The organism is Microbacterium sp. zg-Y1090, assembly GCF_030246945.1.
In the GTDB taxonomy this organism is placed as follows: domain Bacteria; phylum Actinomycetota; class Actinomycetes; order Actinomycetales; family Microbacteriaceae; genus Microbacterium; species Microbacterium wangruii.
On sequence record NZ_CP126742.1, the window covers coordinates 678,112 to 732,313 of the forward strand.

General features: G+C 70.5%; 53 protein-coding genes and 3 tRNA genes (2 of these 56 running past the window's edge). 38 read left to right on the forward strand and 18 right to left on the reverse strand.

Going from position 1 to position 54,202, the window contains the following annotated elements; translation table 11 throughout:
- The 4 genes from QNO26_RS03100 to QNO26_RS03115 all read left to right on the forward strand — a co-directional run.
- Positions 1-1,181, forward strand: the 3' portion of a protein-coding gene (locus QNO26_RS03100) for a M23 family metallopeptidase (RefSeq protein ID WP_257526074.1). 568 nt of this gene lie to the left of the window's left edge; the window shows 1,181 of its 1,749 coding nt (coding positions 569-1,749); its start codon lies beyond the left edge, outside the window; the stop codon is at positions 1,179-1,181.
- A gap of 65 nt (positions 1,182-1,246) precedes the next feature.
- Positions 1,247-1,318 (forward strand) — tRNA-Thr (locus QNO26_RS03105).
- 23 nt (positions 1,319-1,341) lie between these two features.
- Positions 1,342-1,415, forward strand: a tRNA-Met gene (locus QNO26_RS03110).
- A 156-nt stretch (positions 1,416-1,571) separates the two neighbouring features.
- On the forward strand, positions 1,572-2,042 hold the full coding sequence (locus QNO26_RS03115) for a hypothetical protein (protein ID WP_257526073.1): 471 nt from the start codon (positions 1,572-1,574) through the stop codon (positions 2,040-2,042).
- Between the two features lie 27 nt (positions 2,043-2,069).
- On the opposite strand, the gene QNO26_RS03120 is transcribed toward QNO26_RS03115, so the two are convergent.
- On the reverse strand, positions 2,070-3,410 hold the full coding sequence (locus QNO26_RS03120; RefSeq protein WP_257526072.1) for an HNH endonuclease signature motif containing protein: 1,341 nt from the start codon (positions 3,408-3,410) through the stop codon (positions 2,070-2,072).
- A gap of 55 nt (positions 3,411-3,465) precedes the next feature.
- A complete protein-coding gene (locus QNO26_RS03125; protein ID WP_257526071.1) occupies positions 3,466-4,521 on the reverse strand; it encodes a zinc-dependent alcohol dehydrogenase family protein in 1,056 nt (351 codons plus the stop codon).
- 193 nt (positions 4,522-4,714) lie between these two features.
- Between QNO26_RS03125 and QNO26_RS03130 the strand changes: the two genes are divergently transcribed.
- The 3 genes from QNO26_RS03130 (at position 4,715) to QNO26_RS03140 (ending at position 6,969) form a co-directional block, all read left to right on the forward strand.
- The gene (locus tag QNO26_RS03130; protein WP_257526070.1) at positions 4,715-5,254 is read left to right on the forward strand and encodes a DUF1269 domain-containing protein; all 540 of its coding nucleotides are present in this window, start codon (positions 4,715-4,717) and stop codon (positions 5,252-5,254) included.
- Positions 5,255-5,338: 84 nt separating this feature from the next.
- Positions 5,339-6,106 carry a histidine phosphatase family protein gene (locus QNO26_RS03135; protein ID WP_257526069.1) on the forward strand — a complete coding sequence of 256 codons (768 nt, stop codon included), beginning with the start codon at positions 5,339-5,341 and terminating at the stop codon, positions 6,104-6,106.
- Positions 6,103-6,969, forward strand: a complete 867-nt coding sequence (locus QNO26_RS03140; RefSeq protein WP_257526068.1) for an NAD(P)H-hydrate dehydratase — start codon at positions 6,103-6,105, stop codon at positions 6,967-6,969. Before QNO26_RS03135 ends, QNO26_RS03140 begins: the two co-directional genes overlap by 4 nt.
- 4 nt (positions 6,970-6,973) lie before the next feature.
- Here QNO26_RS03140 and QNO26_RS03145 read toward each other — a convergent pair whose 3' ends face one another.
- Positions 6,974-8,152, reverse strand: coding sequence for a MalY/PatB family protein (locus tag QNO26_RS03145; RefSeq protein WP_257526067.1), 1,179 nt, complete (start codon positions 8,150-8,152; stop codon positions 6,974-6,976).
- Positions 8,153-8,388: 236 nt separating this feature from the next.
- Between QNO26_RS03145 and QNO26_RS03150 the strand changes: the two genes are divergently transcribed.
- The 3 genes from QNO26_RS03150 to QNO26_RS03160 all read left to right on the forward strand — a co-directional run bounded on the left by QNO26_RS03150 (position 8,389) and on the right by QNO26_RS03160 (position 11,501).
- The gene (locus QNO26_RS03150; RefSeq protein ID WP_257526066.1) at positions 8,389-9,693 is read left to right on the forward strand and encodes an extracellular solute-binding protein; all 1,305 of its coding nucleotides are present in this window, start codon (positions 8,389-8,391) and stop codon (positions 9,691-9,693) included.
- Positions 9,694-9,843: 150 nt separating this feature from the next.
- A complete protein-coding gene (locus QNO26_RS03155) occupies positions 9,844-10,677 on the forward strand; it encodes a carbohydrate ABC transporter permease (RefSeq protein ID WP_257526065.1) in 834 nt (277 codons plus the stop codon).
- Positions 10,674-11,501 (forward strand): carbohydrate ABC transporter permease, encoded by an 828-nt coding sequence (locus QNO26_RS03160; protein WP_257526064.1) that lies wholly within the window; start codon positions 10,674-10,676, stop codon positions 11,499-11,501. Before QNO26_RS03155 ends, QNO26_RS03160 begins: the two co-directional genes overlap by 4 nt.
- Before the next feature lie 35 nt (positions 11,502-11,536).
- Here QNO26_RS03160 and QNO26_RS03165 read toward each other — a convergent pair whose 3' ends face one another.
- Entirely contained in the window at positions 11,537-11,893 is a 357-nt protein-coding gene (locus QNO26_RS03165) for a DUF7882 family protein (protein WP_257526063.1), read from the reverse strand.
- 142 nt (positions 11,894-12,035) lie between these two features.
- Between QNO26_RS03165 and QNO26_RS03170 the strand changes: the two genes are divergently transcribed.
- From QNO26_RS03170 to QNO26_RS03195, 6 genes are all read left to right on the forward strand, one after another.
- Positions 12,036-12,200, forward strand: coding sequence for a hypothetical protein (locus QNO26_RS03170; RefSeq protein ID WP_257526062.1), 165 nt, complete (start codon positions 12,036-12,038; stop codon positions 12,198-12,200).
- A gap of 43 nt (positions 12,201-12,243) precedes the next feature.
- Entirely contained in the window at positions 12,244-13,074 is an 831-nt protein-coding gene (locus QNO26_RS03175; RefSeq protein ID WP_257526061.1) for an aldo/keto reductase, read from the forward strand.
- A 334-nt stretch (positions 13,075-13,408) separates the two neighbouring features.
- On the forward strand, positions 13,409-14,206 hold the full coding sequence (locus QNO26_RS03180) for a sulfite exporter TauE/SafE family protein (RefSeq protein ID WP_257526060.1): 798 nt from the start codon (positions 13,409-13,411) through the stop codon (positions 14,204-14,206).
- Positions 14,207-14,245: 39 nt separating this feature from the next.
- Complete coding sequence (locus QNO26_RS03185) at positions 14,246-14,695, forward strand: FAS1-like dehydratase domain-containing protein (RefSeq protein WP_257526059.1); 450 nt, start codon at positions 14,246-14,248, stop codon at positions 14,693-14,695.
- Entirely contained in the window at positions 14,692-15,093 is a 402-nt protein-coding gene (locus QNO26_RS03190) for a MaoC/PaaZ C-terminal domain-containing protein (RefSeq protein ID WP_257526058.1), read from the forward strand. The genes QNO26_RS03185 and QNO26_RS03190 overlap by 4 nt, the downstream gene beginning before the upstream one ends.
- Positions 15,093-16,229 (forward strand): UDP-N-acetylmuramate dehydrogenase, encoded by a 1,137-nt coding sequence (locus tag QNO26_RS03195; protein WP_257526057.1) that lies wholly within the window; start codon positions 15,093-15,095, stop codon positions 16,227-16,229. Before QNO26_RS03190 ends, QNO26_RS03195 begins: the two co-directional genes overlap by 1 nt.
- A 75-nt stretch (positions 16,230-16,304) precedes the next feature.
- Here QNO26_RS03195 and QNO26_RS03200 read toward each other — a convergent pair whose 3' ends face one another.
- Positions 16,305-17,504 carry a pyridoxal phosphate-dependent aminotransferase gene (locus tag QNO26_RS03200; protein ID WP_257526056.1) on the reverse strand — a complete coding sequence of 400 codons (1,200 nt, stop codon included), beginning with the start codon at positions 17,502-17,504 and terminating at the stop codon, positions 16,305-16,307.
- 100 nt (positions 17,505-17,604) lie between these two features.
- On the opposite strand from QNO26_RS03200, the gene QNO26_RS03205 reads away from it, so the two are divergent.
- Positions 17,605-18,534: an ABC transporter ATP-binding protein gene (locus tag QNO26_RS03205; RefSeq protein WP_257526055.1), complete on the forward strand. Its 930-nt coding sequence runs from the start codon at positions 17,605-17,607 to the stop codon at positions 18,532-18,534.
- Positions 18,531-19,340 carry an ABC transporter permease gene (locus QNO26_RS03210; RefSeq protein WP_257526054.1) on the forward strand — a complete coding sequence of 270 codons (810 nt, stop codon included), beginning with the start codon at positions 18,531-18,533 and terminating at the stop codon, positions 19,338-19,340. The genes QNO26_RS03205 and QNO26_RS03210 overlap by 4 nt, the downstream gene beginning before the upstream one ends.
- 39 nt (positions 19,341-19,379) lie before the next feature.
- On the opposite strand, the gene QNO26_RS03215 is transcribed toward QNO26_RS03210, so the two are convergent.
- The 3 genes from QNO26_RS03215 to aceB all read right to left on the reverse strand — a co-directional run bounded on the left by QNO26_RS03215 (position 19,380) and on the right by aceB (position 23,145).
- Complete coding sequence (locus tag QNO26_RS03215; RefSeq protein ID WP_257526053.1) at positions 19,380-19,715, reverse strand: YciI family protein; 336 nt, start codon at positions 19,713-19,715, stop codon at positions 19,380-19,382.
- 135 nt (positions 19,716-19,850) lie between these two features.
- Positions 19,851-21,446 (reverse strand): isocitrate lyase, encoded by a 1,596-nt coding sequence (locus QNO26_RS03220; RefSeq protein WP_257526052.1) that lies wholly within the window; start codon positions 21,444-21,446, stop codon positions 19,851-19,853.
- Between the two features lie 58 nt (positions 21,447-21,504).
- Positions 21,505-23,145 carry a malate synthase A gene (gene aceB, locus QNO26_RS03225; RefSeq protein ID WP_257526328.1) on the reverse strand — a complete coding sequence of 547 codons (1,641 nt, stop codon included), beginning with the start codon at positions 23,143-23,145 and terminating at the stop codon, positions 21,505-21,507.
- A gap of 228 nt (positions 23,146-23,373) precedes the next feature.
- Between aceB and QNO26_RS03230 the strand changes: the two genes are divergently transcribed.
- The 9 genes from QNO26_RS03230 to rplA all read left to right on the forward strand — a co-directional run bounded on the left by QNO26_RS03230 (position 23,374) and on the right by rplA (position 31,928).
- Entirely contained in the window at positions 23,374-24,852 is a 1,479-nt protein-coding gene (locus tag QNO26_RS03230; RefSeq protein WP_257526051.1) for a helix-turn-helix transcriptional regulator, read from the forward strand.
- Between the two features lie 207 nt (positions 24,853-25,059).
- Positions 25,060-26,418, forward strand: coding sequence for a 4-aminobutyrate--2-oxoglutarate transaminase (gabT, locus tag QNO26_RS03235; protein ID WP_257526050.1), 1,359 nt, complete (start codon positions 25,060-25,062; stop codon positions 26,416-26,418).
- A gap of 556 nt (positions 26,419-26,974) precedes the next feature.
- Entirely contained in the window at positions 26,975-28,342 is a 1,368-nt protein-coding gene (locus QNO26_RS03240) for an NAD-dependent succinate-semialdehyde dehydrogenase (RefSeq protein WP_257526049.1), read from the forward strand.
- Positions 28,343-28,416: 74 nt separating this feature from the next.
- Positions 28,417-28,854 carry a pyridoxamine 5'-phosphate oxidase family protein gene (locus tag QNO26_RS03245; protein ID WP_257526048.1) on the forward strand — a complete coding sequence of 146 codons (438 nt, stop codon included), beginning with the start codon at positions 28,417-28,419 and terminating at the stop codon, positions 28,852-28,854.
- A 209-nt stretch (positions 28,855-29,063) separates the two neighbouring features.
- Positions 29,064-29,136: transfer RNA gene (locus QNO26_RS03250), tRNA-Trp, on the forward strand.
- Positions 29,137-29,182: 46 nt separating this feature from the next.
- Positions 29,183-29,446 carry a preprotein translocase subunit SecE gene (gene secE / locus QNO26_RS03255; protein ID WP_257526047.1) on the forward strand — a complete coding sequence of 88 codons (264 nt, stop codon included), beginning with the start codon at positions 29,183-29,185 and terminating at the stop codon, positions 29,444-29,446.
- Positions 29,447-29,514: 68 nt separating this feature from the next.
- A complete protein-coding gene (gene nusG, locus QNO26_RS03260) occupies positions 29,515-30,612 on the forward strand; it encodes a transcription termination/antitermination protein NusG (RefSeq protein ID WP_257526046.1) in 1,098 nt (365 codons plus the stop codon).
- A 184-nt stretch (positions 30,613-30,796) separates the two neighbouring features.
- Positions 30,797-31,228 (forward strand): 50S ribosomal protein L11, encoded by a 432-nt coding sequence (rplK, locus tag QNO26_RS03265; protein WP_257526045.1) that lies wholly within the window; start codon positions 30,797-30,799, stop codon positions 31,226-31,228.
- A gap of 13 nt (positions 31,229-31,241) precedes the next feature.
- Positions 31,242-31,928 (forward strand): 50S ribosomal protein L1, encoded by a 687-nt coding sequence (gene rplA, locus QNO26_RS03270; RefSeq protein ID WP_257526044.1) that lies wholly within the window; start codon positions 31,242-31,244, stop codon positions 31,926-31,928.
- A 429-nt stretch (positions 31,929-32,357) separates the two neighbouring features.
- Here rplA and QNO26_RS03275 read toward each other — a convergent pair whose 3' ends face one another.
- Positions 32,358-32,633, reverse strand: a complete 276-nt coding sequence (locus tag QNO26_RS03275) for an acylphosphatase (RefSeq protein WP_257526043.1) — start codon at positions 32,631-32,633, stop codon at positions 32,358-32,360.
- A gap of 50 nt (positions 32,634-32,683) precedes the next feature.
- On the opposite strand from QNO26_RS03275, the gene QNO26_RS03280 reads away from it, so the two are divergent.
- On the forward strand, positions 32,684-33,037 hold the full coding sequence (locus QNO26_RS03280) for an iron chaperone (protein ID WP_306816496.1): 354 nt from the start codon (positions 32,684-32,686) through the stop codon (positions 33,035-33,037).
- A gap of 2 nt (positions 33,038-33,039) precedes the next feature.
- On the opposite strand, the gene QNO26_RS03285 is transcribed toward QNO26_RS03280, so the two are convergent.
- On the reverse strand, positions 33,040-33,855 hold the full coding sequence (locus tag QNO26_RS03285; RefSeq protein WP_374679344.1) for a LysE/ArgO family amino acid transporter: 816 nt from the start codon (positions 33,853-33,855) through the stop codon (positions 33,040-33,042).
- A gap of 74 nt (positions 33,856-33,929) precedes the next feature.
- Between QNO26_RS03285 and QNO26_RS03290 the strand changes: the two genes are divergently transcribed.
- Complete coding sequence (locus tag QNO26_RS03290) at positions 33,930-34,817, forward strand: LysR family transcriptional regulator ArgP (RefSeq protein WP_257526041.1); 888 nt, start codon at positions 33,930-33,932, stop codon at positions 34,815-34,817.
- A 62-nt stretch (positions 34,818-34,879) separates the two neighbouring features.
- Here QNO26_RS03290 and QNO26_RS03295 read toward each other — a convergent pair whose 3' ends face one another.
- The 4 genes from QNO26_RS03295 to QNO26_RS03310 form a co-directional block, all read right to left on the reverse strand.
- Positions 34,880-35,911 (reverse strand): NADP-dependent oxidoreductase, encoded by a 1,032-nt coding sequence (locus tag QNO26_RS03295; protein WP_257526040.1) that lies wholly within the window; start codon positions 35,909-35,911, stop codon positions 34,880-34,882.
- 494 nt (positions 35,912-36,405) lie between these two features.
- Positions 36,406-36,867 carry a MarR family winged helix-turn-helix transcriptional regulator gene (locus tag QNO26_RS03300; protein WP_257526038.1) on the reverse strand — a complete coding sequence of 154 codons (462 nt, stop codon included), beginning with the start codon at positions 36,865-36,867 and terminating at the stop codon, positions 36,406-36,408.
- Positions 36,868-36,877: 10 nt separating this feature from the next.
- Positions 36,878-38,518, reverse strand: a complete 1,641-nt coding sequence (locus QNO26_RS03305; RefSeq protein WP_374679343.1) for an MDR family MFS transporter — start codon at positions 38,516-38,518, stop codon at positions 36,878-36,880.
- 250 nt (positions 38,519-38,768) lie between these two features.
- The gene (locus QNO26_RS03310) at positions 38,769-39,428 is read right to left on the reverse strand and encodes a YqaJ viral recombinase family protein (protein WP_257526036.1); all 660 of its coding nucleotides are present in this window, start codon (positions 39,426-39,428) and stop codon (positions 38,769-38,771) included.
- A gap of 315 nt (positions 39,429-39,743) precedes the next feature.
- Here QNO26_RS03310 and rplJ point away from each other — a divergent pair, with 315 nt between their 5' ends.
- Complete coding sequence (gene rplJ / locus QNO26_RS03315) at positions 39,744-40,232, forward strand: 50S ribosomal protein L10 (RefSeq protein WP_257526035.1); 489 nt, start codon at positions 39,744-39,746, stop codon at positions 40,230-40,232.
- Positions 40,233-40,282: 50 nt separating this feature from the next.
- Entirely contained in the window at positions 40,283-40,663 is a 381-nt protein-coding gene (gene rplL / locus QNO26_RS03320; RefSeq protein ID WP_257526034.1) for a 50S ribosomal protein L7/L12, read from the forward strand.
- A 100-nt stretch (positions 40,664-40,763) separates the two neighbouring features.
- Here rplL and QNO26_RS03325 read toward each other — a convergent pair whose 3' ends face one another.
- On the reverse strand, positions 40,764-41,822 hold the full coding sequence (locus QNO26_RS03325; RefSeq protein ID WP_257526030.1) for a LacI family DNA-binding transcriptional regulator: 1,059 nt from the start codon (positions 41,820-41,822) through the stop codon (positions 40,764-40,766).
- Positions 41,823-42,117: 295 nt separating this feature from the next.
- On the opposite strand from QNO26_RS03325, the gene QNO26_RS03330 reads away from it, so the two are divergent.
- The 3 genes from QNO26_RS03330 (at position 42,118) to QNO26_RS03340 (ending at position 45,643) form a co-directional block, all read left to right on the forward strand.
- Complete coding sequence (locus QNO26_RS03330) at positions 42,118-43,449, forward strand: ABC transporter substrate-binding protein (RefSeq protein WP_257526029.1); 1,332 nt, start codon at positions 42,118-42,120, stop codon at positions 43,447-43,449.
- 89 nt (positions 43,450-43,538) lie between these two features.
- Positions 43,539-44,672: a carbohydrate ABC transporter permease gene (locus tag QNO26_RS03335; protein ID WP_257526028.1), complete on the forward strand. Its 1,134-nt coding sequence runs from the start codon at positions 43,539-43,541 to the stop codon at positions 44,670-44,672.
- Entirely contained in the window at positions 44,669-45,643 is a 975-nt protein-coding gene (locus QNO26_RS03340) for a carbohydrate ABC transporter permease (RefSeq protein WP_257526027.1), read from the forward strand. The genes QNO26_RS03335 and QNO26_RS03340 overlap by 4 nt, the downstream gene beginning before the upstream one ends.
- Before the next feature lie 118 nt (positions 45,644-45,761).
- Here QNO26_RS03340 and QNO26_RS03345 read toward each other — a convergent pair whose 3' ends face one another.
- Positions 45,762-46,424 carry a DUF305 domain-containing protein gene (locus tag QNO26_RS03345; protein ID WP_257526026.1) on the reverse strand — a complete coding sequence of 221 codons (663 nt, stop codon included), beginning with the start codon at positions 46,422-46,424 and terminating at the stop codon, positions 45,762-45,764.
- Complete coding sequence (locus QNO26_RS03350) at positions 46,421-47,137, reverse strand: thioredoxin-like domain-containing protein (protein WP_257526025.1); 717 nt, start codon at positions 47,135-47,137, stop codon at positions 46,421-46,423. The genes QNO26_RS03345 and QNO26_RS03350 overlap by 4 nt, the downstream gene beginning before the upstream one ends.
- A 145-nt stretch (positions 47,138-47,282) precedes the next feature.
- Here QNO26_RS03350 and QNO26_RS03355 point away from each other — a divergent pair, with 145 nt between their 5' ends.
- The 3 genes from QNO26_RS03355 to QNO26_RS03365 all read left to right on the forward strand — a co-directional run bounded on the left by QNO26_RS03355 (position 47,283) and on the right by QNO26_RS03365 (position 51,263).
- Positions 47,283-48,605, forward strand: coding sequence for a multidrug effflux MFS transporter (locus QNO26_RS03355; protein ID WP_374679338.1), 1,323 nt, complete (start codon positions 47,283-47,285; stop codon positions 48,603-48,605).
- A 64-nt stretch (positions 48,606-48,669) separates the two neighbouring features.
- Complete coding sequence (locus QNO26_RS03360; protein WP_257526024.1) at positions 48,670-49,323, forward strand: phosphatase PAP2 family protein; 654 nt, start codon at positions 48,670-48,672, stop codon at positions 49,321-49,323.
- Between the two features lie 5 nt (positions 49,324-49,328).
- The gene (locus QNO26_RS03365; protein WP_257526023.1) at positions 49,329-51,263 is read left to right on the forward strand and encodes a DUF853 domain-containing protein; all 1,935 of its coding nucleotides are present in this window, start codon (positions 49,329-49,331) and stop codon (positions 51,261-51,263) included.
- A gap of 110 nt (positions 51,264-51,373) precedes the next feature.
- Here the strand turns inward: QNO26_RS03365 and QNO26_RS03370 are convergent, their stop codons facing one another.
- A complete protein-coding gene (locus QNO26_RS03370; RefSeq protein ID WP_257526022.1) occupies positions 51,374-52,879 on the reverse strand; it encodes an MFS transporter in 1,506 nt (501 codons plus the stop codon).
- 248 nt (positions 52,880-53,127) lie between these two features.
- Here QNO26_RS03370 and QNO26_RS03375 point away from each other — a divergent pair, with 248 nt between their 5' ends.
- Positions 53,128-54,202, forward strand: partial view of an SDR family oxidoreductase gene (locus QNO26_RS03375; protein ID WP_257526021.1) — the 5' portion only. 527 nt of this gene lie beyond the right edge of the window; only the first 1,075 of its 1,602 coding nucleotides appear in the window; its start codon is at positions 53,128-53,130; its stop codon lies off the right edge, out of view.

A 54,202-nucleotide genomic window follows, 5' to 3' on the forward strand; every position in this document is an offset into this window, starting at 1 on the left:
TCGAAGCGCCCGCAGTCGAGGCGCCCGCAGCCGAGGCGCCTGCAGTCGAGGTCCCTGCAGTCGAGGTCCCCGCAGTCGAGGCGCCCGCTGTCGAGGTCGCCGTGGCCGACGTCGCCGTCACCCTCGTGCCGGTGGATGACGCGTCCCTCACCGCCGCGCCGCAGGCGCAACCGCCGCTGCGGCGGCGCGCACGCCGAGCGGAGGCCGCCACGCCGCCCGCATCGGCTGCTGCAGACATCGATGCGACAGCAGAAGCGGACTGCCCCCTTCCTGACGCGGTGACCTCTGCGCCCGCCGCCCCACAGCTCGACGATTTCGAACGCGCCGCGAAGATCTTCGCGTTCGCGGGATCGGCCCGGCAGCAGGCCGCGGGTGCACGCGCCGGGGAGCGCGCCGCCCCCCGCGCGCAGGTCGCGCCGTGCGCCGAAGGCACGCCCCCTCGCGGGTGGGCGCAGGCGCGCAAGCGTCTGGCTGCCGCATCCGCGTCGATCGGCGCGATGGGCGTCGTGGGCCTGCTCGCGATCAGCATGACGACGCCGGCCGGCGCCGTCGCCGCGGGTGAGGCGCAGACCGTCCCGGGTGCCGCGGCTACCTCGGCATCCGCCGAGGACGCGCTCACCGAGACCGATGAGATCCAGGCGTTCGTGGCATCCGCCGCCACGACCGACATCAGCCTCGGTCGCGATGCGAACTACACCACGGCGACGCGGTCGGACCTCGCCGCCGAGTCGGGCGTGCGCAACTTCGACAATTCGTTCATCAGCGACCCGAACTCGCCCGTGCAGTGGCCGTTCCCGGTGGGGGTTCCCTACACCTGGGGCTTCCAGATGCGCGACGGCAGCATGCACCACGGCATCGACTTCGTGCCGGGGCAGGGCGCCGAGATCCACGCGATCGCCGACGGCACCGTGCGCGTCGCCACCGAGGCCGGCGGGCTGTACGGGGTGCACGTCATCATCGACCACGTCATCGACGGCGAACTCGTCTCGAGCCACTACGCGCACATGGAGTACGGCTCCCTCAACGTGGCGGTCGGTGACACGATCACGGTGGGCGAGGTGCTCGGCACCGTCGGTGACACCGGCTACTCCTTCGGTGCGCACCTGCACTTCGAGATCCTGCAGAACGGGTCGACGCGCATCGACCCGCTTCCGTGGATGCGCGAACACACCGGAGGGTGACTGCGCGTTTCAGAGCACGCCGCGGCTCTGATATCCTCGTCTAGTTGCCTGCTTGCAGGCAGCACGCCCCGATAGCTCAGTGGCAGAGCACTTCCATGGTAAGGAAGGGGTCGTCAGTTCAATCCTGACTCGGGGCTCGAAGCATCGTGAGATGCGTCGCGGCAGGGTAGCTCAGTTGGTGAGAGCGCACGACTCATAATCGTGAGGTCGCGGGTTCGAACCCCGCTCCTGCTACAGATCGAAACCCCCGGAAACGTCCGGGGGTTTTCTGCATCTGCCGACGGATGCCGTGGCTACCGAGCTCCGCCGCCGAGGAACCATACGCCGGGATGACGGCAGGTCATCTTCGCGGCGGATTCGCCCCGCCGTGCCCCCGCGTTCACTGGGACCATGAACGAACCCACGTCGTCGCCCCGTCCTTCCCGCATCGCGCGCCTCGCCGCCACCGGTCTGCTCGGACTCGCTGCCGTCGCCACGCTCGCCGGCTGTGCGAACCCCATGGACATCGTCTCGAAGGTGCACACCGAGACGTTCTCCGATCGGAAGGCGGCCGATGAAGGCTGGGTGGGCGTGCGGATGCCGGAATGGATTCCCGCGGACGCCGGTCCGATCCACTCCACGGCCACCATGAACGAGACCAACGCCGTCATCTTCGTCGAGGGCGGATCGGATCCGCAGGGGTGCGAGGAGCAGGACCGGCGGTCCCTCCCGTTCGACGGCCGCTACGGCGGATTCCCCGAAGACGACGCGCTCCCGGCGACGGTTCTGGCATGCGGGCCGTACGAGGTGCTCGAGATCGAGTCGGGCCTGCTCGGCTGGTTCAACGCCACGGAGGAGGGCCAGACGCCGGATGATCTCTGAGCCGAGCGGGCACCGAGGGGCGCGCCGTCAGAAGGGCGCGTCGTCGAACTCGGGATCGGTGGCGAACGCCACTTCGCTCACGGGCCGGTCGATGTAGACGCGCGCGGTCGGTGACGTCCACTCGAGCACACCACCCGGTCGTTGACGCACGCGCCAAGGGGAGTGGTGTTTGCCGGTGTGATGTCGCCGGCAGACGTGCGCGAGGTTGCGGACGTCCGTCGCGCCGCCCCGAGCGCGGTCGACGGTGTGATCGATGTCACAGATCTTCGCCGGCACGCGGCAGGCGGGGAACCGGCAGTGCTGGTCGCGGGTGCGCAGATGCCGTCGCATCTCCTCGGAGGGGCGGTACCGGTCCACGGCGAGCACGGCGCCGCTGACCGGGTGGGTGAGGATGCGATCCCAGCCGGGGGCGTCGGCGGTGAGGGATCGCGCGGTGGCCGCATCGATCGGCCCGTGCCCGACGAGCACGGTCGCCTCGAACGGATCGGCGACGCGGTCGCCGATGAGGGCCAGGACGGGCACGGTGACCTGCACCGTGCCGCGGATCGCGCGGAGACCACCGTCGGCGACGCTCAGCGTCGACGGCTCCCCGGTCAGCAGCAGGTCGGAGAGGACGTCGGCGCGCAGCTCGTTGAGGGTGCGGGTGTCGGAGGGGGCGGGTCGCCCGTCGTCGGTGAGTGCATCGTCACCGACGCCGGCCTGCGAGTCCTGGGCGCTGCGCGCGATCTGGGAGAGCCGGTCGAAGGCGCCGTGCGCGAGCACCGCCGGGAGGACGGCGACGAGCTCGGCCATGCCGTCGTCGAGGTCCGTCACCGACACCCCGCGCCGCAGCCGTGCCTGCCGGTGCCGCTCGTCGACGGTGGTGTCGGAGTACCACTGCGCGCGGAGGCGCGCGACCGGCGCGAGCCGGGTGGCCGCCTCGCTCTCGGCATACGGCAGTACCGCATCTTCATAAGCGGCGCGCAGCTCGGGCCGCGAGATGATCGCGCCGTTGGCGACGATGACCCGCACATGAGCGGCGGAGATGCGTCCCGCCTCGAGTGCCGCGAGCGTGCTCGGATAGTCCCTGACGAGCGTGGCGGCGTCGCCGATCTGACGCTGCACGGTGCGGTCGCTCACCCGCCACGCGGCGGCGATCTCCGCAGCGGCGATGCGGTGCGGCATCTCGGCCTCGGAGCGGTGCTGCAGCCCGGCATCCTTCACCCAGTCCGCCACGACGTCGTCCGTCGCGGCCAGCAACCGTGCCTCACGAGCCTGCAGGCGTGCCAGCTGCTGCCGCACGGCGATCAAGTCGGGCAGGATCCCGCCGAGGCGGTCGACGGCACGCGCCGCCGCCTCGTCGGGGGGAAGATATCTCGTATCCTGCATGCCCTTATCATCGCGCGAACCTCCGACATTGATTCGACGCCGGAGGGTGCTCACGTCACGCCGTCATCAGCACCTTCAGCGCCTTCGTCTCGGCAGCGCGGCCGAAGACGTCGTACGCCTCCTCGATCTCGTCGAGGGTGAACTCGTGCGTGACGAACAGCGATGCCTCGACCTTGTGCTGCTCGACGAGCTTGAGCAGGGTGTCGGTGGTGTTGGCGTTGACCAGCCCCATCGTGATGGCGATGTTCGCGATCCACAGCCGGTCGATCGGCAGCTCCACGGGCTTGCCGTGCACGCCCACATTGGCCACGACGCCTCCGGGGCGCACGATGTCGAGCGCGGCCGCGAAGGTGGCAGGGATGCCGACAGCCTCGATCGCGACGTCGACGCCGAGCCCGTCGGTCAGCGCCATCACCTGCTCGCGCCAATCCGCGTCGGAGGAGAGCACGCCGTCCGTGGCGCCGAACCGCTTGGCCTGCTCGATGCGGTTGGCGTCCAGGTCGAGGGAAATCACCCGCGACGGGCCGTAGAGTCCCGCGGTCGCGATGGTGGCGAGGCCCACGGGTCCGGCACCGATGACCGCGACCACATCGCCGGCCTTCACCCCGCCCGCCTGCACACCGATCTCGTGACCGGTCGGCAGAATGTCCGACAGCAGCATCGCCTCGGCGTCGGTGACCGTGGCCGGCACCTTGTACAGCGACGTCTCGGCGTACGGGATGCGCACGTATTCGGCCTGCGTGCCGTCGATGAGGTGCCCGAGGATCCAGCCGATGCCCGACTCGCCCTCCGGGGCCAGACAGTGCGAGTACAGCTGCTTGCGGCAGTAGCCGCAGTGCCCGCACGCGCTGATGCAGGAGATGATCACGCGGTCGCCGACCGCCAGGCCCTCGACGGCGGCTCCGACCTCGGTGATCGTTCCGACGCCCTCGTGCCCGAGGATGCGCCCATCGGTCACGGCCGGCACGTCGCCCTTGAGGATGTGCAGGTCGGTGCCGCAGATCGTCGTCGCATCGATCTTGACGATGGCATCCGTGGCGTTCTTGATGACCGGATCGGGCACCGCCTCCCATGCCTTGTTCCCTGCCCCGTGGTACACGAGTGCCTTCATGGCCTTCCTCCTGTCGTCGTCGTGCGGCCCATCTTCCGCTCCGCGCGGGCCGGGCAACAGGCCCCTTGTCGCACCCCCGCCCCGGGGATAGCGTCAGCCGCACAGTGTGCATCATGCGAGCTCCGGTGGTGCATCCCGAACGCTGCCCGTCACGGTGCGTCGCGGGCGGCCTGAACGCAAGGTAGGCAAATCCATGGCTGATCTCATCGTCATCGCCTTCGACTCGGAGGCCGACGCCGAAGCGGCGTACAACACCGTGCAGCAGCTGCAGGACGACATGGTCGTGCAGCTGGCGGGTCTTGCGCTGGTCAAGGTGAACAACGAAGGCAAGACGAGCGTGGAGTACCCCGGAGGCATCGCGAACATCGGGTTCGGTGCGGTGGGCGGGGCGCTGTTCGGCACCCTCATCGGCATCCTCTTCTTCGTCCCCGTCGCCGGACTCGTCCTCGGCGGCCTCGTCGGCGCGCTGTTCGCGGGCCTCGACAAGGTCGGCATGGACTCGGAGTTCCGCAGCCGCGTGCAGTCGGCGGTCACGGCCGGCAAGTCGGCCGTCGTGATCTACGCGACCAAGCTCACGGCCGACAAGTTCGCCGCCGCGCTGGCGCCCTTCCACGGCACGGTCATGCAGACCTCGCTGTCGGAGGACGACGAGCGCGAACTCGCCCATGATCTCGGCGCGAACCAGGGGCAGGCGTCGCCGGCACCGGCACCGGCACCGGCCCCGGCCGAATAGTCGTACGGGGAGCGCTCGCTTGCCGTCGGTGCGGGCGAGCGCAACCCCTGGGCGCACCCCGGGGAGTGCTTCTAGGGTGGGCGGATGCCGGTGAACACTCTGTGGCTCGTACGACACGGTGAGAGCGTGGGCAACGTCGCGGCGAGCCGCGCGGAGCGGGAAGGACTCGAACGCATCCCGCTGGACATACGCGACTCCGACGTGCCGCTGTCCTCGACGGGGGAGGAGCAGGCCGCCGCGCTCGGGGATTGGCTCGAAGACAATCGCGGCGCGATCGACGCGTACTGGTCATCGCCGTACCTGCGGGCACGCGAGACGCTCGCGATCGCGCTGGGCGGCCACCCCGCCGACGTCGTCGTCGACGAGCGGCTGCGCGATCGTGAGCTCGGCATTCTGGACCTGCTCACCATGAGCGGAGTCGCGCGGCTGCACCCGGAGGAGGCGCAGCGCCGGCGTCACCTCGGCAAGTACTACCACCGCCCCCCGGGCGGGGAATCGTGGGCGGACGTCGCGCTGCGGCTGAGATCCGTCCTCGGAGATCTGCTGGCCGGCCCACAGGAATCGGCGCTCGTGGTCGCCCACGACGCCGTGGTCACCCTGATCGTCTCCCTGCTGCGCGGCATGCCCGAGCGCGAACTGCTGGAGTTCGCCGCGGCGAACCCGGTGCTCAACGCGTCGGTGACCCGTCTCGAGCTCGTCGACGGCCGGTGGGAGCTGCGGGCGTTCTCCGACGTGGGCCATCTGCAGGAGGAGGGTGCGAAGGTCACGGTGCACCCGGGGACCCCCGAGGTCGGCGACCCGGCAACCGGTCCGCAAGCCACCCCCGACGCCCGCACGGAGCAGGCGCCATGACGACACATCGTGACGACGCGCCGCAGCCGGTGACGGAGGAGCTGCTGGCGCAGTGGGGCCTTCCCGATCCCGGAGCGGACAAGAAAGCACGCGGGGACGTCATCGTGATCGGCGGCTCCCGCAGAACGCCGGGCGGCGTGATGCTTGCGGGCGAGGCGACCTTGCGGGTGGGCGCGGGCAGACTCGCCGTCTTCGTGCCGGGTTCGATCGATGCGCAGGTGGGCATCGTGCTGCCGGAGGCGGCGGTCTATGCCCTGCCCGAGCGCGCCCGGGACCCCTTCCCCCGGGCGGCGCAGCAGAACATCGCCGCGGCGGATGCCGTGCTCGTCGGGCCCGGGTTCGACGACGCCGACGAGACGCGCGACACCCTTCTCGCCGTCGCCGACGCCGGCCCGCGGTGCCTGGTGCTCGACGCCTACGCCCTCGGCATCCTCTCCGACGTCGACCGTGCGCGCCTGCCCGAGGAGCTGCTCCTCACCCCCAACCGCGAAGAGCTCGCGCTGCTGCTCGGCGGAGACACCCCGGCGGATGAGCTGGGCGATGATCTGACGGATGCCGTGCGCGAGGTGGCCCGACGCCACTTGGCCGTCGTCAGCTGCTACGACGTCGTCGCCGACCCTGACGGCGCCGCCTGGCGCATCGACGGCGGCGGGCCGGGGCTGGCCACCTCGGGAAGCGGCGACGTGCTCGCGGGTGCCGTCACCGGGTTCGTCGCCCGCGGCACCGGATCGGCGCAGGCGGCGGTGTGGGCGGCCTGGGTGCATGCACGCGCCGGTGACCGGCTCACCGAGCGCTTCGGGCTCGGCTTCCTCGCCCGCGAGCTCGTCGCCGAGCTGCCGCTCGCGCTGCGCGAGGCCGCGTAGCGCGCTACGACGCCGCCGCGCGCGCGTCGAGCGCGGCCGCCATGCGCTCGACCGCCGTCCGCAGCAGCGGGCGCGGCAGAGCGAACACGAAGCGCACGTGACCTCGACCGGCCTCGCCGCACGCGATGCCGTCGATCATCGCCACCCGCGCATGCTCACGGAACCATTCCGCCAGGTCACCACCCAGGCCGTACGCGCGCAGATCGATCAGCGCGATGTAGGTGCCTTCCGGCATCGTCATCCGCGCAGCGGGGAGCAGCTCGCGCACCAGCTCCGCCAGCATCCGCCGGTTGCCGTCGAGATAGGCGACGGCGTCGTCGAGCCAGTCCGCGCCGCCGGCGAACGCCGCCGTGTTGGCGTAGACCCCGATCGTCGAGGTGCCGTGGCCGGCCCACATGCCGAACTCTTCCCACGCCGCGGCATCCGCGTCGTTCGAGAGGATCACCTGGGCGCACTTCAGCCCGGCGAGGTTCCACGCCTTCGAGGCGGATGCCGCCGTCAGCGTGTGCCCGGCCGCGGTCTCGGACACCGAGGCGTAGGGCACGTGGCGAGCCGGGCCGTAGACGATGGGCGCGTGGATCTCGTCGGAGAACACGCGTCCGCCGGCGGCATCGACCACCTCCGACACCGCGACGAGCTCGTCCCGCGTGAAGACGGTGCCGAGCGGGTTGTGCGGATTGCAGAGGACGAGCAGACCGCCCCCGTCGGCGAAAGCGCGGGCCACGCCCTCGAGGTCCATGACCATGCGGTCGTCCACCTCGATGCTCGGCACTTCGATGACCCGGCGGTCGTGCATGCCGGGCACCGTCAGGAACGGCATGTAGGCCGGCGTCGGGACGATGACGGCCGACCCGGGCGTGGAGAAGCGTTCGATCGCGAGCTCGAACGCCGCGATCACGTCGGGCACATGGTGCACCCGCTCGGGCGGTACGGCCCAGCCGTATCGGTCGGCGTACCAGGCAGCGGTGGCCGCCGAGAGATCGGTGGCCGCCTGCGTGGGCAGGTAGCCGGTCGCGCCGCGGTCCAGCGCGCCGGTGACGGCATCGCGCACCGCGGGTGCCACACCGAAGTCCATCTCGGCGACGAACGCGCCGATCGCGTCGGGGAACATCGTCCACTTCAGGCTGCCGCGCTCCCGCAGCCGGTCTTCGGTGAGGGCATCGACGTCGGTCGCGAAGGTCATGCCTCCACGTTAGGGCTCGCCGCAGACGACAACGCTCCGATGAGGACCCGACGATGACGGCGTTGCCGGACGGTTAGCAGAAGAGCCGCTCCCGGACAACGGTCATCCCTCGGCGGGCTGTTCGGTGCACCATCGAGGCGGGCGAGGGTGCAGGGGTCGCCCGGACCGACGCCGCGCGCAGCGGATGCCGGGCGGCGCATCGCACCCCGCATGCTCGAGAAAGGACTCGGACCGGCATGGGCATTCGACAGAGGTCGCAGTGGCGACAGAGGGCCGTCGGCGCGGCGGTCGTGGTGGCAGCGCTGGTGCTGGCCGGGTGCGGCCGCGCGGACGACGGAGCGCCCTCGGGCGAGGCCGGCGCGGTGACCGACGGCCCCGCCACGGGCACGATCGAGCTGTGGGCGGCGGGGGCGGAAGCCGCGGAGCTGCCGGTGCTGTTCGATGATTTCATCGCCGAGAACCCCGACGTCGAGATCAACATGACGCCCATCCCCGAAGAGGAGTTCGTCACGAAGATGACCGCGGCGATCGCCGCGGGCACCGTCCCCGACCTGGTGTACGTCTTCACCGAGCACCAGCCCGCGCTCTTCGCCACCGAGGCGTTCGCGCCGGTCCCCGAAGGACTCGTGGACGAGGCGGACTTCTTCGCGTCGGTGTGGGAGAGCGGTCAGGTCGACGGCGTGTCGTACGGGGTGCCCTGGTTCACCTACGCCCGCGTCTTCCAGTACCGCGCCGATCTGGCAGAGGCCGCCGGTCTCGAGCCACCGCAGGACTGGGACGATCTGCGCGAGTTCGCCCAGACGCTGAAGGATGCCGGCGTGGCGTATCCGCTCGCCTTCTACGTCGTCCCCTTCGACGAGTACACCGCCGCGCAGTTCGACACGTTCGCGCATCAGAACGGCGGCGGCATCATCAGCGACGACGCCACGGAGTGGACCATCGACTCCCCGGAGAACGTCGAGGCGCTGGAGTTCTACGGTTCCCTCTTCGACGACGGCTTCGTCTCGCCCGACGGCCCGACCTCGGTCGACTCCGTGGCCTACCTGGCCCAGGACCGTATCGCGGGGGTGCTCAACGGGCCGTGGCTGCGTGGCTGGATCAAGGACGCGCACGGCCAGGAGTGGCTCGACGAGCACATGGCCGCGCTGGTGCCGCCCGCAGGCCCGGGCGGTGAGCGGGCCGCCTCGATCGGCGGCGGCAACTGGGCTGTGCTGGAGGACGCCGCCAACGCCGATGCCGCCTGGAAGTTCGTGCGGTACGCCTCGGAGCCCGAGACGCAGCTGGCCTGGTTCGCGAGCATGGGAAACCTGCCGACGGTTCAGGTCGCCTGGGACGATCCGGCGATCGCCGACGACGAGGCACTTGAGCAGGTGCGCGAGGCCATGGAGTACGGCGTCTCGGTCCCGCCGGTGCCGACATGGAACCAGGTCGGCAAGGCGCTGGGAGAGCAGATCGAGCGCGTGGCACGGGGGACCGCAACCGCGCAGGAGGCGCTGGATGCGGCGCAGGCCGAGGCGGAGTCCATCGGCGTCGGCCAGTAGATGACCGCCACCGTGACGTCGGGTCCGGAAGGCAGGGCAGCGCCCCCGCCTTCCGGACCCGGGGCGGCGGGGCGGCGATGGCGTGCGACGAACCCCCCGCGGCGGTCGTCGCTGCAACGGGCGCAGGCACGGGCGGCCTGGCTGTTCCTGTTGCCCTTCCTCGTGGTGACGGCCACCTTCACCGCCGTCCCGGTTCTCGCGGCCATGGGGATGAGCCTCACCGACATCACCTCGCGCGACATCCGCACCCCCTTCGCCGTCGACTTCATCGGCTTCGAGAACTTCGTGCGGGTGCTCGGCGACGCTGGCTTCCAGCGATCGATGCTCAACACCGCGCTGTTCGTGGTGCTGTGCGTCCCGCTCAGTGCCGGACTGGGCCTCGTGCTGGCCCTGCTGCTCGACAAGGGCATCCGGCGGCTGCGCACGTTCTTCCGCGCCGCCGCCTACCTTCCCGTCATCACCAACATCGTCGCCGCGGCGGTGATCTGGCAGTATGCCTTCGCCCCGCTCGGGCCGGTCAACGCCGCTCTGGAGGGCATCGGTGCGGCGGGACCGAATTGGCTGGGCGACCCGGTGTGGGCGGTGGCGACCGTGGTGATGCTGGCGGTGTGGCGCAACGTCGGCACGTGCATGGTGCTGTTCCTGGCGGGCCTGCAGGCCATTCCTCAGCAGGTCTACGAAGCGGCGGCGGTCGACGGCGCCACGGCCGCGCGCCGCTTCCGCTCCATCACACTGCCGCTTCTGCGCCCGGCGACGCTTCTGGTTGTGGTGCTCATGACGGTGTCGTTCCTGAGCATCTTCGAGGAGCCCTATCTGCTCACCGCCGGCGGGCCACTGGGCTCGACCCGGTCCATCGCCCTGTGGATCTATCAGCAGTTCGGCTTCGGCAACACGGCGATCTCGATGGCCGGATCGTTCCTCCTCATCGTGTTCGTCTCGATCGTCGCGGTCGTGCAGTTCCGTTTGCTGAGGCCCAAGCATTGAACGCGCCGTCGCGGCTGTCCTCGGCAGCGCTGTACACCGCCGTCGTCGTGATCGTCGGGGCACTGCTGCTGCCCTTCGTCTGGGTCGTCTTCGGATCGTTCAAGACCCAGGGGGAGTTCCTCTCCGACCCGGGAGCCTGGTTCCCGCAGAGCTTCCAGGTCCAGAACTACGTCGACCTGTTCGTGGAGGAGGGGTTCGGCCTCTACTTCGTCAACAGCGCCATCGTCTCGGTCGTGGCCGTCTCGGCCAACGTGCTGTTCAGCTCGATGGCGGGATACGCGCTGGCGAAGCTGGAGTTCCGCGGCAAGAACCTCGTCTTCTCGCTCGTGATCTTCGCCTGGATCGTGCCCTACGTGGCGATCTTCGTGCCGCAGTTCCTGGTGATCGTGCAACTGGGCCTGGTGAACACCCTGTCGGGCATCATCGCGCCGCTGCTGGTGACGCCGCTGTCGGTGTTCATCATGCGCCAGTTCGCGTACTCGCTGCCCACCGAACTGCTCGAGGCGGGCAGGGTGGACGGTGCGAGCGAGGCGCGCCTGTTCTTCGGCATCTTCCTGCCGCTGTCCGGCCCGCCCGTGGCCACCATCGCGATCCTGTCGTTCCTCGGGTCGTGGAACTCGTTCCTGTGGCCGTTGATCGTGGCCCAGAGCGAGGGGACGTTCACCCTTCCCGTGGCGCTGGCGGTGGCCTCGCAGGCATCCAACACCACGGAGTTCGGCATCCTGCTGGCCGGGGCCGTGGTCGTGCTGCTGCCGGTGCTGATCCTCTTCCTCTTCCTGCAGAAGTACTTCATCCAGGGGGTCGCCACCGCCGGCATCAAGTAGCGCCGGCCGCCGGCATCCCGGGAGGACCGAGGGGATCAGCTCAGCGCGCTGGAGGACTCCGGGGTGTCGTCTGCGACGTCCGCCGCGTCGGTGTCGATGTGCTCGGCGACGAGCATGACGCCGCCGGAGGAGTTCGCGCTGCTGGCGAGTTCCTCGACCCAGCTGCGGCTGAGCTGCGTCGGCTCCGGGTCGTCGAAGACGAAGCGCAGGGGGATCGACGGGTGGATCCACACGGTGCTGCGGCCGCGCTCCTGGTCGTCGGGATGCCGCCACGACACCGTGAAGCTCTCGCCACGGCGCAGCTTGGTCGCGATGACGACCTTCAGGTGCGCCAGCGCGCGATCCTCGATGTGTACGGGCGTGGACTCGCCCCCGTAATACAGCGTTCCCACGTCACTCCACTCTCTCGGTCTGGGCTAGATCACCGCCACCGACCAAGCGGCTGCAGCGACCCCAGCCTAGCGCCCTTACGATGCCCAGACCGTGAGCGCAAGCACCCCTCGCCGATCGGGGTCAGGCCTTACGTTCTTGGGCATGGTGTATCTGCTGGTGGGAGGGCCGAGGGCGCGGCAACTCGTTGATGATCTCCCCACGGGTTACCGACCGGCCCCCATGCCCGCGGGGTCCGACGCGATGACGCTCTTCGACGATCTCGTCGTGGAAGAGGCGCTGTGGACGGACCCGGTCGGGCTGCGCTGAGGCGACGCCCCACGCCGGTGCGGGACGTGCCAGGCTGGTGCGCATGACTGTTCCCACCCTCACGCTCAATGACGGCCACACGATCCCGCAGCTCGGGTTCGGCGTCTTCAAGGTCGACCCCACCGAGACGGAGCGCATCGTCTCCGACGCGCTCGAGGTGGGCTACCGCCACATCGACACCGCGGCCGTCTACGGCAACGAGGAAGGCGTCGGTCGCGCCATCGCCGCCTCCGGCATCCCGCGCGAGGAGCTCTTCGTCACGACGAAGCTGTGGAACTCGGACCAGGGCACGCAGTCGGTCTTCGACGCGATGGACTCGAGCCTGGAAAAGCTCGGCCTGAACCACGTGGATCTGTACCTGATCCACTGGCCGCGCCCCGATCTCGACCGCTACGTGGAATCGTGGCGCGCACTGGAGCAGCTGCGCGACCGCGGACTCACCCGGTCGATCGGCGTCTCCAACTTCCACCGCTCCCACATCGAGCGCATCCTCGCCGAGTCGGACACCGTTCCGGCGGTCGACCAGATCGAGCTGCACCCGGCCTTCGCGCAGCGCGAGCTGCGTGCGTTCATCGAGCCCCTCGGCATCCGCACCGAGGCCTGGGGCCCGCTCGGGCAGGGCAAGTACGACCTCTTCGGCGAGCAGGCGATCGTGGATGCCGCGGCCGCCCACGGCGTCACGCCCGCCCAGGTCGTCATCCGCTGGCACCTGCAGCAGGGGATCATCGTGTTCCCCAAGAGCAACTCCCGGCAGCGCATGGCCGAGAACTTCGACGTGTTCGGGTTCGAGCTCTCCGTCGACGAGATGGCCGCGATCGACAGCCTGGACCGCGGTCAGCGGGTGGGGGCCGACCCCGATCAGGCCACGTTCTGATCCCGGAATGAGAATACGGCCCGGGCGATGAGCCCGGGCCGTCTTCCCGGTCGGGGTGACCCGAACACCGCGCGACCGGGGTGAAGCAGATTCCACGCTAGCCGCGGCGTGCGGCCGAGCGCGAATTGCGTGAGAACACCCTCATCCGCGGCGCGGATGCCGATGCGGCCACCCGCCGCCCCGCGCATCGGAAGATTAGGCTGACCACCCGCGGCAGACGCCGCGCGACGCGAAGGATCGCCATGAGCTCACCCAGTCCGGGACGGTTCGACCAGGGCAGCGGCACCCTCGTGCCCGCAACGGACGGATGGGCGATCGACGAGGTGGTGCCGGCATGAGCGCGCCCGCGGCCCCGGTCCGTCGCACCCCCCGGTTCATCCTCTCGTGCCTGGGGGTCGGCCTTGCCGCGGGGCTTCTCTCCGGGCTCTTCGGCGTCGGCGGCGGCACGGTGATCGTGCCCCTGCTGGTGCTGCTGCTGCACTTCGACCAGCGTCGAGCGGCCGGCACGTCGCTCGCCGCGATCGTCCCGACCGCGACGGTCGGGGTGATCTCCTACGCCGTCAACGGCTCCGTGGCCTGGATCCCCGCACTCCTCCTCGCCGCCGCGGCGGTCGTGGGCGCGCAGCTGGGCACCTGGCTGCTGGCGCGGGTGAACCAGAACGCCCTGCGGTGGGGGTTCGTCGGGTTCCTCGTGGTGGTCATCGTCTCGCTGTTCATCGTCGTGCCGTCCCGTGACGCGCAGCTCGTGCTTTCGTGGGGCACCGGACTCGGCCTGATCGCGCTGGGTTTCATCACCGGCATCCTCGCCGGTCTTCTGGGCGTCGGCGGCGGTGTCGTGGTCGTTCCGGCCCTCATGCTCCTCTTCGGCACGAGCGACCTGATCGCGAAGGGGACGTCGCTGCTGATGATGATCCCCACCGCCCTCTCGGGGACGATCGGCAACATCCGGCGGCGCAATGTCGACCTCGTCGCCGCCGCTCTCGTCGGCGTCGCCGCGTGCACGACGACCGCGCTGGGGGCGTGGTTGGCGACCCTGTTGGACCCCCTCGCCGCCAACATCCTCTTCGCTTTTTTCCTGGCCTTCATCGCCGTGCAGATGGCGCTCAGGGCGCTGCGTGCGCGCCGGGCGTAGACCGCGGTCGGTCGGCGCGGCTGTGGGAGGATGGAACGCGTGTCCGTGAATCCCGAGCTGGTCGAGCGTGTGTTCCCGCCGACCCCGCCGTACCTCGTGGGGCGAGAGAAGGTGCGCGAGTTCGCACGCGCCGTCCACGCCACCGACCCGCAGCACACCGACGTCGCCGCAGCCCGCGAGCTGGGCTACCCCGACGTCGTGGCGCCGCCGACGTTCGCGATGGTGGTGCAGGATCTGACCCTCCAGCAGCTGCTGGCCGAGCCTGATTCCGGCATCGCGCTGGAGCGCACGATCCACGCCGAGCAGCGCTTCCGCTACAGCCGGCCGATCGTCGCAGGCGACGAGATCACGGCGACCCTGTCGATCACGGGCGTGCGTCCGTTCGGCAAGGGCGCGATGGTCACCAGCGAGGCCGAGATGACCGACGCCGCGGGCGACCACGTCGTCACCGCTGTGTCGGTGCTGCTGATCGGGGGAGAGGACGAATGAGCGACCTGACCGTCGGCGACGTCGTCGCGCAGCGCACCGTGCACCTGACCCGCGAATCCCTCGTCCGCTACGCGGGGGCATCGGGTGATTTCAACCCCATCCACTACCGCGACGACGTCGCCGCCCGCGTCGGGCTTCCCGGCGTGCTGGCCCACGGGATGCTCACCATGGGGCTCGCCGTCGAGACGATCGTGCCGTGGCTGGGCGACTCCGGCCGCATCCTCGACTACGGCGTGCGCTTCACGCGCCCCGTCGTGGTGGATGCCGAGGACGGTGCCGATGTCGAGGTGACCGCCACCGTCGGCGCACTGGACGACGACTCCGCCCGCATCGATCTCAAGGTCACCTGCGCCGACACCACCGTGCTCGGCAAGGCCCAGGTGCGCGTGCGCCGCTGATGCCCGAGATCACCCCGCTTCCGCTGTCCCGGCTGACCACGCTGCGCGCCGGCGGCACTCCCCGCCGCCTCGTCGAGGCACGCACCCGCGACGAGCTGATCGAGACGGTGCGCGCGGCCTGGGCCGACGACGAGCCGTGGCTGGTCATCGGGGGAGGATCGAACCTGCTGGTCTCGGACGACCCCTTCGACGGCACCGTCGTGCTGGTGCGCACCTCCGGCATCCAGGCGCTGCCCTCCCCGCGCGCCGGGCGCGTGCGCCTGCGGGTGGAGGCGGGGCATGACTGGGACGACCTCGTGGCGTACACCGTCGCCGAGGGGCTCGCCGGCATCGAGGCGATGTCCGGGATCCCCGGCACGACCGGTGCAGCGCCCATCCAGAACGTCGGCGCCTACGGGCAGGAGATCGTGCAGACCCTCGTGGAGGTGGAGCTGCTCGACGAGGCCACCGGCGAGGTCGAGACGGTTCCCGCCGCCGACCTGGGGCTGGGCTTTCGCACCTCGGTGCTGAAGGACCACTACGGCACGGGCGCCGCCCGCCGTGGCGTCATCATCTCGGTCACGCTGGAGCTGACCGAGGTCGGTCACGGGGAGTTCCCGGTGCGCGGCGCGCAGCTGCGCCAGGCGCTGCGGCTCGAGCCGGATGCCACCGTGAGCCTCGCCTGGGTGCGCGAGACCGTGCTGGCCACCCGCCGCATGAAGGGGATGGTGCTCGACGACGCCGACCCCGACACGCACAGCGCCGGATCGTTCTTCCAGAACGCGGTCGTATCGGCCTCGTTCGCCCGCACCCTGCCGCCGGAGTGCCCACGGTGGCCAGTGGCGCCCGACCTCGACACGGTCACCGTCATCCCGCTGTCGGCCTTCGACGGCTCCGTCCCCGCGCCGGTCGCGCAGGAGCCGGAGGTGAAGGTCAGCGCCGCCTGGCTCATCGAGCACGCCGGGCTGCGCAAGGGATTCCGCCTGCCGCGCTCGCGGGCGGGTCTGTCGACCAAGCACGCGCTGGCGCTGACGAACCGCGGGTCGGCCACGGCCGAGGAGATCGCCGAGCTGGCGCGGTTCATCCAGCAGCGTGTGCAGTCCGATTTCGGGCTGATCCTCCAGCCCGAGCCGGTGCTGGTGGGCGTCGAGCTCTAGTCACGGCGTGCGCCGGCGCACGGCCTTCCGTGCGCCCCGGCCTCCGCTCGTGGCCGCGGGACCGGGGCCGACGGCTCAGGCGAACAGGCGCTGCAGACGCTGCACGCCTTCGAGCAGCTGGTCGTCGCCGAGCGCGTACGACAGTCGCAGGTACCCGGAGGGGCCGAACGCTTCACCCGGGACGACGGCGACCTCGGCCTGCTCGAGGATGAGGTCGGCCAGCTCCAGCGACGTCGTCGGGGTGACCCCGCCCCACGTGCGGCCCAGCAGGCCGGTGACGTCGGGATAGACGTAGAACGCGCCGAGCGGGTTCGGCACGGTCACACCGTCGATCTTGGCGAGCTCACCGACGATGAGGCGACGGCGGCGGTCGAACGCGACCCGCATCTGCTCGGCCTCGTCCTGGGGGCCGGTGAGGGCGGCGAGCGCTGCGCGCTGCGCGACGTTGTTGACGTTGGAGCTCAGGTGCGACTGCAGGTTGGCCGCCAGCTTGATGGCGTCGGCGGGGCCGACCATCCAGCCCACGCGCCACCCGGTCATGGCGTAGGTCTTCGCGACACCGTTGACCAGCAGCGTCTGGCCGGCCAGCTCCGGCACGGCCTCGACGATCGACACGGCGCGCGCTCCGTCGTAGACGAGGTTCTGGTAGATCTCGTCGGTGACCACCCAGATTCCGTGCTCGAGCGCCCACTGACCGATCTCGGCGGTCTCCTCGGGGGTGTAGACCGATCCGGTGGGGTTGGACGGCGACACGAACACCAGCACGGTGGTGCGCTCGGTGCGGGCGGCCTCGAGCTGCGCCACGGTGACCTTGTAGTCCTGGTCCGCGCCGGCGAAGACCTCGACCGGCACGCCGTCGGCCAGCGCGATCGCCTCGGGGTAGGTGGTCCAGTACGGCGCGGGCAGCAGCACCTCGTCGCCCGGGTTCACCACGGCCTGGAACGCCTGGTAGACGGCCTGCTTGCCGCCGTTGGTGACCACGATCTGCGAAGGGGAGACCTCCAGGCCGGAGTCGCGCATGGTCTTCGCGGCGATCGCCTCGCGCAGCACCGGAAGGCCGGCGGCAGGCGTGTAGCGGTAGTTCGCGGGGTCCCTCAGCGCCTCGGCGGCCGCGTCCACGATGAACTGCGGCGTGGCGAAGTCGGGCTCGCCCGCCGCATATGAGATGACGGGGCGACCGGCCGCCTGCAGGGACTTCGCCTTGGCATCCACCTTCAGGGTGGCGGACTCGGCGATGGCGGACAGCTTGCGGGACAGGGGAGCGCGTTCGGTCACGGTTGAAATCGTAGTGCGCGACCGTGCTTCGCGCCGGGCGAGCGGCGTTCACGGGCAACTGTGCGTAGGGAAAACATCGCCGATCACGCATGCTGTATCCATGGACATGGATGCCGTGCGGGTGGAGAACCTGCGCAAGACCTATGGCGATGTCGCCGTGGTCGACGACGTGAGCTTCACCATCGCGCGCGGCGAGACCTTCGCTCTGCTGGGCCCCAACGGCGCAGGGAAATCCACCACGGTGGAGATCCTGGAAGGGTACCGGCGCCGCACCGCCGGGTCCGTCAGCGTGCTGGGCGCCGACCCCGGCACGGCAGGGCTGGAGTGGAAGGCCCGCATCGGCATCGTGCTGCAGTCGGCGGGTCAGGGCGGCCTCTACACGGTGCGCGAGCAGCTGCGGCAGTTCGCCACCTACTACCCCCGCGCCCGCGACGTCGACGAGGTGATCGCCGCGGTCGGGCTCGAGGCGCAGGCCGGCACCCGCATCTCCAAGCTCTCCGGCGGTCAGCAGCGCCGCGTCGACGTGGCGCTGGGGATCATCGGCCGGCCGGAGCTGCTGTTCCTCGACGAGCCGACGACGGGGTTCGACCCGCAAGCGCGGCGCGAGTTCTGGCAGCTGATCCGCGGGCTGCAGGACGAGGGCACGACGATCCTGCTCACGACCCACTACCTCGACGAGGCTGCCCAGCTGGCCGACCGGGTGGCCGTGATCACTCGCGGGCGTCTGCGGGCGATCGGCCCGGTCGCCGGGTTCGGCGGGGAGCAGGCCCGCACGCCGCGGGTCACCTGGCGAGAGGGCGGGGTCACGCACGAGGCCCGCACCGCTCGTCCGTGGGAGTTCACCGCGGCGTTGGCCGAACGACTCGGCGGTGAGCCGGAAGGGCTGGAGATCCGCCGCCCGGCGCTGGAGGAGATCTACCTCTCGATGGTCGACGAGCAGGAAGGCGTGGATGCCGCCGGCGACACCGCGCTCGGCGGCGCAGAGGACGAGGCGCCCCAGGCCCCCGCGACCGAGGGGGCGGGTCGATGAGCGTCATCGCCCTCGGCGTGCACCGCGCCGCCTACGAGGTGCGCGGATACTTCCGCGCCGGCGACACCCTGTTCTTCACGTTCCTCTTCCCGGTGTTCATGCTGGCGCTGTTCAGCACGATCTTCCAGGAGGAGGGCGGCATCGCCGGCGGGCCGGGCGTTCCCGAGCTGTCGGCGGCCGAGCTGTACCTGCCGGCGATGCTCGCTGCGGGTCTGCTGCTGTCGGGCTTCCAGAACCTCGCGGTCGACATCGCCATGGAGCGCTCCGACGGCACCCTGAAAAGGCTCGGGGGCACGCCCCTGTCGCCGGTGAGCTACTTCGCGGGCAAGATCGCCCAGGTGCTCACCACGGGCGTGCTGCAGGCGTTCATCCTCATCGTCGTCGCAGCGGTCGTGTTCGATGTCGCGCTGCCGTCCGACGCGGAGTCGTGGATCACGTTCGCCTGGGTGTTCCTCCTCGGGCTCATCGCATCCGCGCTCCTGGGCATCGCGGTCTCTTCGCTGCCGCGCTCGGGGCGCAGCGCCACGGCGGTGGTCGTCCCCATCGCGCTCGTGCTGCAGTTCGTCTCGGGCGTCTACATCTTCTTCTGGCAGCTGCCGGACTGGCTGCAGTACGTCGCCAGCGCGTTCCCGCTGGTGTGGATGGCGCGTGGCATGCGCGCCGCGTTCTTGCCCCCCGAGTACGCCACCCTCGAGCCCGGTGACGGCTGGGAGCTCGGCTGGGTGGCGCTGGCGCTGGGCATCTGGCTGCTGGTGGGACTCCTGCTCAGCCGCGCGACCTTCCGCTGGATCCGCCGCGACGCGTGAGCCGAGCGCCCGCCCGGCGGGGCGGGCGCTGCCCCCGCGTCAGAGGTCCAGCGGCCAGGCCGGATGCAGCTGGATGACCCCTGCGGTGGCCATCGGATGCCGCGAGGCCAGCTCGACGGCTTCGTCCAGCGTCTCGCACTCGAGCACGTCGAAGCCGCCGAGGAGCTCGTAGGACTCGGCGAACGGGCCGTCGCTGACGATCACGCCGTTGCGCCGGCGTCGCACGGTCTTGGCCTCGGCGGCCGGTCGCAGCCGGTCGCCCAGCACAGCCCTGTCGGTCCCGTATGCCTCGTCGACCCAGTCCTCGATCGAGACGGGCGGCTCCTCGGGGGCATCGAGGTCGGGATCGGTGAGCACGAGCATGAGGTATCGCATTTGCGTCGCCTTTCGTTGGAGTGACGTTACGACAGCACGTCGCTGCGGCGGCAGGGGGAATCGACATTCCGGGAGAGGAAACGGCGGATGCCCCGGACCGGGTGGTCCGAGGCATCCGCCGTGTCGAGCGCGTGCTCAGCCGAACTGGTTCATCGTGTTGTGCGCGCCGCCCGCCTTCAGGGCCGCCGCGCCGGCGAAGTACTCCTTGTGGTTGTCGCCGATGTCGCTTCCCGCCATGTTCTGGTGCTTGACCGTCGCGATGCCCTCGCGGATCTCGCGGCGCTGCACGCCCCGGACGTACGCGAGCATGCCCTCGTCGCCGAAGTAGCCCTTGGCGAGGTCATCGGTGGACAGCGCGGCCGTGTGGTAGGTCGGCAGCGTGATGAGGTGGTGGAAGATGCCCGCCCGAGCCGACCCGTCGCGCTGGAACGTGCGGATCTTCTCGTCGGCCAGCCGGCCGAGCTCGGTGTCGTCGTAGGCGACGTTCATGAGCTCACCGCGGTCGTAGGCCGAGACGTCCTCGCCCTGCTCGGCCAGCTGGTCGTAGGCCTGCTGGCGGAAGTTGAGCGTCCAGTTGAACGACGGGCTGTTGTTGTAGACGAGCTTCGCATCCGGGATCTCCTCGCGGATCGCGTCGACCATGCCGGCGATCTGCTCCACGTGGGGCTTCTCGGTCTCGATCCACAGCAGGTCGGCGCCGTTGCGCAGCGAGGTGATGCAGTCCAGCACGACGCGCTCCTCGCCGGTGCCGGCGCGGAACTGGTAGAGGTTGCTCGCCAGGCGCTGGGGGCGCAGCAGCTTGCCGTCGCGCTTGATGACGACATCGCCGTTGCCGAGGTCGGACTCCGAGATCTCCTCGACGTCCAGGAACGAGTTGTACCGGTCGCCGAGATCGCCGGGCTCCTGCGTGACGGCGAGCTTCTGCGTCAGGCCGGCGCCGAGCGAATCGGTGCGGGCGACGATGATGCCGTTGTCGATGCCCAGCTCGAGGAAGGCGTAGCGCACCGCGTTGATCTTGGCGATGAAGTCCTCGTGGGGGACGGTGACCTTGCCGTCCTGATGACCGCACTGCTTCTCGTCCGACACCTGGTTCTCGATCTGGATGGCGCAGGCGCCCGCCTCGATCATCTTCTTCGCCAGCAGGTACGTCGCCTCGGGGTTTCCGAACCCGGCGTCGATGTCCGCGATGATCGGCACGACGTGGGTCTCGTAGGCGTCGATCTGCGCCTGGATGAACTCCGCCGCCGTCTCGTCGCCGGCGCTGCGCGCGTGGTCGAGCTGCGTGAAGAGCAGGTCGAGCTCGCGGGCGTCGGCCTGGCGCAGGAACGTGTAGAGCTCCTCGATGAGGGCCGGAACAGAGGTCTTCTCGTGCATCGACTGGTCGGGCAGCGGCCCGAACTCCGACCGGAGCGCGGCGACCATCCACCCGGAGAGGTAGAGGTAGCGCTTGTTCGTGGACTTCAGGTGCTTCTTGATCGAGATCAGCTTCTGCTGGCCGATGAAACCGTGCCAGACGCCGAGCGACTGGGTGTAGACCGACGAGTCCTGGTCGTACTCGGCCATGTCGCGGCGCATGATGTCGGCCGTGTACTGGGCGATCTCGAGCCCGGTCTTGAAGCGGTTCTGCGCCCGCATCCGGGCGACGGACTCGGGGTTGATGGCATCCCACGCGGATCCGTGCTCCGCCTTGAGCGCCTGGATGGCCTGGATGTCGTCCTGGTAGGTGGTCATTGCTGTTCCCTTCGTTGGGGTGTGAGTGTGGCGTCGCGCAGGCGACGGCGAGCGCGGGTCAGTCGGCCTCGATGAGGAAGCGCGAATACGCCGAGAGGGTGAGGAAGGCGGGGAAGTCCTGGCCGAGTGCGACCTCGCGGAACACCTCCGCGGCGTCGTCGAACCGATCGCCGCTGCGGCGCGGGACCTCGCCGAGCATCTCGGCGATGAGCCCCTCGATGTAGTCGCGGGTGATGCGGTCTCCCTCCGCGGTGGACAGATCCTGGTGGATCCACTGCCACACCTGCGAGCGGCTGATCTCGGCCGTCGCGGCATCCTCCATCAGGTTGTCGATCGCGACCGCACCCTGGCCGCGCAGCCAGGCCTCGAGGTAGCGGATCGCGACCGACACGTTGTCGCGCACACCCTGCGCGGTGATAGGGCGCCCGATGCGCACGTCGATCAGATCGGCCGCTGTGACGTTCACGTCGAACCGCTCGCGGTCCACCTGGTTCGGCTGCTCGCCCAGCACCGCGTCGAACTCTGCGCGGGCGACGGGGATGAGGTCGGGGTGGGCGACCCACGTGCCGTCGAAGCCGTCGGTGGCCTCGCGCTTCTTGTCTGCGGCCACCTTCTCGAACGCGCGCTCGGTCACCTCGGGGTCGCGGCGGTTGGGGATGAAGGCGCTCATCCCGCCGATCGCGAAGGCGCCGCGCTTGTGGCACGTCTGCACCAGCAGTTCGGTGTACGACCGCATGAACGGCACGGTCATCGTGACCTCGCTGCGGTCGGGGAGCACGAAGCGGGCGCCGCGGCCGCGGTAGTTCTTGATGATCGAGAAGATGTAGTCCCAGCGGCCCGCGTTCAGGCCGGCGCAATGGTCGCGCAGCTCGAAGAGGATCTCCTCCATCTCGAACGCCGCCGGCAGCGTCTCGATCAGCACCGTCGCACGGATGGTGCCGTGCGGGATGCCGACGTACTGCTCGCTGAACGTGAAGATGTCGTCCCACAGCCGCGCCTCTTCGCTCGACTCCAGCTTGGGGAGGTAGAAGTAGGGTCCGCGGCCGTTCGCGATCAGCTGCGCCGCGTTGTGGAAGAAGTACAGGCCGAAGTCCACGAGCGACCCGGATGCCGCCATCTCGCGACCGAAGCGGTCGGTGAAGCGGATGTGGTGCTCGATGAGGTGCCAGCCGCGCGGGCGCATCACGATCGTGGGCGTCTGCTCGGCGGTGACCTCGTAGCGCTTGCCCTCCGGGCTCGTGTACGACAGCTCGCCGCGGATCGCGTCGCGCAGGCTCAGCTGACCTTCGATGACGTTCTTCCACGTGGGGCTCGTGGCGTCCTCCTGATCGGCGAGCCACACCTTCGCGCCCGAGTTGAGCGCGTTGATCGTCATCTTCGGGTCGGTGGGGCCGGTGATCTCGACGCGACGGTCCTCGAGGCCGGGACCGGCGCCGGCGACCTGCCATTCGGCATCCTCGCGGATGTGCCGGGTGTCGTCGCGGAAGTGCGGGTCGTGGCCGTTGCCGATCTGGAACCGCCGGCGCATGCGGTCGGCGAGCCGGTCGTGGCGGCGGGAGCTGAAGCGCTGGTGCAGCTCGGTGAGGAAGGCCAGAGCGTCGGGGGTGAGGATCTCGTCGTAGCGGGAGCCGAGGCGACCGACGACGTCGACGGATGCCTCGCGCGTCGGGGTGGGGATCGGTGCGGTGCGCGTGCGCATCGGGGTGGCGGTTGCAGGTGTCATGTCCCTGTTCTCCTGTGAGCGAGTGCGGGTGAGTGTTCCTGGGCTGCGCGACCGGCGAGTGAGCCGGGTCTGCAGTCCGCGATCCTCGGTGCGGATCCCTGGGGGTGTGGCGTGGTTCCACTATCCGGTGAACATCCCGGGTCTGAACGGCCGAATCCGGTGTGAAGTTTCCCGATACTTCTGCATTCGTGACAGAATCCGGCCATGACGACCTCTCTCGATGTCGAGATCGACGCTCGCTCCGCCGACGATGAAGCGGTGGACGCACTGACGATGGGCCGGCGCATCCGTCAGCTGCGCACGGCCAGGGGGATGACCCTCGACGAGCTCGCCGCCGCCGTCGAGCGCGCACCCAGTCAGCTGTCGATGATCGAGAACGGCAAGCGGGAGCCGAAGCTCACCCTGCTTCGGGCGATCTCGCGGGCCCTGGGGACGACGCTCGACGCGCTGCTGGAGAGCCAGCCGCTCGACGAGCGGGCGACGCTCGAGATCCAGCTGGAACGGGCGATGCGCGGCCAGACCTTCCAGGCGCTGGGCATCGCGCCCTTCCGTGTCGGCAAGACGGTGCCCACCGAGGCGCTGAAGGCGATGATCGCACTGCAGGGCGAGATCGAGCGCCTGCGCGACGAGCGGTCCGCGACCCCCGAGGAAGCGCGGCGGGCGAATGTGGCGCTGCGGCGTCTCATGAGGACGCAGAACAACTACTTCGCCGACCTCGAGCAGCACGCCCGCGGCATCCTCGATGCCGTCGGCCACCCCGGCGGGCCGCTCACACAGCGGACGGCGTCGGACATCGCCGCGCACCTCGGCTTCACGCTGCATTACGTGCCCGACCTGCCGCAGACGACCCGCAGCGTCGCCGACATCAAGAACGGGCGGCTCTACCTCTCGAGCCGCGTCACGGCGAAGGCCGACCCGCGCACGGCCGTGCTGCAGGCGCTGTCCAGCCGCATCCTCGGGCACTCCGAGCCGCACAGCTACGCCGAGTTCCTGCGCCAGCGGGTGGAGACGAACTACCTCACCGGCGCGCTGCTGATCCCCGAGGCGCACGTCGTGCCGGCCCTGCGGGATGCCAAGGCCCGCAGAGCACTGTCGATCGAGGACCTGCGCGACACGTACTCCGTGTCGTACGAGACGGCCGCGCACCGGTTCACCAACCTCGCGACGACCCACCTCGGCATCCCGGTGCACTTCCTCAAGGTGCACGAATCGGGGACGATCACGAAGGCGTATGAGAACGACGACGTGAACTTCCCCACCGACCGGCTGGGGTCGATCGAGGGGCAGATGTGCTGCCGCAAGTGGACGAGCCGCGTGGTCTTCGACGTCGACGACCACTTCAACCCGTACTACCAGTACACCGACACCGGCAACGGCACCTACTGGTGCACGGCGCGGGTGGAGGCGTCCAGCGAGGGGGCGCACTCGGTCAGCGTGGGCGTGCGCTTCGATGACACGAAGTGGTTCCTGGGACGCGACACTCCGAACCGCGGCGTCTCGAAGCACTCGGTCGAGGCGTGCTGCCGCCGGGCGCCGGCCGACCTCGAGTCGGCGTGGCGCGAGCACTCGTGGCCGAACGTGCGTACGCCGCGGACGCTGCTGGCGACCCTGCCGACGGGCTCGTTCCCGGGGGTGGACTCGACCGAGGTGTACGAGTTCCTCGAGGCGCACGCGCCACGCTGAGCGCCGCCGTCGGGCGCTGCGCTGCTCCCGCGCGCTGCTCGTGTGTCGGGCGCTGCTCGCCCTCGCGCGCTGCTCGTGTGTCGGGCGCTGCTCGCCCTCGCGCGCTGCTCGTGTGTCGCGGATGGCGGGTTCCGCTGGCACGAGACTGTGCGTAAGCGACACTCGAGCAGCGCTCGGCGGGGGCGGGTGAGCGGTATGTTCGGGGCCATGATCATCGACGATCTCGCCCCTTCCCTCCCGCTCGGCGGACCCGGGCTGCCGCAGCAGCGCCGCATGGTGACCGCCATCCCCGGGCCGCGCTCTCGCGACCTGCTCGAACGCAAGAGCGCCGCTGTCGCGGCGGGCGTCGGTCACACCGTCCCGATCGCCGCGGTCGCCGCGGGCGGCGGCATCGTGATGGATGCCGACGGCAACGCGCTCATCGACCTGGGATCGGGCATCGCCGTCACCACTGTCGGCTCTGCGCACCCGAAGGTCGTCGAGGCGATCGCCGCGCAGGCCGCCCAGTTCACGCACACCTGCTTCATGATCTCGCCGTACGAGTCGTACGTCGCGGTGGCCGAGGCGCTGAACCGGCTCACCCCGGGTGACCACGAGAAGAAGACCGCGCTGTTCAATTCCGGCGCCGAAGCCGTCGAGAACGCCGTGAAGATCGCTCGCAAGCACACCGGCCGCCAGGCGGTCGTGGCCTTCGACCACGGCTACCACGGCCGCACGAACCTGACGATGGCGCTCACAGCCAAGGCCATGCCCTACAAGAGCGGATTCGGCCCCTTCGCCCCCGAGATCTACCGGGTGCCGGGGTCGTACCCCTTCCGCGACGGGCTGACCGGCGGCGAGGCAGCCGCCCGCGCGATCACGCTCATGGAGAAGCAGGTGGGGGCGGAGAACCTCGCCGCCGTCGTCATCGAGCCGATCCAGGGGGAGGGCGGGTTCATCGTGCCGGCGGACGGCTTCCTCCCCGCCGTCGCCCAGTGGTGCCGCGACAACGACGTGGTCTTCATCGTCGACGAGGTGCAGTCGGGCTTCGCCCGCACCGGAGCCATGTTCGCCAGCGAGCTGTTCGGCGTCGTGCCCGACCTCATCACGACGGCGAAGGGCATGGCAGGCGGCATGCCGCTGGCCGGAGTCACGGGTCGCGCCGAGATCATGGATGCCGCGCATGCCGGGGGCCTCGGCGGCACCTACGGGGGCAACCCGGTCGCGTGCGCCGCCGCGCTCGCCGCCATCGACGCCTTCGAGAACGACGGTCTCATCGAGCGCGCGCAGCAGATCGAGCGCCTCATGCTCGACCGGCTGCGGGAGCTCGCAGGGGCCGACCCGCGGGTGGGTGACGTGCGTGGCCGCGGAGCCATGATCGCGATCGAGCTCGCGGACCCGGGCACCGGCGCGCCGGACGCCGCGCTGGCCACCGACATCGCGCGGGCGTGCATCGCCGAGGGCGTCATCGTGCTCACCTGCGGAACGTACGGCAACGTGATCCGGTTCCTGCCGCCGCTCGCCATCGATGACGAGCTGCTCCACGAGGGCCTCGACGTCGTGGCATCCGCTATCGCCGCGCACTGACCCGCCCGCTGGCGCACCGGGCCGGGGTCAGGGCTCGGGGCTCGGGGCTGCGGGCTCGGGGCTGCTCGAGTGTCGCTTCCGCGCGGTCCGGGGGTCGGTGACCCGCCATTCGTGACACACGAGCGGCGCCGGGGGCGCGCGGCGGCGTGGGGCGACTCGGGCCCTCTGGGCGGCGCGGGAGTGCGCTGCGGCGGCGCGGGGCGGCTGCGGGCTGCTCGAGTGTCGGTTCCGCACGGTCGGGGGCTCGGCGGCGCGGCATTCGTGACACTTGAGCGGCGCGGGGTGCTGCGGGGGCGCGGCGCGGGGGCGCGGCGCGGGCGGGCGGGCGGCGGGGGCGCGCGGGGCGGCTGCGGGCTGCTCGAGTGTCGGTTCCGCACGGTCGGGGGTGCGGGTGTCGCGGCATTCGTGACACTCGAGCGGCGCGGGGGCGGCGGGGTGCGGGTGTCGGGCATGATGGCAGCGGATGCCAGCGCCGGCACCCGTGCCGCCGGCATCCGCGAAGAGCCGACCACCCGGTCCACGCCGACCCCGCCGACGGCGGGCAGAACGGAGCACCATGAGCACGTACGCGGTCGTCAACCCCGCCACGGGGGAGACCCTCGCCACCTACCCCACCGCCACCGACGAAGAAGTCGAGTCGGCCCTGGCCACCGCGGATGCCGCCGCGCGCGGCTGGCTGCGGACGTCGACACCCGACGAGCGGGCGCGCCTGCTGCGCCGCGTCGCGGAGCTGCACCGGGAACGCCGCGACGACCTCGCCGCGATCATCGTGCGGGAGATGGGCAAGCCCCTCGCCGCCGCCGAGGGGGAGGTCGACTTCGCCGCCGACATCACCGAGTACTACGCCGACCACATCGGAGAGATCACCGGCGACACCCCCGTGGACATCCTGGGCGACGGTACCGCGGTCATCCGCCGGGCGCCGCTCGGGGTGCTGCTGGGCATCATGCCGTGGAACTTCCCCTACTACCAGGTGGCGCGCTTCGCCGCTCCGAACATCGCGATCGGCAACGCCATCCTGCTCAAGCACGCCTCGCAGTGCCCGCAGTCGGCCGAGGCGATCGAGAGGATCTACGCCGACGCCGGCTTCCCGGCCGGGGTGTACACCGACCTGCGCCTGACCAACGAAAAGGCAGCCGAGGTCATCGCCGACCCCCGGGTGCAGGGCGTGTCGGTGACCGGTTCCGAGCGCGCGGGCGCGGCTGTGGCCGAGGTGGCCGGACGCAACCTGAAGAAGGCCGTGCTGGAGCTGGGCGGATCCGACCCGTTCCTGCTGCTGTCCACCGACGACCTCGACCAGGCGGTGCAGGCCGCCGTCGACGCGCGGCTGGACAACGTCGGGCAGTCCTGCAACGGCGCCAAGCGCTTCCTCGTGGTCGACGAGCTGTACGACGCCTTCCTCGAGAAGTTCACGGCCGCGATGGCCGCAGCCACCGTCGGCGACCCGTTCGCCGAGGACACCGTGCTCGGACCGCTGTCGTCGCTGACGGCAGCGGAGCGCCTGGCCGAGCAGGTCGACCGCGCCGTGGCGCAGGGGGCGACGCTCGTCACGGGAGGCGCCCGCGACGGCGCGTTCTACCCCGGCACCGTGCTGACGGGGGTGACCCGCGACATGGACGCCTACCGCGAAGAGTTCTTCGGTCCCGTCGGGGTCGTGTATCGGGTCGCCGACGAGGACGAGGCGATCGAGATCGCCAACGACACCGGGTTCGGCCTGGGCTCCTACGTCTTCACCACCGACCCCGCGCAGGCGGAGCGCGTGGCCGACCGCATCGACGCCGGCATGGTCTACGTCAACCTCGTGCTCGCCGACTCGCCGGAGCTGCCCTTCGGCGGAGTCAAGCGCAGCGGCACCGGGCGGGAACTCGGCCTGCTCGCAGCGGACGAGTTCGTCAACAAGAAGCTGATCCGCGTCGCCGGCTGACCCTCGCCGGGGGTCGGCGCCGTGCGGGCGACCGACCCCTGGCATCCATGCTCCTGCAGGGGTTGGATAGGGGTATGGACCAGTTGCAGGAATACGTCGCCTCCCTGTCGGACGACGAGTGCTGGGAGCGTCTGGAGACGCAGAAGCTCGGCAGGCTCGTCACGCACGTCGGCGGGGTTCTGGACATCTTCCCGGTGAACTTCGTCGTCGACGAGAAGTCGCTCGTGTTCCGCACCGCACCGGGCAGCAAGCTGTTCGAGCTGACCGTCAGCGACGAAGTGCTCTTCGAAGTGGACGACCACACCGACGACGACGCCTGGAGCGTCGTGGTGCGCGGGCACGCCCACGTGCTCGACACGTACGATCAGGTCGCCGCCGCCGACAAGCTGCCGCTTCACCCGTGGATCCCGACGCTGAAGTACCACTACGTACGGATCGCCCCCACGTCGCTGTCGGGCCGCGCGTTCGTGCGCGCCGAGGAACCCGACCGGTACGGAGCCGCCGAATACTGACCCGGGGCGGGGCCCGGGCGGACCGGGGCGGACGCGCCGGGACACGCCGCCGCGTCGGGTGGGGGATTCGTCTGGCGCCGAAGCCATGCCGTACACTGGACAGTGCAGTCGAAATCTGCATTCTTTCGCCGTGCCCGCCGGTCGGGAACACCCTGGACTCACGTCGCGGCGGGGGATGTGATTTCATCCCGAAGGCCCCCGGGCCTTTTAGGGCGGTAGCTCAATTGGCAGAGCAGCGGTCTCCAAAACCGCAGGTTGCAGGTTCGATTCCTGTCCGCCCTGCGCGTCAGCACTCGCTGGCACACCAGGTCACACACAGGTGGGGTTGATGGTCCAGGACGAGCCGAAGGGCGAAGTCGTCGCCTCCAGCGACGCGTCGCGCGAGAAGAAGCCCAACTTCTTCCAGCGCATCGCCATCTTCATCCGCCAGGTCTTCGCGGAACTCCGCAAGGTCGTGACGCCGACCCGCCAAGAGCTCGTGAAGTTCACGGGCGTCGTCCTCGGATTCGTCGTCGTGATGATGGCGATCGTCTACGGCCTCGACTGGGTGTTCACCTGGATCGTGCAGATCGTCTTCGGCGTACCCAGCTGAGCCAGGCGGCGGACGTATTCCGGTGAGCTGGAACATGGCACCGGACCCCCGAACGGAAGAGAACCCAAGTGTCTGAAAAGTATGTCGACGACGCCGATTGGGCGACGGCCGCGGAGCAGTCGAGCGAGGATGACGAGGCCCAGGAGGGCAACATCCTCGCCGCGGAGGAGCGTGCCGTGGAGCCCGCCGAGCGTGCCGCGGTGCACATCGTGGAGGACGGCGACGACGCGGATGCCGACGCCCGCGAACTGGATGATGTCGACATCGAAGACCCGGAGGCGGATGCCATCGTGAACGACGCCCTCGAGATCGACGAGGCCGCCGAGGCCCAGGCCGCGGCTGAGGTGCTCACCGACTCCATGGCCGAGGAGGAGGCCGAGAAGGCCGCTGACCGCGCCGACGAGGTCACCCCCTACGACGGCCCCGACGTCAACGGCGAGCCCGACGCGCCCGTCGAGGACACCGACTTCCTGGCGGACTTCGAGGCCGCCGGTCGCATCGTCGACGACGCAGAGGCTGACGCCGAAGCAGGCGACGAGGATGCCGAAGAGGACCCTTACGACGCGTTCCGCGCCGAGCTGCGCAGCCTCCCCGGCAAGTGGTACGTCATCCACTCCTACGCCGGCTTCGAGCGCAAGGTGAAGGCCAACATCGAGCAGCGCAAGTCGACGCTCGAGGTCGAAGAGGACATCTACCAGGTCGAGGTCCCCATGGAGGACGTCGTCGAGATCAAGAACGGTCAGCGCAAGATGGTCACGCGCGTCCGGATCCCCGGCTACGTGCTCGTGCGCATGGAGCTGAACGAGGACACCTGGTCGGTCGTGCGACACACGCCCGGCGTCACCGGCTTCGTGGGCAACGCCCACAACCCGACGCCGCTGCGCTTCGAAGAGGCCTTCAACATGCTGAAGTCCCTCGTCGAGGTCAAGGAGGTCGCCTCCGCGAAGGGCGCCGCCAAGGGCTCGGCCACGCAGGCGCGCAGCATCCCCGCCGAGGTCGACTTCGAGGTGGGCGAGACCATCACGATCAAGGAGGGCTCGTTCGCCGGCCTTCCCGGCTCGATCAGCGAGATCAAGCCCGAGAGCGGCAAGCTCACGGTGCTCGTCTCCCTGTTCGAGCGCGAGACCCCGGTCGAGCTGTCGTTCGACCAGGTCACCAAGCTCTGACGCATCCCCGCGTCGTCGCGAACGCCCCGCAGCCTCGGCTGTGGGGCGTTCGCGCTGTCAGGGTGCGGTAGACTGTCGTGGTTTGCGCATGCTTTCGCGTGCGCACACGCAACCGCGGTCCGGAAGGGCCGGACCCGCGGGAGAACCGGAGGCTTCGGCATCCGATTCGAAGAGAGGAAGAAGCATGGCACCCAAGAAGAAGGTGACCGGCCTGATCAAGCTCCAGATCAAGGCCGGCGCTGCCAACCCGGCGCCGCCGATCGGCCCCGCGCTCGGTCAGCACGGCGTCAACATCATGGAGTTCTGCAAGGCGTACAACGCCGCGACCGAGTCGCAGCGCGGCAACGTCATCCCCGTGGAGATCACCGTCTACGAGGACCGCAGCTTCACGTTCATCCTGAAGACGCCCCCGGCCGCTGAGCTGATCAAGAAGGCCGCCGGTGTGGCCAAGGGCTCGCAGACGCCGCACACCACCAAGGTGGGCAAGCTCACCAAGGAGCAGGTGCGTCAGATCGCCGAGACCAAGCAGCCCGACCTGAACGCGAACGACATCGAGGCCGCCTCGAAGATCATCGCCGGCACCGCCCGTTCCATGGGCATCACGGTTGAGGACTGAGGGGATAACGAACATGGCTAAGTCCAAGGCTTACAACGCAGCTGCCGAGAAGATCGAGCCCGGCAAGTTCTACAGCTCCACCGAAGCGGTGCAGCTGGCGAAGGAGACCGGGTCGAAGAAGTTCGACTCGACCGTCGAGGTCGCGCTCAAGCTCGCAGTCGACCCCCGCAAGGCGGACCAGATGGTGCGTGGCACCGTCATCCTTCCCCACGGCACGGGCAAGACCGCCCGCGTCATCGTGTTCGCGACGGGCCCGGCCGCTGAGGCCGCCATCGCCGCGGGTGCGGACGAGGTCGGCGGCGCCGAGCTCATCGAGAAGGTCGCCGGCGGCTGGACCAACTTCGACGCCGCGGTGTCGACCCCTGAGCTCATGGGCCAGGTCGGTCGTCTCGGCAAGGTGCTGGGTCCCCGTGGCCTCATGCCCAACCCGAAGACCGGCACCGTGACCCCCAACCCGGCCAAGGCCGTGGAGGAGATCAAGGGCGGAAAGATCGAGTTCCGCGTCGACAAGCACGCCAACGTGCACTTCGTCGTCGGCAAGGCGTCGTTCACCGCCGAGCAGCTGGACGAGAACTTCAAGGCCGCGCTCGAGGAGATCGTGCGCCTGAAGCCGTCGAGCGCGAAGGGCCGTTACATCCAGAAGGGTGCGGTGTCGACCACGTTCGGCCCCGGCATCCCGCTGGACGTCAACGTCTTCTGAGCCGACCCGCTCACACACAGGGACCTCGCCTTCGGGCGGGGTCCCTGCGTCTTTCCGCAGGGGCGGGTCGGGCCGCGCTCGCCCGGCCGCGCTGTGCGCGCTGCGCTGCTCCGGTGTCGCAAGCGCAGGGTCGGGGGCGGGCGCACTCGCCATAAGTGACACCGGAGCGGCGCCGGGGCGCGCGGCGGTGCCCGCTCCCGCGGCCCCTCGCCCGCTCCCGCGGGCCCGGGCCTGTTCCCGCGGGACCGGGCCCGTTCCGGTGTCGTCAGCGCACAGTCCGCGGCAGGGCGCACCCGCCATAAGTGACACCGGAGCGGCCCCGCAGCGCGCGGCGAGGCCCCCGCGCGGCTCCGGTGTCGCAAGCGCACAGTGCGCGGCCGGGCGCACCCGCCATAAGTGACACTCGAGCGGCCCCCGGCGGGGCGGGGGTCAGGCGGTGGGGAGGACCTCGAACCCGGCGTCGCGCTGCGGGGCGCGGTCGGTGACGGCGGCCTGCTCGACGACCGCGCCGGGTGGGCCGCCGGCCATCCAGGCCAGTACCGCGTCGACCTGGTCGGCCGTGCCCTCGACCTCCGCCTCCACGCTGCCGTCGCGGCGATTGCGCACCCACCCGGACGCGCCGGCATCCCGTGCCACCATCCGCATCGTGTACCGGTAGCCGACACCCTGGACGTCGCCTCTGACGATCACGTGCACCCGCTTCATGACTCCATCGTGCCGGGCAGACGGTGCGGCCGCGAGGGGAGGATGCCAGGATGGGCGCCGTGGGCACCGTCGACGACTACCTGGCCACCCTCGACTCCGCGGATGCCGCGGCGATCGGCCGCCTCTACGACCTCGCGCGCGCGGTCGTTCCCGATGCGGAGCAGGGACTCGGCTACGGCATGCCCGCCCTCACCTACCGCGGCAGGCCGCTGCTGTCCGTCATGCGCGCCAAGCGGCACATCGGCCTGTATCCGTTCAGCCCCGAGGCGATCGCAGCGGTCGCGCCGCAGCTGGCGGGCGTCGAGACGGCCAAGGGCACCATCCGGGTCGCCCCGGACGCGCCCCTCCCGGAGGAGGCGGTGCGTGCGCTGGTGGCGGCGCGCAAGGCGCAGATCGACCGCTGAGCTCACCGGTGCAGGATCAGCGAGATCGCGATGGCCGTCATCACGACCGCGATGACACCGTCGAGCACCCGCCAGGAGCGCGGCGTCGACAGCCATCGGCCCAGGTAGCGCGCGCCGAACGCGAGCCCGAAGAACCAGACGACGCTGGCCGTCATCGCCCCCGCCGCGAACACCCAGCGTCCGTCGCCCTGCGCGCTCGCGACGGTTCCGAGGAGGAACACCGTGTCGAGGTAGACGTGCGGGTTCAGCCACGTGAGCGCCAGGCAGGTCAGCAGCACCGGGGCGAGTCGCGCCCGGGTCGCCGTGCCGCCACCCGGCTCGTCAGCCATGCTCCCCGCCGCGGCGGAACCGGAACCCGACCCGGCCCGGGACCCTCCCCCGGACCCGGACGCGCCGCCGGACCCGCCCGCGGCCCCGGCCCCCGATCCGGCCCCCGATCCGGCCCCCGATCCGGCCCCCGACCCGGCCCCCGATCCGGCCCCCGACCCGGACCCCGACCCGGACCCCGACCCGGCACCCGTCGTCAGCGCCGCCCCGGACGGCCGCCACGCGCGCCGAGCCGCCAGCAGCGCGTAGCCGAGGAGGAACGCCGCGCCTGCCCAGCGGACGACCTCCACCAGCCACGGAACGGCCGCGACCACGACACCCAGTCCCGAGACGCCGACCGCGATGAGCACGGCATCCGAGACCGCGCACACCGTCGCCACCGCCGCGACGTGCTCGCGCCGCACGCCTTGGCGCAGGACGAAGAGGTTCTGGGCGCCGATGGCGACGATGAGGGAGAGGCCCAGCGCGAAGCCGGCGACGAGGGAGGGGATCACCTCTCCACGGTAGGTCGGCGCTGAAGATCAGTACAGCTCATGAGGCTTACGAACCATTAGCATCGCTTGTGATGCGCCTTCCTGCCGATCTCGCTGAGACCCTCGCCGCCGTCGTCGACGAAGGGACGCTGGATGCCGCCGCCAGACGGCTGCACATCACCCCCTCCGCCGTGAGTCAGCGCATCAAGGCTCTGGAGCAGCAGGTGGGCCGGGTGCTGCTGGTGCGCGCGAAGCCTGCGCGACCCACCGATGCCGGTCGCGCCGTGGTGCGCCTGGCGCGGCAGTTCGCGCTGCTCGAGCACGACGCGCTGGGGGAACTGGGGGCGCCGCCGGGGGAGGACACGGTGGCGGTGCCGCTCGCCGTCAACGCCGACTCGCTGGCGACCTGGTTCCTGCCGTCCCTGGCGCGGCTCTCCGAGCGGCATCCCGTGGTTTTCGACCTGCACCGGGACGACCAGGACTTCACGGCCCGCCTGCTCGAGGACGGCACCGTGATGGCGGCGGTCACGTCGCGGGCGGCCCCGGTGGCCGGGTGCGCGGTCAGCGCACTGGGCGCCCTGCGGTACGAGGCGGTGGCAGCGCCGCGGTATGTCGAGCGTCATCTGCCCGGCGGGCCGCACGCGGATGCGCTGGCCGGCGCGCCCCTGGTCGACTTCGACCGTCGCGACGACATCCAGCGCACCTGGCTCGCGGGCCGGGGCGTCGACCCCGACGCACCGCCGCGGCATTACGTGCCGGCCTCCGCCGACTTCGCCTCCGCGGTGCGCCTGGGGCTCGGGTGGGCGATGCTGCCGCGGCTGCAGTCGCAGGCGGCGCTGGATGCCGGGGACCTCGTGCTGCTGGGCGGCGACGCCGTGGACGTGCCGCTCTACTGGCAGCAGTGGAACCTGCGCTCCCCGCTGCTGGACGCCGTCGCGGCCGAGCTCATCGCCGAGGGCAGGCGGGTGCTGGCATCCTGAGCCACGCCGGAGGCGCCGGAGGCAACGGGCTCGCCGGCCGCGCCTGCCCGGCCCGGCCCGGCTCAGTCGTCGCTGACCTGCAGCACCGACTTGCCGCGGGTGTGACCGCGCTCGAGCTCGCGGTGGGCCGCGGCGGCCTCGCCGAGATCGAAGACCCGGTCGAGGAAGACGCGGATCGACCCGGATTCCAGGAGTCTCCCCAGCGTCGACAGCACCCCGCCGTCGGGGATCACCTTGTACGACGTCGCCCGCAGACCCGCCGCCGCGGCGGCCTCCGCGTAGCCCGGCCAGCCGCCCGTGGGCACCAGTACGTACAGGCCGCCGCGGCGCAGCACCGACAGCGAGCGCGAGCCCGTGTCGTCGTGCACGTTGCCGACGAGGTCGATGACCACGTCGACGTCGGAGACGACGTCCTCGAACCGCGTCGTGGCGTAGTCGATGGCCACGGAGGCGCCGAGCTCCCGCAGCCAGGGCAGGTTCGCCGCGGAGCCGGTGGCCGTCACGTGCGCGCCGAAGTACGACGCCAGCTGCACCGCGAAGTGTCCGACCCCGCCGCTGCCGGCGTGGATGAGGATGCGCTGGCCCTCGTGCGCGTGGGCGGTCTCGACGACGAGCCCCCAGGCGGTGAGCGCCGCCAGCGGAACCCCGGCGGCTTCGGCGTGCGAGAGGGAGGCGGGCTTGCGGGCCACAGACAGCGACGGCACGACGACGTACTCGGCATAGGTGCCGCCCGAGCGGGGGAAGGGCACCATGCCGTAGACCTCGGTGCCCGGCGCCAGCGGGTGCGACTCGTAGGGCGCCTTGACCACGACCCCGCTGAAGTCGAAGCCGAGCGTGCTGGGGTAGGACGGGATGCCGGCGGTGGCGCCGCCGCCGCTGCGGGTCTTCGCGTCGATCGGGTTGACCCCCGCGGCCACGACCCGCACGAGCAGCTCGCTCAGCACGGGTGCGGGCACCGCAACCTCGGCGAGGCGCAGCACGTCGGCGGTGCCGGGTGCGTCGTACACGACGGCCTTCATCAGTGAAGGCGGGTCGGTCACCACGAGGGAGGGCGTCTCGGGGACGGTGGACGATCTCAGCGGCCGGAATCGCATCGGTCGCTCCTTCCGCGCGCCGCGGGTGCGCGGCAGCGTTGCTCGATTCTGCCCCGGATCGGGCAGGGTCCCAGTCAACCGCGCGTATGTCTCGGCCGTGTTACGCGGGTGCAACGAGTCCCCCCCGGTGCGGCCGTCACGGTAGGTGGGTGGGGCATGGTCAGCCGCGTGCGGCGAAGGCCTCGACGCCCCGCACTCCGGCCAGCAGGTGCTCGCCCGCCCGGGCGATGCTGCCGCCGATGACGATGAGCGAGACCCTGCGCAGATCAAGAGCATCATCAGCGACGAGCTCGCCAAGGGCGACGTGGCGGGCATCTGGATGGATGCCGGTGACGGTGCGGTGGCCGCGATCGAGGCGTTCGAGGCTGCACGGCGCCGCCGAGGCGATCGGGTTCGTGCGGTCGCTGCTGTGGGACGCCCCGACGGCCTCGTTCGACGCCGCCTTCCAGAACCAGTAGGCGCCGGGGCTTCCGCGGCCGCCGCCTGCGACGGCCTCAGGACGGCGGCGTGCCGGTCGTCAGGGCGCGCAGCAGGTGGGCGAGCTGGTGGATGTCGTCGAGGTCCCAATCCTCGAGCGCGGCGTGCAGGGTGCTCTGCTGCGGGGCCCGGGCGGTGGCCAGGCGCGCCAGCCCCTCGGGACTCGCGGAGAGCAGGCTCGACCGGCCGTCGGCCGGATCCGGCATGCGCTCCACCAGTCCCAGCTCCTCGAGCTCGCGCACGGTGCGGCTGAGCTGGCCCTTGTCCACCGCCAGCTGCTCCGCCAGCGCCGCCTGCGTCACCGGCTCGCAGCGCACGATGCTCGTGAAGACCTTGTATGCCCCAGGGAGCATGCCGGGACTCACCCGGTGCGCGTTCTCGGCGATGATCTTGCGGAACCGGCTGATCAGCTCGCCGAATTCGCCCTCCAGGGCGCGTACCGCCGCTGCGCGCTCCTCGGAGGTCTCCTGACTCGTCATCGTCGTCACCCTATCGGCGTGCGTCGCGGGAGTCGGATGCCCCGTCCGTGGCATCCGTCTCGGCTGAGGCATCCGTCTGGTCCGCCTCGTCGATGATGCGATGGGATGCCGTCAGGCTGCCCATCCCTTCGGGGACGGAGACCGTCGCGAAATCGGCCTCCGCCGCGTGCAGGCGCTCGGTGGTCGTCATCGAGGTCAGCGGGGTGCGGGGGAGGAAGACGATCGCGATGAGACTGATGACGGCGAACGGCACGGCGATGAGGAACGCGCGCGAGATGCCGTTGGCGTAGATGTCCTCGAAGACGACCCGGAGTGCGTCGGGCATGGTCGCGACCGAGGGGAGGGCGCCGCTCTGCAGCTGGGCCGCCCAGACCGGGCCCTGCTCGCCGAGGCTCGCCAGCGCGGCGGTGATGTCGTCGGTGCGCGCAGTGAGGAGCTCGGCGACGCGCGAGGCCAGCGCCGCTCCCATCACCGACACGCCGAGCGTGCCGCCGAGGCTGCGGAAGAACGTCACCCCCGAGCTCGCGACGCCGATCTGCTTCGGGCTGGCGGTGTTCTGCACCACGAGGACGAGGTTCTGCATCGTCATGCCCACGCCGGCACCGAGGAGGAACATGTAGATGGAGACGAGCGTGAAATCGGTGTCGTACTCGATCGTCGACAGCAGCGCGGAACCGGCGGTCAGCAGCACGGCGCCCGCGACGAGGAACGCCTTCCAGCGACCGGTCTTCGTGATCAGAGCGCCGATGCCGATCGACGCGATCAGCAGACCCGCGATCATCGGGATCGTCATGATGCCGGCCTCGGTCGGCGTGGCGCCGCGGGCCAGCTGCATGTACTGGCTGAGGTAGACCGAGGCACCGAACATCGCGATGCCGGTGGCGATCGAGGCGATCACCGACAGCGTGAAGGTGCGGTCGCGGAAGAGCGTCAGCGGGATCAGTGGCTCAGGGGAGCGCAGCTCGACCCACACGAACAGGCCGGCGCCGACGAGCGCTCCGCCGAGCATGAGGGCGGTCTCGAGGCTCCACCAGTCGAACGAGTCACCCGCCAGCGACACCCAGATCAGCAGGAGCGACACCGATAGCGAGAGCAGCACGATGCCGAGGTAGTCGATGCGCGCCTTCTGCTTCGGCCGCGCGGGCACGTGCAGGTTGCGCTGCACGATGAGCAGGGCGGCGACGGCGACGGGGATCGCCACGAAGAAGTTCCAGCGCCAGCCCCAGGCATCCGTGATGAGGCCGCCCAGCAGCGGGCCGCCCACCGTCGCGACCGCCATGACCGCGCCGAACAGCCCCATGTAGCGGCCGCGCTCGCGCGGGCTGATGATGTCGGCCATCAGCACCTGGCTGAGGGCGGCGAGGCCACCGGCGCCGATGCCCTGCAGGGCGCGGAACGCGATGAGCGTCTCGGGGTTCTGCGAGAACCCGGCCGCGGCGGTGGCGAGCACGAAGATCACGAGCGCCAGCTGGTACATCACCTTGCGGTTGGTGAGGTCGGCGAGCTTGCCCCAGATCGGTGTGGAGATCGCGGTCGTCAGCAGCGTCGCGGTGACCACCCAGGTGAAGGCGGTCTGCCCGCCGCCGAGGTCGTGGAGGATCACCGGAAGCGACGTCGACACCACCGTCGAGGCGAGCATCGACACGAACATGCCCAGGAGCAGTCCCGAGAGCGCTTCGAGGACGCGACGGTGGGCGAGCTTCTCCGTGACGGCGGGATCGTTCGAACGGGGGGACTTCGGCACGTGTCTCCTTCAGGGGCTGAGACGGTGCGACGACACTGGCGACCGGAAGTTGACGGGAATCAACGGTTGAGCGGAGTCAACTATACCCCCGGAGTTGACATGGGTCAACCAGTTTGGCCGGGCACGGGACTGCCGGGCGCCGCTCGGTGGCGGGCGCTCAGTCGGCGAGGGCGAGAGCGCGGAAGGGCTCGCGCGGCGCGACCGGGGCGGCCGGTGGGGCGACGAGGCTGCGGCGCTGCATCGTGCGGTGGTACAGCTCGTCGATGAGAGAGGTCGCGAGCGTCACCAGCTTGCCGATCTCGTACTCGTCCCGGTCGACCCAGGCGCATCGCGGCTCGTCGCCCACGGGCACGAAGTCCACATGCTGCTCCCACGCCACGAGCGTGCGCTCGGCGCCCAGCACGTGCTGCTGCCACCACACCTGCCGCAGGTAGGAGCGGGGGATGGAGCGCCAGTGCTTGTTGGTCGTCTTGATCTCGGCCAGGATCACGCGGCCGTTCTTATCGAGACCGACGCCGTCGGGCGTCGCCAGGTGGCGCTTCTCGACGACCGCGTGGAACAGGGCAGACGACGGCTGGATGCCGTGGGTCGCGGCCACCCAGCGGGCGATCTCGGGTTCGCGGCGGCGTCCGTGGTCGGTGTAGGCGTTGCCGGAGAACCCGGAGCCCATGAGCTTGGCGTCGGCCGCGCGGGCGATCGCCTTCTCGGAGGTGAGGGCGGCCACGTCGGTCGCGGTGATCCCGCGCGACCGCGCCCGCACCCACGCCACGCGGTCGCGGGAGTCCGCGACGATCCGGGCAGCGAGTTCGGGGGTCACGCCTTCCACCGTAACCCCGGCGGATGACAGCCCCCGTCCGTCCACGCCGCCTGCGGCGAGCGGCGTCGGGCCTGATTTGTCCTGGAGGTGGTGCAGACGTATGCTTGAGGCAAGCCAAAGACCGTCGGTCATCGGTGTGCGCGCAAGCGCACGACGATCGAAGCTCTGCACAGCAGGGGCCCACGCAGGTGTACAGATCGATTCTCCGGAATTCAGCTCCGTGCGCTTGCGCCGGAGCTTTTTTGTTGGGCAGGGGCCCGGGTCCAGGCCGGCGCCCGCCTCCGCGGAGCGCCTCGTACACATCAAGGAGTGACCATGGCGCAGAAGGATGCATCGGTCGCCGAGCTCACGAAGAACTTCGAGAACTCGAACGCCGTCCTGCTGACCGAGTACCGCGGTCTGACGGTTGCCCAGCTCAAGCAGCTGCGCAACACCATCCGTCAGGACGCGCAGTACGCCGTGGTGAAGAACACGCTGACCAAGATCGCCGCGAACAACGCGGGGATCACGGCGCTGGACGAGGACCTCAAGGGCCCGTCCGCCGTCGCGTTCGTGCACGGCGACTTCGTCGCCACCGCGAAGGCTCTGCGTGACTTCGCCAAGGCTAACCCGCTTCTCGTGATCAAGGGCGGCATCTTCGAGGGCAACACCCTCACTGCCGACGAGGTCAACAAGTACGCCTCGCTCGAGAGCCGTGAGGTTCTGCTGGCGAAGGCTGCGGGCATGATGAAGGCGACGATGGGCAAGGCTGCGGCCACCATCGACGCGCTTCGCGAAAAGCTGGAGACCGCTGAGGCCGCGTAAGCGTCCGGCGGCATTTTTCCCACAAACCCCATCTATCTAGGAGATACATCATGGCGAAGCTCACCACTGAGGAGCTGCTCGAGCAGTTTGCCGGCCTGACCCTCGTCGAGCTCAGCGAGTTCGTGAAGGCGTTCGAGGAGAAGTTCGACGTCACCGCTGCTGCCCCCGTGGCCGTTGCCGGTGCCGCCGGCGGCGCTGCTGCTGAAGAGGTCGAGGAGAAGGACTCCTTCGACGTCATCCTCGAGGCTGCCGGCGACAAGAAGATCCAGGTCATCAAGACGGTCCGCGAGCTCACCTCGCTGGGCCTCGGCGAGGCCAAGGCCGTCGTCGACGGTGCTCCCAAGGCCGTCCTGGAGGGCGCCAACAAGGAGACCGCCGACAAGGCCAAGGAGGCCCTCGAGGCCGCCGGCGCCACGGTCACCCTCAAGTAATCACGCTTCACGCGTTGAAGGCCCCGGATGCCACGGCATCCGGGGCCTTCTCCCTTTGGGGCGGGTGGGCGCGGCGTTCGGGTCGCCGCGCCCACCCGGGTCAGGGCCGACGGTCGACGAGACCGGCATCCGTCGCCGCGACGCCGATCACGGCGGCCGGGGGAGCGGTGGAGCTGCGCACGACGAGGCGCGCATCGGGGCGCACATGGGCGGCCGCCGCGCGGGGATCGGCCAGCCGGGCCGCCAGCAGCTCGACGGCGACGCTGCCCTGGCGCCGCGGATCGTGCGCGAGCGTGGTGAGTCCGAACATCTCCGCGTAGTCGTGATCGTCGATGCCGACGACGCTCACCCCTCCGGGAACGGGGATCGCCAGGCGCCGAGCGGCGATCATGGCGCCCACGGCGACCTCGTCGCTGACGGCGACGATCGCGGTGGGGCGGCGTCGGGCGTCGCTGAGCACGTCGACGGCGGCGGCGTATCCCCCCGGCAGTGTGGGTGCCGAAGGAAGGTGACGCATCGGGAGGCCGGCGTCGCGCAAAGCGGCGAGGCAGCCCTCGCGACGGGCGGCGTCGGCGCGCGTCCCCGATGCGGATGTGCCCGGTTCCTCGGTGCCGCCGAGGAACACGATGTCGGTGTGGCCGAGGGCGAGGAGGTGCTCGGCAGCCCGACGGCCGGCGCGCTCGTCGTCGAAGGCGACGGAACCGTCGTGTCCGCCCTCGCCCATGACGCTCACCACCGGGCGGCCGATCCCCCGTAGGCGGTCGAGTTCGTGGTCCTCCGTCTCGAGCCCGACGGCGATGAGGCCGTCGAAGCGTTTGCGGGCGAGGAAGTCGTCGAACACCCGGCGTCGGGTCTCGGTGCCCGGCCGGGCGTCGTACAGGGTCAGATCGAGGCCCTGGTGCAGCAGTGCGGACTGGATGCCCTCGAGGATCTCGGCGAAGATCCATCGGCTCACCGACGGGATGATGACCCCGACGTTGCGCGTGCGGCCCGTCGCCAGGCTCACCGCACTCGTGGACGGCACATAGCCGAGGGCGGCGGCGGCCTCCTGCACGCGCCGTCGCGTCTGCTCCGACACTTGGCTGCTGCCGGTGAGGGCGCGACTGGCCGTGGCCTTCGAGACCCCCGCTCGACGCGCGACGTCGGCGATTCCGCTCATCAGTGAAACTCCTTCGGCGCCCCGGCCGCTCTGTCGTGGCGTCCCTCAAACCTGTAACCGGTTCCACGGAATGATGCCACGACCGCACCGGTGTTCGCCAGTCCCGGATTTGTTGTGATCACCGCAGTGGGAGCGCACCCAGGACCGGGTTACCGAGTTGTTATCTGCGGCGGTTGAGTCGCGCGGCGCGGTCCTCTACCGTGGGTACGGAAGCGGTTCCATTACCCGCACCGCTTCCCGCAAGATTGTGGACGCGACGACGCGCCGTGGTGCGTCGGCTCGATGAGGAGGACAGATGAAGACCATCCCGCGCAGGACCCTTGCCGCCGGATCGCTCCTGACGGTCGGAGCGCTCGCGCTCGCAGGCTGTGGCGGCGGACCGGGTTCGGGAGGCGGCGACGGCGAGAGCGGTGCCGCGGACGGCAACGTCGTCACCGTCTACGGCACCATCTCCGACACCGAGGCCGACCTGCTCGAGCAGTCATGGGCGGACTGGGAAGAAGAGAACGACATCGACATCCAGTACGAGGCGTCGAAGGAGTTCGAGGCGCAGATCGCCGTGCGCGCGCAGGGCGGCAACGCCCCCGACATCGCGATCTTCCCGCAGCCCGGCCTCATGGGTGACATGGCCGACCTCGGCTACCTGAAGCCCGCTCCGCAGGAGGTGGCGGACAACGTCGCCGAGTACTGGAGCGAGGACTGGGCCAAGTACGGCACCTACGACGGCACGCTGTACGGCGCGCCGCTCATGGCGAGCGTCAAGGGCTGGGTCTGGTACTCGCCGTCGTTCTTCGAGGAGAACGGCTACGAGGTGCCGACCGACTGGCAGGGCCTCGTGGACCTGACCGCGCAGATCCAGGGCGACACCGGCTCCGCGCCGTGGTGCGTGGGCTTCGGCTCCGACGCCGCGACCGGCTGGCCGGGAACGGACTGGGTCGAGGACGTCGTGCTGCGTCAAGCCGGCCCCGAGGTCTACGACCAGTGGGTGACCAACGAGGTCCCCTTCACCGACCCGCAGATCGCCTCGGCGTTCGACGAGGTCGGCAAGATCCTCAAGAACCCGGACTACGTCAACGCCGGCTTCGGCGGCACCGACACCATCGTGACCACGCCCTTCGGCGACCCGGCCTCGGCGCTGGTCTCCGGTGAGTGCGTGCTGCACCACCAGGCGTCGTTCTACGACGGCTTCATCACCGACGCCGGCGGCACCGTCGCCGAAGACGGTGACATCTGGGCCTTCCTGACCCCGGCCTTCGGCGACGCGGCCGGTGACGGCGCCGTCGTGACCGGCGGTGGCGAGATCGTCGCCGCGTTCAGCGACGACGAGGCCACCCAGAAGGTGCAGGCGTACCTGTCGAGCCCCGAGTGGGCCAACTCGCGTGTCTCCCTCGGCGGCGTCATCAGCGCCAACAAGGGCCTGGACCCCGAGAACGCCTCAAGCGAGATCCTCAAGGAAGCCATCGCCATCCTGCAGGACGAGGGCACCACGTTCCGCTTCGACGCATCTGACCTGATGCCGTCGGGCGTCGGCACGAACACCTTCTTCAAGGGGATGAACGACTGGGTCAACGGCTCCGACACGGCCACCGTGCTCGAGCAGATCGAGTCGGGCTGGCCTTCCAGCTGACGGTTCCACGCGCAGCGGGGCCGACCGCACCAGGCGGTCGGCCCCGCTTTTCTCGACCCGGAGTCCGCTGACGCACCCGAAAGGATCCCATGTCCGCCTTCTTCCAGTGGCTGAGTGACCTCACGCCGCTGCTGCAGATCCCGATCATCATCGGCGTGTTCGTCGCCGTGGTCGGACTCATCCTGTTCTTCGTGGAGATCGCCCCGCGCAGCGGGCGCGTCTACACGTTCATCCGGCTGGCGGTGTGCGTGGGAGCCCCCGCGCTGCTCCTGCTGCTGCTGAACTCCTACAACGCGGCGATCATCGGCGCGGCTGTGCTGGGCCTGCTGCTGTTCTTCCTCGACATGCGCTCGAAGGAGGGCACCGGGTCTCTGTTCGTGCTCGTGGCGTTCCTGGCGCCGGCACTGCTGCTGGTCGTCGTCGGACTCATCATCCCGGCGATCCAGACCACCGGTCAGGCGTTCATGAACCGCAACAGCACCGAATTCGTGGGCCTCGACAACTTCATCTGGATCTTCACCCAGCCCCAGGGCATCCGCGTCGTGCTCAACACGATCGTGTGGGTGGTCATCGCCCCGGTGGTCTCGACGATCGCGGGACTGGCCTACGCCTACTTCATCGACAAGACGCGCGGGGAGAAGTACTACAAGATCCTCGTCTTCCTGCCCATGGCGATCTCGTTCGTGGGCGCCTCGATCATCTGGCGCTTCGTCTACACCGCGCGTCCCGCCGGCCAGGAGCAGATCGGTCTGGCCAACCAGGTGATCGTGTGGCTGGGCGGTGAGCCGCTGAACTTCCTCGCCGTGCAGCCGTGGAACACGCTGTTCCTCATCATCGTGCTCATCTGGGTGCAGACCGGTTTCGCGATGGTCATCCTCTCGGCCGCCATCAAGGGCGTTCCCACCGAGCAGATCGAAGCGGCGCAGCTGGACGGCACCAACGGCTGGCAGCGGTTCATCAACGTGATCGTCCCCGGCATCCGCGGTTCTCTCATCGTGGTGCTCACGACCATCTCGATCGCCTCGCTCAAGGTGTTCGACATCGTCCGCACGATGACAGCCGGTGCCAACAACACCTCCGTCATCGCCAACGAGATGTACACGCAGCTGCGCAGCTTCGAAGCGGGCCGCTCGGCCGCCTTCGCGGTGGTGCTGTTCGTGCTGGTGCTGCCGCTGGTGGTCTACAACGCCCGGCAGCTGAAGAAGCAGAGGGAGATCCGATGACCGCCTTCACTCCCATCGACCTCCCGGTCGATGAGCAGACCAAGCAGCGCCTGCGGCGCGGCGAACGCAAGATCGAGCAGCAGTCCACCGCCGCGGGAGCCAAGAAGCGGCTGACGTCGCGCTGGGCGACCCTGGCGGCTCTGGTCATCGCCGTGCTCTGGACGCTGCCCACCTTCGGCCTGTTCGTGTCGTCGTTCCGGCCCAGGGAGCTGATCCAGACCACCGGCTGGTGGACCGTCTTCGCCAACTGGGGCTGGACGCTGGACAACTACTCCGAGGCGCTGCAGGCCGGCAACAGCCAGCTCAACATGGCCGGAGCCTTCGTCAACTCCATCGCGATCACGCTGCCGGCGACGATCATCCCGATCTCCATCGCGCTGCTGGCGGCATACGCCTTCGCCTGGATGAACTTCCGCGGCAAGAACATCCTGTTCATCCTGGTGTTCGCCCTGCAGATCGTGCCGATCCAGATGGCGCTCATCCCGCTGCTGCAGCTGTTCTCCAACGGCACGCTGTTCGGGTTCCCGGTGATCGAGGGGATCGGTCAGGCGGGGTACGCCCAGGTGTGGATCGCCCACACGATCTTCGCCATGCCGCTGACGATCTTCCTGCTGCACAACTTCGTCTCGGAGATTCCGGGCGAAGTGATCGAGGCGGCGCGTGTGGACGGCGCCGGCCACGGGCAGATCTTCTTCCGGATCATCCTGCCGCTGACCATGCCGGCGATCGCCTCGGTGGCGATCTTCCAGTTCTTGTGGGTGTGGAACGACCTGCTCGTGGCGCTGATCTTCGCCGACGGCGCGGTCGGGCCGATCACGAAGCTGCTGGCCGAGATGACCGGAAGCCGTGGTCAGGACTGGCACCTGCTGACGGCGGGCGCGTTCATCGCGATCATCGTTCCGCTGATCGTGTTCCTGGCGCTGCAGCGCTACTTCGTCCGCGGCCTGCTGGCCGGCTCCACGAAGGGCTGACGCGCGCCGCGCGCGCGGCCGCACGCGGCCCGCGCGCTGAGACAGCAACTGGCGGCTGAGACAGTGGGTGATACCCACCGTCTCAGCCGCCAGATGCGGTTTCACGGGTGTGGGAAGGTCAGGGGGCGGGGCAGGACAGGCGCTGCTGTGCGGCGGTCATCGCGTCGATCTCGAACTGCTGCGCGTCGCGCATGCGCTCGGCCACGGCCAGCGTGCGCGGCTCCGAGCCGAGCTCGAGCACGGCCTCGGCCATCGGGATCGCCGCCGCATGGTGACGGATCATCAGCGACAGGAAGAGGCAGTCCGCGTCGCGGCCCTCCGCCTCGGCCAGCGCCGTCAGCTCGGCGGGGGAGGCCATGCCCATCGCCTCGCGCTCCTGCTCGGCGGTGAGCGGCTCGGCGCCGGTCACGCCGTGGTCATGCCCGGCGTCGGATGCCGCCATCCACGCCATCGCGGGCCCGCCGGCCTGCGGCAGGCCCCACTTGACCAGCCAGTCGAACATCTCGCCGCGCTGCGCGGCCTGACCGGTGGCGATGTCGTACGACAGTGCCCGCAGCTCCTCGTCGTCGGTCTTGCGGTGCATGGTCATCGCCATGTCCACCGCCTGCCCGTGGTGGAACTGCATGTCGCGGGCGAAGCCGGCCTCGGCCGAATCAGTCGTCGGCAGGGCCGGCCCCGACGCGGCGAAGGTCGAGAAGCGCCCGGCGGCGAAGGCGACCGCGGCGACGGCGACGGCGACCAGGACGATCGCGAGCCACCGCCGCCGGGGCGCCTCGGTCACGACTGCTTGCCCGGTGCGTCGAGGGCGCCGGCGCAGGCGGCGTTGGGCTCAGGGGCGTTGAGATTGCGCCAGTACGCGGTGAGGAAGTCCTCGAGGCGCGGGTCGTCCACGGAGTCGAGCTTGATCTGGGCGTTCCAGGCACTGGCCACGACAGGTGCGTCGAGGTCTTCGCCGGGAGAGAGGATGACGTAGCTGTTGGGCAGCTTCGACTCGAGGGCGTCGACGCCGGCCTGGTCGACCGACGCCGGGTCGTAGGTGACCCACACGGCGCCGTGCTCCAGCGAGTGCACCGCGTTGACCTCGGGCACGGGCTCGGAGTACACGCCGCAGTTGAGCCACATGGCGTTGTGGTCGCCGCCGGCGGGCGGGGCCTGCGGGTAGGCGACGTCGCCTTCGACGTGGTTGGCGGTGTTCTCGAACGTCTCGACGCCCGAGATCGACGTGCCGTCGCCGTCGCCGCGCGCGTAGGTGACGGGCTTGGGGGTGAACATGTAGGACGCGACGATGGCGCCCACGATCGCGATGCCGGCGGCGCTGCCGACGACCCACCAGACGAGCTTGCTGCGGCGGCGCTTCGCCAGCTCCCGCTGGTACTGGGCGAGCTTCTCCTGCTTCTGCTGCTCGCGCTGCTGCTTGGCGGTGAGGGCGATCTTCGACTGGGTGGCGGGGTTGCCGCTCACACGCTGCGATTTGTTCGGGGGCGTCGGGGTCATGGTGATCTCGGCTCGGGGGAAGGGGGCGCCTGGGCGCGGGACCTGCTCAGCCTATGCGGCTGAATACGCCGGTTTGCTGAGAAGACGCTAGACTCGATCGGTTCTCGAATCGTTTCGACGGTTCTCCTTCGACTTCTTGGACACCGTGCCCGACACTTCTCCCACCCCTCGCGATCCCGCCACCACATCGACCGGGGCCATCCGCACCCTCGGGGCGAACCCCACCACCGCGCCCATCGTGCTGCACCCCGGCGACTCGCTGTCGACGCGGCGACGGGTGCTCTACATCATCCTGCTGGGCGCGCTCACCGCGCTCGGACCGTTCACGGTCGACCTGTACCTGCCGGCGTTCCCCGTGCTCGAGGCCGACTTCCAGACGTCCGCCGCCGCGATCCAGCTCACCCTCACCGGCACGATGATCGGCTTCGCGCTGGGCCAGCTGGTGGTCGGACCCCTCAGCGACAAGGTCGGCCGGCGCATCCCGCTCATCGTCGTGACCGCCCTGCACGTGGTCGCCAGCGTCCTGGCCGCCTTCGCCCCCACGCTCGAGCTGCTCTCGGTGACCCGCGTGATGATGGGTGCCGGAGCCGCCGCGGGCGGCGTCGTGGCGGCCGCCATCGTGCGCGACCTGTTCGGCGGACGCCGTCTGGTCGTCATGCTCAGCCGCCTGGCGCTCGTGTCGGGTGTCGCCCCCGTCGTCGCGCCGCTGATCGGCTCGGCCCTGCTGACGGTCATGCCCTGGCGGGGCATCTTCGTCGCGCTCGCCCTCTACGGCGCGGTCATGCTCATCTGCGCGCTGCTGTTCATCCCCGAGACGCTGCCGCCGGCCCGTCGCCACGAGAAGGGGGCGACGACCGTGCTGCAGCGCTACCGCAGCGTCTTCAGCGACCGCGTCTTCATCGGCGTGCTGATCATCGGCGGCATGACGTTCAGCGGGATGTTCTCGTACCTGTCCGCATCGTCGTTCCTGTTCCAGCAGACCTACGGCTTCGACCCGCAGCAGTACGGTCTGCTGTTCGCGGTGAACTCCGTCGGCGTCGTGATCGGCGTGCAGACGGCGTCGCGGCTGGCCGCGCGCTTCGGCCCGCAGTGGGTGCTGGCGTTCTCGACCGGGGCGCTGGTGCTTTCGGCATCCGCCATCATCGCCGGTGACGCCCTCGGCGCGGGGCTGTGGGGCGTGGTGGTGCCGCTGTTCGTCTTCATGACGGCGTGCGGATTCACCTTCCCGTGCGTGCAGGTGCTGGCGCTCGACCGGCACGGCAAGGCCGCGGGCACCGCGCAGTCGATCATCGGCGCGGTCAACTTCGGGGTCGCCGGGCTCATCTCGCCGCTCGTGGGCGCGCTCGCCGGCGACACCGGCATCACGCCGACGACGATGGCCGCCGTGATGGTCGGCTGCGGCGTGATCGCGGTGCTGTCGCTCTGGTTGGTGGTGCGGCCGCGCACCGTGGCGCAGCTGGCGCCGTAGCGTCCACTCGGCGCCGGGCGCAAGCCCGGCGCCGCACGCGGGCAGCAGGCTCCACAATGGGGCGATGGATGCCCTTCGTCACCCGATCGCGCGCCTGCTCGTCCCGGGTCTCGTACTCGCCGCACTCGCCTGCGGCCTCGGCTGGTGGATCCTCCTGCGGGGCCCGGCGCCCTTCACACTGGACACGGCGTGGAACTCGCTGCTGGTCGGCTGGCGCGTCGGTGCTCTGACCGTTTTCTCGCAGGCTATGAACTGGCTCGGCGGGGGCATCTTCGGGATCTTCGTCGTGCCGATCGCCAGCGCGCTCGCGCTGGTGATCGCGCGCCGGTACATGGCTGCCCTCTACTTCGTCGCGGCCTCGCTGCTCAGCGCCGGCGCGGTGCAGGTGCTCAAGCACCTCTTCGGCCGCGCGCGCCCCGAGGAGATCATCGTCATCAGTGACTACGGCTCCTTCCCCTCTGGGCACGCGGCCAACGCCGCGACGGTCGCGGCCGTCGCCGCCGTGCTGTTCCCCCGGCTGTGGGTGATGCTGGCGGGTGCGCTGTGGGTGGCGCTGATGGCGTTCAGCCGCACCTATCTGCACGCACACTGGCTCAGCGACACGGTCGGCGGCGCCGCGATCGGCGCGGGGGTGGCCCTGGTCGTCGCGGCCGCGTTCTCGGTGCCGCTGCGCTCCGAGCAGAGCCGTCGGCAACGGCGGTACGCCTCAGTAGGCTGACGCCCATGACAGCGTCGTCCACGCCCGATCCGTCCCTCGCCGAAGCGCGGCTCGCACAGTTGCGGGCGGAGGCGCAGGCGGCTCAGGCGGCACTGGTTGCCGCGCAGGCCCAGGCGGCGCTCGCCGCTGCGGAGGTGGCAGCGGCCGAAGCGCGGGCGGCGGCGGGTGCGGGTGCCGCGGCGGCCGACTCTCCTGCGGAGACGCTGCGCGACGCGAGCGGAACCGAGACGGCTGCGGACGACACCGCGACGGCCGGGGAGGGGGCGGATGCCGGCGAAGCGACGACGGCGGCATCCGCCGACGACCAGCCGGAGACGTCGCCCGGCGGGCCGCTCGACGACGCGGAGGTCGCCGCGATCGTCCGCGGCTACACGTTCGACTCCGCGACACTGGATCTCGGGGCGCTCGTCAACGGCGCAGCGGCGCCCAAGGCGCAGATCCGCATCCCGCTGTCGATGATCAACCGGCACGGCCTGGTGGCCGGGGCCACCGGCACGGGGAAGACCCGCACGCTGCAGTCCCTGGCCGAGCAGCTCGCCGCGCACGGTGTTCCCGTGTTCGCCGCCGACATCAAAGGCGACCTGTCGGGCGTCGCGACGCCGGGGGAGCCGAGCGACAAGCTGCTCGCCCGCACGCGCGCGATCGGGCAGGACTGGCATCCGCGTGCCTCGGCGACCGAGTTCTTCGCGCTCGGCGGGGTGGGGACGGGCGTGCCCGTCCGCGCGACGGTATCGGGCTTCGGGCCGCTGCTGTTGAGCAAGGTGCTCGGGCTGAACGCGACGCAGGAGTCGAGCCTCGGGCTCGTATTCCACTACGCCGACGCGCACGGGCTGGCGCTCGTGGACCTCTCGGATCTGCGCGCCGTGCTGACCTACCTGACCGGGCCCGAGGGCAAGGCCGAGCTCGCCGGCCTGGGCGGGCTCTCGGCGGCGACGGCGGGCGTGATCCTGCGCAAGCTCATCACCTTCGCCGACGCCGGCGCCGACGTCTTCTTCGGCGAGCCGGAGTTCGAGGTGACCGACTTCCTGCGCAATGCCGCCGACGGCAGCGGCATCGTCAACCTGCTGGAGGTGCCGGGGGTGGCCGACAAGCCGGCCCTGTACTCGACGTTCCTCATGTACCTGCTGGCGGAGCTTCACGAGGTCCTTCCCGAAGTCGGCGACCTGGATCGGCCCAAGCTGGTGTTCTTCTTCGACGAGGCGCACCTGCTGTTCCGCGATGCGTCGAAGGACTTCCGCGCGGCGATCGTGCAGACGGTGCGTCTCATCCGCTCGAAGGGGGTCGGGGTCTTCTTCGTCACGCAGACGCCCAAGGACGTCCCCGCCGACGTGCTCGCGCAACTGGGGTCGCGCGTGCAGCACGCGCTGCGGGCGTTCACACCGGATGACGCCACGGCGCTGCGGGCCACCGTGCGCACCTATCCGCGGTCGGGGTACGACCTCGAGCGGGTGCTGCAGGAGCTGGCGACCGGCGAGGCCGTCGTCACCGTCATGAGCGAGAGCGGAACCCCGACCCCGGTGGCGTGGACGCGGCTGCGCGCGCCGCAGGGGTCGATGGAGCCCACCCCCGCGCCCGCCGTCGCGGCCGCGGTGGCGGTGTCGCCCCTGCAGGCCCGCTACGGCACGGCCATCGACCGGGAGTCGGCGCGGGAGATCCTCGCGGCGAAGATGAATGCCGCCGCCGAGGCCGCCGCCGCGCAGGAGGCGGAGCTGGCGGCGGCGAAGGCGGCGGCGGAGCACGCTCGCCAGGAGGCCGCCGCGCGCAAGGCCGAGGCCGCAGCCCAGCAGGAGTACGACCGGCTCCTACGCAAGACGGCCGGCACCTCCCGCACGTCGCGATCGCGCCGGCGCAGCCCGGTCGAGCAGGTGCTGGGTCCGGACGTCGCGTCCACGGTCCTCTCCGGTGTGCTGCGGGGCGTCTTCGGCATCGGCCGGCGCTGACCGCCCGGCATTCCGCGCATGCGCGCCGCCCGGCGTCCCGCCGTCACGCCCCCGAAGGCGGAGACCGGGCGCCGCAGCGGCGTGGCCGCGCTGCCCGGGTCCGGCGTCGCTCAGCGCAGCGCGGGCGTGTCCGCGTCGTCGACGCGGACGATCGGCAGGGGCATGGTCGATGTGTCGATGAGTGGATCGTCGTCCTGTCGCTCGACGACGGCCGCCGCCTCGGCAAGGGTCTCCACCGCGGGCACCGACCCGAGCAGCGGGCGCTGCGCCGTCTCCTTCATCGTCAGCATCGCGATGCCGCCCAGCAGCGCGAAGAACATGATGTAGAACGCCGGCATGTAGGTGTTGCCCGTGAGCTCGATGAGGCCCTGGCTGAACAAAGGGGTCGTGCCGCCGAAGAGCGACACCGAGACGTTGTACGCGATCGCCATCGCGCCGAAGCGGGAGGCCGTGGGGAACAGGGCTGGCAGTGCCGAGGCGGCCACCGCCACGTAGAACGCCACCGGCACGGCGACCATGGCGAGCGCGAGGAAGACCGCCCACATCTCGCCGATCTGCATCACCGCGAACGCCGGCACCATGAGCACCAGCGTGGAGCCCGCCGCGATGAGATACACCGGCCGACGGCCGATGCGATCGCTGAGCAGGCCGATGAGCGGCAGGCATGCGGACATCACGATGAGCACCGGTACCGTCGCGACGGCGGCCATGAGGTTGGAGACCCCCACCTCCTGCTCGAGATAGGTGGGCATGTAACTGGTGAGCGCGTAGCCGGCGGTGTTGGTCGCCGCGACGATCGCGATGCCGATGAGCACCGGGCGCCAGTGGTGGCGCAGGATGCCGAGGACGCCGTGGCGGGCGAGGGGGTCGTCGCCGCGGACGGCGGCCTCGTGCTCGGTGGCCGTCTCGTAGGCGGGCGTCTCGGGGATGCGCAGGCGGAACCAGATGGCGACGGCGCCGAGGGGGATGGCCAGGAGGAACGGGATGCGCCAGCCGAAGTCCACCATGGCGGTCGGCCCCCACACGCTCTCGGTGATGAGCGTCGTGAGGGCGACGACAGAGGCCCCGGCGGCGAATCCGACGTAGGAGCCGACGTCGAGCCACGACGACCAGAACCCGCGGCGGCGGTCGGGGGAGAACTCCGCCACATAGGTCGTCGCGCCGGCGTACTCCCCACCGGTGGAGAAGCCCTGCGCCATCTTCAGCAGGTACAGCGGCAGGATCGCCCACAGGCCGATCTGCGCGGAGGTGGGCAGCACACCGATGAGTCCGGTGGCCACCGCCATCAGCGCCATCGTGAAGAACAGCACCCGCTGGCGCCCGATCCTGTCGCCGAGCGGCCCGAGCACGAGCCCGCCGACGGGACGCACGAGGAACGACACCGCGAAACCGAACAGCGTCACCATCAGGCCCCACGGCTCCGGCAGGTCCTCGGTGAAGACCACCGCCAGCGTGACGGCCAGGTAGCCGTAGATGCCGAAGTCGAACCACTCCATGAAGTTGCCGACGACCGTGCCGCCGATCGCGGTGCGCACCCGCTTCTTGTCGACGACGATGACGTCGTCGACCTCCAGCCGCGGTGCGTCAGGTCCCGTCGATGCCGCTGTCGTGCTCATGTACCTCCGCCTGTTCCCCGTCGCACGGGCGCGCGACGGATGTCTGCGAGAAGCGACGGTACGCCGGGGCTGCGAGGGCTCGCATCCGTTTGTCCTCGGGCATCGCGGTGCGCTATGCGCGCGCGGAGCGGCCCTCGCGGGCGGAGATCCGGTCCCGCTGTCGGCGCCCGGTGGGCCCGTGCCATGCACGGCCGCCGACGACATGCAAGACCGGGCGCCTCCCGCCAGGGCGGACATAGCGTCGACGCATGAGCGAACTCTCCGCCCCCACCGGCCACGAGCCGGCACTGCGTGCCCTGCCGCGGCCCGATGGCTCGCCGCCGCGGGCACTGGTGCTCGGCGGCACCGGGTACATCGGCGGTCGGCTCGTGCCGCGCCTGCGTGAAGCGGGGTACCGGGTGCGGGTGCTCGCCCGCGACACGTCACGGCTCGCCGCTTTCCCGTGGGGTCGGGACGTGGAAGACGTGGAAGGCTCCGCCGAGGATCCGGACGTGATGGCCCGCGCCGTCGAAGACGTGGACGTGCTCTACTACCTGGTGCATTCCATGGCCGCGGGACCGGGTTTCGCCGATGCGGACCTGCGCGCGGCCGAGACCGTCGCCGCTGCCGCTGCTGCGGCATCCGTCGGGCGCCTCGTCTACCTCGGCGGGCTCCACCCATCCGGGGGAGACCTGTCGCCGCATCTGCGATCGAGGGTGGCGGTGGGCGAGGTGTTCCTGCAGTCGGGGGTGCCCTCCCTGGTGCTGCAGGCCGGGGTCGTGATCGGGTCGGGGTCGGCCTCGTTCGAGATGGTGCGCCACCTCACCGAGGTGCTTCCCTACATGCCGGCGCCGCGGTGGGTGCGCAATCGCATCCAGCCGATCGCGGTGCGCGATGTGCTGCACTATCTGCTCGGGGCGGGGCGGGTGCCGGCAGAGGTCAACCGGGCCGTGGACATCGGCGGGCCGGACGTGCTGCGGTACGGGCAGATGATGAACGGCTACGCCGTCGCGGCGGGACTGCCGCAGCGGGCGATCGCGTCGCTGCCGGTGTTCACGCCGGGCCTGGCCTCCCACTGGGTGAACCTCGTCACCCCCATCCCGCGCGCCATCGCCCGCCCGCTCGTGGCATCGCTGCAGAACGAGTGCGTCATGGACGACCACGCCGTCGACGACCTCATCCCGCCGCCTGAGGACGGGCTCACCCCGTACCGCGGTGCGGTGGAGATGGCGCTCGGGCGGGTGGAATCCGACGACGTCGAGACCAGCTGGCAGGATGCCGAGGTGCTCGGCGCCCCGGCCGACCCGCTGCCGTCGGACCCCGACTGGGCGGGCCGAACGGTCT

What these genes read in the sequence shown, in the direction of transcription:
- QNO26_RS03210 (WP_257526054.1), top strand. Translation starts at nt 18,531, where the DNA reads ATGAGCGTCATCGCCCTCGGCGTGCACCGCGCCGCCTACGAGGTGCGC.
- QNO26_RS03370 (WP_257526022.1), bottom strand. Translation starts at nt 52,879, where the DNA reads ATGAGCACGACAGCGGCATCGACGGGACCTGACGCACCGCGGCTGGAG.
- QNO26_RS03125 (WP_257526071.1), bottom strand. Translation starts at nt 4,521, where the DNA reads ATGAAGGCACTCGTGTACCACGGGGCAGGGAACAAGGCATGGGAGGCG.
- QNO26_RS03240 (WP_257526049.1), top strand. Translation starts at nt 26,975, where the DNA reads ATGAGCACGTACGCGGTCGTCAACCCCGCCACGGGGGAGACCCTCGCC.
- QNO26_RS03300 (WP_257526038.1), bottom strand. Translation starts at nt 36,867, where the DNA reads ATGACGAGTCAGGAGACCTCCGAGGAGCGCGCAGCGGCGGTACGCGCC.
- rplL (WP_257526034.1), top strand. Translation starts at nt 40,283, where the DNA reads ATGGCGAAGCTCACCACTGAGGAGCTGCTCGAGCAGTTTGCCGGCCTG.
- QNO26_RS03150 (WP_257526066.1), top strand. Translation starts at nt 8,389, where the DNA reads ATGGGCATTCGACAGAGGTCGCAGTGGCGACAGAGGGCCGTCGGCGCG.
- QNO26_RS03220 (WP_257526052.1), bottom strand. Translation starts at nt 21,446, where the DNA reads ATGACCACCTACCAGGACGACATCCAGGCCATCCAGGCGCTCAAGGCG.
- gabT (WP_257526050.1), top strand. Translation starts at nt 25,060, where the DNA reads ATGATCATCGACGATCTCGCCCCTTCCCTCCCGCTCGGCGGACCCGGG.
- QNO26_RS03145 (WP_257526067.1), bottom strand. Translation starts at nt 8,152, where the DNA reads ATGACCTTCGCGACCGACGTCGATGCCCTCACCGAAGACCGGCTGCGG.
- secE (WP_257526047.1), top strand. Translation starts at nt 29,183, where the DNA reads ATGGTCCAGGACGAGCCGAAGGGCGAAGTCGTCGCCTCCAGCGACGCG.
- QNO26_RS03115 (WP_257526073.1), top strand. Translation starts at nt 1,572, where the DNA reads ATGAACGAACCCACGTCGTCGCCCCGTCCTTCCCGCATCGCGCGCCTC.
- QNO26_RS03245 (WP_257526048.1), top strand. Translation starts at nt 28,417, where the DNA reads ATGGACCAGTTGCAGGAATACGTCGCCTCCCTGTCGGACGACGAGTGC.
- QNO26_RS03190 (WP_257526058.1), top strand. Translation starts at nt 14,692, where the DNA reads ATGAGCGACCTGACCGTCGGCGACGTCGTCGCGCAGCGCACCGTGCAC.
- QNO26_RS03120 (WP_257526072.1), bottom strand. Translation starts at nt 3,410, where the DNA reads ATGCAGGATACGAGATATCTTCCCCCCGACGAGGCGGCGGCGCGTGCC.
- QNO26_RS03170 (WP_257526062.1), top strand. Translation starts at nt 12,036, where the DNA reads ATGGTGTATCTGCTGGTGGGAGGGCCGAGGGCGCGGCAACTCGTTGAT.
- QNO26_RS03295 (WP_257526040.1), bottom strand. Translation starts at nt 35,911, where the DNA reads ATGCGATTCCGGCCGCTGAGATCGTCCACCGTCCCCGAGACGCCCTCC.
- rplA (WP_257526044.1), top strand. Translation starts at nt 31,242, where the DNA reads ATGGCTAAGTCCAAGGCTTACAACGCAGCTGCCGAGAAGATCGAGCCC.
- QNO26_RS03330 (WP_257526029.1), top strand. Translation starts at nt 42,118, where the DNA reads ATGAAGACCATCCCGCGCAGGACCCTTGCCGCCGGATCGCTCCTGACG.
- QNO26_RS03180 (WP_257526060.1), top strand. Translation starts at nt 13,409, where the DNA reads ATGAGCGCGCCCGCGGCCCCGGTCCGTCGCACCCCCCGGTTCATCCTC.
- QNO26_RS03195 (WP_257526057.1), top strand. Translation starts at nt 15,093, where the DNA reads ATGCCCGAGATCACCCCGCTTCCGCTGTCCCGGCTGACCACGCTGCGC.
- QNO26_RS03275 (WP_257526043.1), bottom strand. Translation starts at nt 32,633, where the DNA reads ATGAAGCGGGTGCACGTGATCGTCAGAGGCGACGTCCAGGGTGTCGGC.
- QNO26_RS03230 (WP_257526051.1), top strand. Translation starts at nt 23,374, where the DNA reads ATGACGACCTCTCTCGATGTCGAGATCGACGCTCGCTCCGCCGACGAT.
- QNO26_RS03340 (WP_257526027.1), top strand. Translation starts at nt 44,669, where the DNA reads ATGACCGCCTTCACTCCCATCGACCTCCCGGTCGATGAGCAGACCAAG.
- QNO26_RS03365 (WP_257526023.1), top strand. Translation starts at nt 49,329, where the DNA reads ATGACAGCGTCGTCCACGCCCGATCCGTCCCTCGCCGAAGCGCGGCTC.
- QNO26_RS03175 (WP_257526061.1), top strand. Translation starts at nt 12,244, where the DNA reads ATGACTGTTCCCACCCTCACGCTCAATGACGGCCACACGATCCCGCAG.
- QNO26_RS03290 (WP_257526041.1), top strand. Translation starts at nt 33,930, where the DNA reads ATGCGCCTTCCTGCCGATCTCGCTGAGACCCTCGCCGCCGTCGTCGAC.
- QNO26_RS03140 (WP_257526068.1), top strand. Translation starts at nt 6,103, where the DNA reads ATGACGACACATCGTGACGACGCGCCGCAGCCGGTGACGGAGGAGCTG.
- QNO26_RS03205 (WP_257526055.1), top strand. Translation starts at nt 17,605, where the DNA reads ATGGACATGGATGCCGTGCGGGTGGAGAACCTGCGCAAGACCTATGGC.
- QNO26_RS03135 (WP_257526069.1), top strand. Translation starts at nt 5,339, where the DNA reads ATGCCGGTGAACACTCTGTGGCTCGTACGACACGGTGAGAGCGTGGGC.
- rplK (WP_257526045.1), top strand. Translation starts at nt 30,797, where the DNA reads ATGGCACCCAAGAAGAAGGTGACCGGCCTGATCAAGCTCCAGATCAAG.
- QNO26_RS03130 (WP_257526070.1), top strand. Translation starts at nt 4,715, where the DNA reads ATGGCTGATCTCATCGTCATCGCCTTCGACTCGGAGGCCGACGCCGAA.
- QNO26_RS03350 (WP_257526025.1), bottom strand. Translation starts at nt 47,137, where the DNA reads ATGACCCCGACGCCCCCGAACAAATCGCAGCGTGTGAGCGGCAACCCC.
- QNO26_RS03215 (WP_257526053.1), bottom strand. Translation starts at nt 19,715, where the DNA reads ATGCGATACCTCATGCTCGTGCTCACCGATCCCGACCTCGATGCCCCC.
- QNO26_RS03335 (WP_257526028.1), top strand. Translation starts at nt 43,539, where the DNA reads ATGTCCGCCTTCTTCCAGTGGCTGAGTGACCTCACGCCGCTGCTGCAG.
- QNO26_RS03305 (WP_374679343.1), bottom strand. Translation starts at nt 38,518, where the DNA reads ATGTTCGTGTCGATGCTCGCCTCGACGGTGGTGTCGACGTCGCTTCCG.
- QNO26_RS03360 (WP_257526024.1), top strand. Translation starts at nt 48,670, where the DNA reads ATGGATGCCCTTCGTCACCCGATCGCGCGCCTGCTCGTCCCGGGTCTC.
- QNO26_RS03325 (WP_257526030.1), bottom strand. Translation starts at nt 41,822, where the DNA reads ATGAGCGGAATCGCCGACGTCGCGCGTCGAGCGGGGGTCTCGAAGGCC.
- rplJ (WP_257526035.1), top strand. Translation starts at nt 39,744, where the DNA reads ATGGCGCAGAAGGATGCATCGGTCGCCGAGCTCACGAAGAACTTCGAG.
- aceB (WP_257526328.1), bottom strand. Translation starts at nt 23,145, where the DNA reads ATGCGCACGCGCACCGCACCGATCCCCACCCCGACGCGCGAGGCATCC.
- QNO26_RS03280 (WP_306816496.1), top strand. Translation starts at nt 32,684, where the DNA reads ATGGGCGCCGTGGGCACCGTCGACGACTACCTGGCCACCCTCGACTCC.